This is a genomic window from Vibrio sp. 2132-1 (assembly GCF_033344315.1).
Window position 1 is genome coordinate 173015 of sequence record NZ_JAWPON010000009.1, and the last position, 57671, is coordinate 230685.

General features: G+C 45.0%; 49 protein-coding genes and 1 pseudogene (1 of these 50 cut by a window edge). 26 read left to right on the forward strand and 24 right to left on the reverse strand.

The features are described from left to right. Nucleotides 1-386: 386 nt before the first annotated feature. Complete coding sequence (locus R8N47_RS12290) at nucleotides 387-1244, forward strand: DMT family transporter (protein WP_005375542.1); 858 nt, start codon at nucleotides 387-389, stop codon at nucleotides 1242-1244. Nucleotides 1245-1287: 43 nt separating this feature from the next. Further along, on the forward strand, nucleotides 1288-1902 hold the full coding sequence (locus tag R8N47_RS12295) for a glutaredoxin domain-containing protein (protein WP_064354589.1): 615 nt from the start codon (nucleotides 1288-1290) through the stop codon (nucleotides 1900-1902). 127 nt (nucleotides 1903-2029) lie between these two features. Here the strand turns inward: R8N47_RS12295 and R8N47_RS12300 are convergent, their stop codons facing one another. The 3 genes from R8N47_RS12300 to R8N47_RS12310 all read right to left on the reverse strand — a co-directional run bounded on the left by R8N47_RS12300 (nucleotide 2030) and on the right by R8N47_RS12310 (nucleotide 4015). After that, nucleotides 2030-2164 carry a hypothetical protein gene (locus R8N47_RS12300; protein WP_017635854.1) on the reverse strand — a complete coding sequence of 45 codons (135 nt, stop codon included), beginning with the start codon at nucleotides 2162-2164 and terminating at the stop codon, nucleotides 2030-2032. 133 nt (nucleotides 2165-2297) lie between these two features. Beyond that, on the reverse strand, nucleotides 2298-2645 hold the full coding sequence (locus tag R8N47_RS12305; protein ID WP_064354588.1) for a hypothetical protein: 348 nt from the start codon (nucleotides 2643-2645) through the stop codon (nucleotides 2298-2300). Nucleotides 2646-2821: 176 nt separating this feature from the next. Next, nucleotides 2822-4015: a multidrug effflux MFS transporter gene (locus R8N47_RS12310; protein ID WP_064354587.1), complete on the reverse strand. Its 1194-nt coding sequence runs from the start codon at nucleotides 4013-4015 to the stop codon at nucleotides 2822-2824. A 105-nt stretch (nucleotides 4016-4120) separates the two neighbouring features. Between R8N47_RS12310 and R8N47_RS12315 the strand changes: the two genes are divergently transcribed. Then, on the forward strand, nucleotides 4121-5008 hold the full coding sequence (locus tag R8N47_RS12315; RefSeq protein WP_017635852.1) for a LysR family transcriptional regulator: 888 nt from the start codon (nucleotides 4121-4123) through the stop codon (nucleotides 5006-5008). Nucleotides 5009-5191: 183 nt separating this feature from the next. Further along, nucleotides 5192-7012: a putative bifunctional diguanylate cyclase/phosphodiesterase gene (locus R8N47_RS12320; RefSeq protein WP_005375494.1), complete on the forward strand. Its 1821-nt coding sequence runs from the start codon at nucleotides 5192-5194 to the stop codon at nucleotides 7010-7012. Between the two features lie 106 nt (nucleotides 7013-7118). Here R8N47_RS12320 and R8N47_RS12325 read toward each other — a convergent pair whose 3' ends face one another. Together R8N47_RS12325 and R8N47_RS12330 are read right to left on the reverse strand one after the other, a co-directional pair. Beyond that, nucleotides 7119-8402 (reverse strand): peptidoglycan DD-metalloendopeptidase family protein, encoded by a 1284-nt coding sequence (locus tag R8N47_RS12325; RefSeq protein WP_025768471.1) that lies wholly within the window; start codon nucleotides 8400-8402, stop codon nucleotides 7119-7121. A 124-nt stretch (nucleotides 8403-8526) separates the two neighbouring features. Further along, the gene (locus R8N47_RS12330; RefSeq protein WP_017635850.1) at nucleotides 8527-9156 is read right to left on the reverse strand and encodes a hypothetical protein; all 630 of its coding nucleotides are present in this window, start codon (nucleotides 9154-9156) and stop codon (nucleotides 8527-8529) included. Between the two features lie 200 nt (nucleotides 9157-9356). On the opposite strand from R8N47_RS12330, the gene R8N47_RS12335 reads away from it, so the two are divergent. The 4 genes from R8N47_RS12335 (at nucleotide 9357) to R8N47_RS12350 (ending at nucleotide 14711) form a co-directional block, all read left to right on the forward strand. Beyond that, nucleotides 9357-9758, forward strand: coding sequence for a GFA family protein (locus R8N47_RS12335; RefSeq protein ID WP_017635849.1), 402 nt, complete (start codon nucleotides 9357-9359; stop codon nucleotides 9756-9758). Between the two features lie 153 nt (nucleotides 9759-9911). Next, nucleotides 9912-10583, forward strand: coding sequence for a YoaK family protein (locus R8N47_RS12340; RefSeq protein ID WP_005375484.1), 672 nt, complete (start codon nucleotides 9912-9914; stop codon nucleotides 10581-10583). A 455-nt stretch (nucleotides 10584-11038) separates the two neighbouring features. Further along, complete coding sequence (locus tag R8N47_RS12345) at nucleotides 11039-12403, forward strand: YjiH family protein (RefSeq protein ID WP_017635848.1); 1365 nt, start codon at nucleotides 11039-11041, stop codon at nucleotides 12401-12403. A gap of 436 nt (nucleotides 12404-12839) precedes the next feature. Next, nucleotides 12840-14711, forward strand: a complete 1872-nt coding sequence (locus R8N47_RS12350; RefSeq protein ID WP_064354586.1) for a methyl-accepting chemotaxis protein — start codon at nucleotides 12840-12842, stop codon at nucleotides 14709-14711. Between the two features lie 144 nt (nucleotides 14712-14855). Here R8N47_RS12350 and R8N47_RS12355 read toward each other — a convergent pair whose 3' ends face one another. The 3 genes from R8N47_RS12355 to R8N47_RS12365 all read right to left on the reverse strand — a co-directional run bounded on the left by R8N47_RS12355 (nucleotide 14856) and on the right by R8N47_RS12365 (nucleotide 17628). Further along, nucleotides 14856-15203 (reverse strand): hypothetical protein, encoded by a 348-nt coding sequence (locus tag R8N47_RS12355; protein WP_080996664.1) that lies wholly within the window; start codon nucleotides 15201-15203, stop codon nucleotides 14856-14858. 232 nt (nucleotides 15204-15435) lie between these two features. Then, nucleotides 15436-16593: an amino acid permease gene (locus R8N47_RS12360; RefSeq protein ID WP_053303777.1), complete on the reverse strand. Its 1158-nt coding sequence runs from the start codon at nucleotides 16591-16593 to the stop codon at nucleotides 15436-15438. Nucleotides 16594-17316: 723 nt separating this feature from the next. After that, a complete protein-coding gene (locus R8N47_RS12365; protein WP_005375472.1) occupies nucleotides 17317-17628 on the reverse strand; it encodes a hypothetical protein in 312 nt (103 codons plus the stop codon). 141 nt (nucleotides 17629-17769) lie between these two features. Here R8N47_RS12365 and R8N47_RS12370 point away from each other — a divergent pair, with 141 nt between their 5' ends. Then, entirely contained in the window at nucleotides 17770-18102 is a 333-nt protein-coding gene (locus R8N47_RS12370; RefSeq protein ID WP_005375470.1) for a helix-turn-helix transcriptional regulator, read from the forward strand. A 111-nt stretch (nucleotides 18103-18213) separates the two neighbouring features. Here R8N47_RS12370 and R8N47_RS12375 read toward each other — a convergent pair whose 3' ends face one another. From R8N47_RS12375 to R8N47_RS12385, 3 genes are all read right to left on the reverse strand, one after another. Next, nucleotides 18214-18594, reverse strand: a complete 381-nt coding sequence (locus R8N47_RS12375; RefSeq protein WP_005375467.1) for a hypothetical protein — start codon at nucleotides 18592-18594, stop codon at nucleotides 18214-18216. 167 nt (nucleotides 18595-18761) lie between these two features. Then, a complete protein-coding gene (locus tag R8N47_RS12380; protein WP_064354585.1) occupies nucleotides 18762-19148 on the reverse strand; it encodes a GlcG/HbpS family heme-binding protein in 387 nt (128 codons plus the stop codon). Nucleotides 19149-19157: 9 nt separating this feature from the next. Next, the gene (locus tag R8N47_RS12385; protein ID WP_064354584.1) at nucleotides 19158-20126 is read right to left on the reverse strand and encodes an aldo/keto reductase; all 969 of its coding nucleotides are present in this window, start codon (nucleotides 20124-20126) and stop codon (nucleotides 19158-19160) included. A gap of 154 nt (nucleotides 20127-20280) precedes the next feature. Here R8N47_RS12385 and R8N47_RS12390 point away from each other — a divergent pair, with 154 nt between their 5' ends. Beyond that, nucleotides 20281-21156 (forward strand): LysR family transcriptional regulator, encoded by an 876-nt coding sequence (locus R8N47_RS12390; RefSeq protein WP_064354583.1) that lies wholly within the window; start codon nucleotides 20281-20283, stop codon nucleotides 21154-21156. Nucleotides 21157-21165: 9 nt separating this feature from the next. Here the strand turns inward: R8N47_RS12390 and R8N47_RS12395 are convergent, their stop codons facing one another. Continuing rightward, the gene (locus tag R8N47_RS12395; protein WP_064354582.1) at nucleotides 21166-22923 is read right to left on the reverse strand and encodes an SgrR family transcriptional regulator; all 1758 of its coding nucleotides are present in this window, start codon (nucleotides 22921-22923) and stop codon (nucleotides 21166-21168) included. Nucleotides 22924-23488: 565 nt separating this feature from the next. Here R8N47_RS12395 and R8N47_RS12400 point away from each other — a divergent pair. Both R8N47_RS12400 and R8N47_RS12405 read left to right on the forward strand, forming a co-directional pair. Continuing rightward, a complete protein-coding gene (locus R8N47_RS12400; protein WP_005385152.1) occupies nucleotides 23489-24028 on the forward strand; it encodes a redoxin domain-containing protein in 540 nt (179 codons plus the stop codon). A gap of 511 nt (nucleotides 24029-24539) precedes the next feature. Continuing rightward, the gene (locus tag R8N47_RS12405; RefSeq protein WP_064354581.1) at nucleotides 24540-25223 is read left to right on the forward strand and encodes a hypothetical protein; all 684 of its coding nucleotides are present in this window, start codon (nucleotides 24540-24542) and stop codon (nucleotides 25221-25223) included. A gap of 195 nt (nucleotides 25224-25418) precedes the next feature. On the opposite strand, the gene R8N47_RS12410 is transcribed toward R8N47_RS12405, so the two are convergent. Both R8N47_RS12410 and R8N47_RS12415 read right to left on the reverse strand, forming a co-directional pair. Continuing rightward, nucleotides 25419-25784: a winged helix-turn-helix transcriptional regulator gene (locus tag R8N47_RS12410; protein WP_005375456.1), complete on the reverse strand. Its 366-nt coding sequence runs from the start codon at nucleotides 25782-25784 to the stop codon at nucleotides 25419-25421. A 167-nt stretch (nucleotides 25785-25951) separates the two neighbouring features. Further along, on the reverse strand, nucleotides 25952-26536 hold the full coding sequence (locus tag R8N47_RS12415) for an NAD(P)H-dependent oxidoreductase (protein ID WP_064354580.1): 585 nt from the start codon (nucleotides 26534-26536) through the stop codon (nucleotides 25952-25954). 270 nt (nucleotides 26537-26806) lie between these two features. Between R8N47_RS12415 and R8N47_RS12420 the strand changes: the two genes are divergently transcribed. Beyond that, on the forward strand, nucleotides 26807-27148 hold the full coding sequence (locus R8N47_RS12420) for an ArsR/SmtB family transcription factor (protein ID WP_064354579.1): 342 nt from the start codon (nucleotides 26807-26809) through the stop codon (nucleotides 27146-27148). 85 nt (nucleotides 27149-27233) lie between these two features. After that, nucleotides 27234-28289 carry an ACR3 family arsenite efflux transporter gene (gene arsB / locus R8N47_RS12425; protein ID WP_064354578.1) on the forward strand — a complete coding sequence of 352 codons (1056 nt, stop codon included), beginning with the start codon at nucleotides 27234-27236 and terminating at the stop codon, nucleotides 28287-28289. 36 nt (nucleotides 28290-28325) lie between these two features. Here arsB and R8N47_RS12430 read toward each other — a convergent pair whose 3' ends face one another. Both R8N47_RS12430 and R8N47_RS12435 read right to left on the reverse strand, forming a co-directional pair. Further along, a complete protein-coding gene (locus R8N47_RS12430) occupies nucleotides 28326-29105 on the reverse strand; it encodes an AraC family transcriptional regulator (RefSeq protein ID WP_064354577.1) in 780 nt (259 codons plus the stop codon). A gap of 19 nt (nucleotides 29106-29124) precedes the next feature. Further along, nucleotides 29125-29658 carry a YbhB/YbcL family Raf kinase inhibitor-like protein gene (locus R8N47_RS12435; RefSeq protein WP_064354576.1) on the reverse strand — a complete coding sequence of 178 codons (534 nt, stop codon included), beginning with the start codon at nucleotides 29656-29658 and terminating at the stop codon, nucleotides 29125-29127. 187 nt (nucleotides 29659-29845) lie between these two features. Here R8N47_RS12435 and R8N47_RS12440 point away from each other — a divergent pair. The 4 genes and pseudogenes from R8N47_RS12440 to R8N47_RS12455 all read left to right on the forward strand — a co-directional run bounded on the left by R8N47_RS12440 (nucleotide 29846) and on the right by R8N47_RS12455 (nucleotide 33823). After that, nucleotides 29846-30637 (forward strand): annotated as a pseudogene (locus R8N47_RS12440) (PhzF family phenazine biosynthesis protein). A 207-nt stretch (nucleotides 30638-30844) separates the two neighbouring features. Continuing rightward, complete coding sequence (locus R8N47_RS12445) at nucleotides 30845-31795, forward strand: HlyD family secretion protein (RefSeq protein ID WP_372587974.1); 951 nt, start codon at nucleotides 30845-30847, stop codon at nucleotides 31793-31795. 4 nt (nucleotides 31796-31799) lie between these two features. Further along, nucleotides 31800-32726, forward strand: coding sequence for an ABC transporter ATP-binding protein (locus R8N47_RS12450; RefSeq protein ID WP_064354575.1), 927 nt, complete (start codon nucleotides 31800-31802; stop codon nucleotides 32724-32726). Then, the gene (locus R8N47_RS12455) at nucleotides 32726-33823 is read left to right on the forward strand and encodes an ABC transporter permease (RefSeq protein ID WP_064354574.1); all 1098 of its coding nucleotides are present in this window, start codon (nucleotides 32726-32728) and stop codon (nucleotides 33821-33823) included. Before R8N47_RS12450 ends, R8N47_RS12455 begins: the two co-directional genes overlap by 1 nt. Nucleotides 33824-33932: 109 nt before the next feature. Here the strand turns inward: R8N47_RS12455 and R8N47_RS12460 are convergent, their stop codons facing one another. Then, nucleotides 33933-34304 (reverse strand): hypothetical protein, encoded by a 372-nt coding sequence (locus R8N47_RS12460; RefSeq protein WP_141135663.1) that lies wholly within the window; start codon nucleotides 34302-34304, stop codon nucleotides 33933-33935. A gap of 363 nt (nucleotides 34305-34667) precedes the next feature. Continuing rightward, nucleotides 34668-38906, reverse strand: coding sequence for a formate dehydrogenase subunit alpha (gene fdhF / locus R8N47_RS12465; protein ID WP_064354573.1), 4239 nt, complete (start codon nucleotides 38904-38906; stop codon nucleotides 34668-34670). Nucleotides 38907-39221: 315 nt separating this feature from the next. Between fdhF and R8N47_RS12470 the strand changes: the two genes are divergently transcribed. The 7 genes from R8N47_RS12470 (at nucleotide 39222) to R8N47_RS12500 (ending at nucleotide 49265) form a co-directional block, all read left to right on the forward strand. After that, nucleotides 39222-39644, forward strand: a complete 423-nt coding sequence (locus R8N47_RS12470; RefSeq protein WP_064354572.1) for a hypothetical protein — start codon at nucleotides 39222-39224, stop codon at nucleotides 39642-39644. A 135-nt stretch (nucleotides 39645-39779) separates the two neighbouring features. Further along, a complete protein-coding gene (locus R8N47_RS12475; RefSeq protein WP_064354571.1) occupies nucleotides 39780-41168 on the forward strand; it encodes a TolC family protein in 1389 nt (462 codons plus the stop codon). A 12-nt stretch (nucleotides 41169-41180) separates the two neighbouring features. Further along, nucleotides 41181-42899 (forward strand): efflux RND transporter periplasmic adaptor subunit, encoded by a 1719-nt coding sequence (locus R8N47_RS12480; RefSeq protein ID WP_064354570.1) that lies wholly within the window; start codon nucleotides 41181-41183, stop codon nucleotides 42897-42899. 2 nt (nucleotides 42900-42901) lie between these two features. Then, nucleotides 42902-46111 (forward strand): efflux RND transporter permease subunit, encoded by a 3210-nt coding sequence (locus R8N47_RS12485; RefSeq protein ID WP_064354569.1) that lies wholly within the window; start codon nucleotides 42902-42904, stop codon nucleotides 46109-46111. A 76-nt stretch (nucleotides 46112-46187) separates the two neighbouring features. Further along, on the forward strand, nucleotides 46188-46754 hold the full coding sequence (copI, locus tag R8N47_RS12490; RefSeq protein WP_064354568.1) for a copper-resistant cuproprotein CopI: 567 nt from the start codon (nucleotides 46188-46190) through the stop codon (nucleotides 46752-46754). A 327-nt stretch (nucleotides 46755-47081) separates the two neighbouring features. After that, complete coding sequence (locus R8N47_RS12495; RefSeq protein WP_005375420.1) at nucleotides 47082-47933, forward strand: carbenicillin-hydrolyzing class A beta-lactamase CARB-42; 852 nt, start codon at nucleotides 47082-47084, stop codon at nucleotides 47931-47933. A gap of 282 nt (nucleotides 47934-48215) precedes the next feature. Next, nucleotides 48216-49265: a sensor domain-containing diguanylate cyclase gene (locus R8N47_RS12500; protein ID WP_053303796.1), complete on the forward strand. Its 1050-nt coding sequence runs from the start codon at nucleotides 48216-48218 to the stop codon at nucleotides 49263-49265. Nucleotides 49266-49377: 112 nt separating this feature from the next. Here the strand turns inward: R8N47_RS12500 and R8N47_RS12505 are convergent, their stop codons facing one another. Further along, complete coding sequence (locus R8N47_RS12505; protein WP_005375418.1) at nucleotides 49378-49530, reverse strand: hypothetical protein; 153 nt, start codon at nucleotides 49528-49530, stop codon at nucleotides 49378-49380. A gap of 246 nt (nucleotides 49531-49776) precedes the next feature. On the opposite strand from R8N47_RS12505, the gene speG reads away from it, so the two are divergent. Continuing rightward, entirely contained in the window at nucleotides 49777-50316 is a 540-nt protein-coding gene (gene speG, locus R8N47_RS12510) for a spermidine N1-acetyltransferase (protein WP_005375417.1), read from the forward strand. Between the two features lie 47 nt (nucleotides 50317-50363). Here the strand turns inward: speG and R8N47_RS12515 are convergent, their stop codons facing one another. From R8N47_RS12515 to R8N47_RS12535, 5 genes are all read right to left on the reverse strand, one after another. Beyond that, nucleotides 50364-51161, reverse strand: a complete 798-nt coding sequence (locus R8N47_RS12515) for a hypothetical protein (RefSeq protein ID WP_005385112.1) — start codon at nucleotides 51159-51161, stop codon at nucleotides 50364-50366. A gap of 176 nt (nucleotides 51162-51337) precedes the next feature. Beyond that, on the reverse strand, nucleotides 51338-52441 hold the full coding sequence (locus R8N47_RS12520) for an OmpP1/FadL family transporter (protein ID WP_053350522.1): 1104 nt from the start codon (nucleotides 52439-52441) through the stop codon (nucleotides 51338-51340). Between the two features lie 120 nt (nucleotides 52442-52561). Then, nucleotides 52562-55702: an efflux RND transporter permease subunit VmeQ gene (gene vmeQ, locus R8N47_RS12525; protein WP_171345483.1), complete on the reverse strand. Its 3141-nt coding sequence runs from the start codon at nucleotides 55700-55702 to the stop codon at nucleotides 52562-52564. A 10-nt stretch (nucleotides 55703-55712) separates the two neighbouring features. Continuing rightward, nucleotides 55713-56855, reverse strand: a complete 1143-nt coding sequence (gene vmeP, locus R8N47_RS12530) for an efflux RND transporter periplasmic adaptor subunit VmeP (RefSeq protein ID WP_017635246.1) — start codon at nucleotides 56853-56855, stop codon at nucleotides 55713-55715. A 90-nt stretch (nucleotides 56856-56945) separates the two neighbouring features. Continuing rightward, nucleotides 56946-57671: the 3' portion of a hypothetical protein gene (locus R8N47_RS12535; RefSeq protein ID WP_017821525.1), read on the reverse strand. The gene runs 66 nt beyond the window's last position; the window shows 726 of its 792 coding nt (coding positions 67-792); its start codon lies off the right edge, out of view — the gene reads right to left on this strand; the stop codon is at nucleotides 56946-56948.

Consider the following 57671-nt stretch of genomic DNA (forward strand, 5'->3'; position numbering starts at 1 on the left):
TAAGTTTTCACACTATCCAAGCATCGCTCAGCAATGAAAAACGAGCGTAACGACGCCTACTTCTGCCCTCTTTTAATGCGATTGATCACTAAGTTAGTGCATTTCATCTAATCGACAACATAGAAAAACAAAAAAACCATTTAAAATCAAACATATAAAAGTTGGCACGTGTTCTGCAATATTATTTATGCAAATGCATGGCAGCGTTTGTGCTTCTCGTTCTTTGTACCTGTTATAACAGGCACGTCCTTTGAATTGGTAATGTCGCCTCCCTCTGGGAGGCATTTTTTTATTGGCGCGAAAAACAATAGGACGTATGATCCCGCCACCTCTATCAAACTGGAATTTTTCAATTGAATCATCATCCTGTTCAAGGTGCGTCCTGGATGCTAACAGCTGGCTTGGCATTCGCCATAGTGAACAGCTTCGCCCAAATTGCTAGCATCAACTTTGGTGTCTCCTCCACCACATTTGCGTTATTCCAATATGCAATCGCCTTATTTGTTATTCTGCCCTACCTACGTACACTTGGGATTAGACGTTCTTTAAGAACCCAACACTTTGGCTGGCATGCATTCCGCATTTTTCTCTCTGTTATCGGGATTCAACTTTGGTTATGGGCTCTCGCTTACCCAGTTCCAATTTGGCAAGGTATTGCACTTCTCATGACCTCCCCGTTATTTGCCACAGTTGGTTCTGGCTTGTTACTCAAAGAAAAAGTAGGTACTGCACGCTGGCTCGCTACATTGACGGGGTTTGTTGGTGCCATGATCATTCTTGAGCCTTGGGCAGACTCATTTACATGGGCGACCCTGCTCCCTGTTGGCGCCGCATTTTTCTGGGCAGCGTATTCATTAATGGTTAAAAAAATGTCGGTAAACGATCCGCCATCAACCATGGTTGTCTATTTATTGCTGCTGATAACACCATTTAATATCTTGTTAGCGATACCGACGTTTACTATGCCAGATACGTGGACGATATGGGGTGTGCTTTTAGCCGCAGGTGCACTTACAGCACTCGCTCAATGGGCTATCGTTAAAGCATATGCAGTAGCAGACGCCTCATTTGTGCAACCATTTGATCACGCCAAACTGCCTTTGAATGTTGTTGCTGGTTGGTTGGTGTTTGGTTGGGTGCCACCTGGTCGTTTATGGTTAGGTGCTGCGATTATTATTGCATCTATTGCGTTTATTACGCATTGGGAAGCGAAAAAGACAAAGTTAGTTGAAAGAAAAATCTAATTTAAAAGTTCTATATTTTCAGGAAAGGAAATGAGGAACCCATATGAGTCAACCAATCAAAATTACACTGTATCGCTGGGCTGGTAGTTGGGGCCCATTCAAAGTCAATATTCCTTGTGGTGAATGTACATTAACCAAAGATATTTTAAAGGATACTTTTGAAAACGAACTAGCCAATGTGCCCGTTGAACTTGAAGTAAAAGATTGGTTATCGCACTGGTGGGAACCATTAAAAGCTGGTGCTTGGCATGCACCCATTCTTCTTGTCGAAGGGAAAGTTATCAGCCAAGGAGAAGCATTGAATCGGGGTGTGCTTGTACAGTCTGTTATTGCTGAGTGGGTAAAACGCGATGAGCTAAAAGGCAACATTGTTTATGGTAAAGCAACTTGCCCTTACTGTGTCAAAGCCAAACAATTACTTGACGAGGCTGGCGTTCAGTATGAGTACCATGATGTAGTTAAAGACAGCGCCGCCTTATATCGCATGATTCCTGAAGTAAAAGCCATCATTGGCGAAAAAACACCGGTAACAGTGCCGCAAATTTGGTTAGATGGAAAATATATTGGAGGCGCTGACGATTTAGAAAAGTGGTTATCAGCAAAGGGGCTAGATAAAGTGCCTAACAATGTTGTGGAGATACCAAGCCAATCCGCGTAATTCTAGATTTAAATGTCATCAGTCTTTGAGTAGCGTTTTGCCAATGTTGTGCAATATGTTGGCTACTTACTAACAACAAAACAGAGAAAAGCAAAAAGCCCTGATTTTTCAATCAGGGCTTTTTAAATTATTTCGCCAGTTTTTTAATAACACGAGCAAAAACAGAAGCTTTTTTCTTCTTCGCTTTACCGTAAAGCGCTTTGTGCATCGCGTCTTTTGCAATCATCTGGCCAATATAAGCACCACCAAGTTCGTTACCCATGACCTTCTCCTGAATGTATTGACTTAACTATGTAGTAATTTTACACCACAAATAGATAAAAACAAGACTCCAGTCACATTTATTTTGTAATTAACTTTCAGTTTGGTTTTCGTGGATTTTTTGAAATGAGCGTCTATCGCTTCGGTTGTTGGTATGTTTTACCCGCCGCGACGTACGTATCTTTCTGTTTGATTTCAAAGAATGTTTCAAAGAACCACGCTGCAAACTTGATCAAGTGATCGCCTTCATTCATGACGTGCTCTACGTATTCTTGCTCTTCTCCGGACGCGTCTTCTTGAGTGGTAATATGGTAAATACGTTTCTCACCATCAACTTCTGCAAGGCCAAACTGACCCGTTAGGGATTGCGCCGCTTGTGCAACTTCTTCTTCCTCACACGCCTTCAAGACTTCGAGCGCCTTTGGCATGCTTTCTTGCTGAGTAATTTCTTTTACCAGTGTTTCAAATTCGTTTTGTTGCATTCTTTCACCTAACGATTAGAGATCGGATAGCCATTGGGCAGAAATGTATTCCAAGCTTGAGAGAAGTATCAAGGTTCGCCCTCTTCCTTTCAAACCAAGTTATTCAGTATACACAACAGGCCAGACTTAATTTAGCTGCGCATTTTAGAAAGCCGACCTTCTGGTTGCAAGTATATTCAGATGGAAGTTTCTGCTTGAACCGTCCCTTCTGGCACTTTACGAAATTGGCTTAGTACAAGAACAAAGCAAGAAAGTAACGCAATAAACAAATAAAACACCCCAAGCTGCTGCTGATTCGTAACCCATGAGTCTACTAAGTACCCACCAAACAAACCTGCTAAACACATTTGAATAGAACCAGATAACGCAGAAACCGCGCCTGCCTGTTGCTTATGTGGCGAAAGTAGCAAACTGATCGATACTGGGAATGACATGCCTTGGGCAAAACTTAAACACGTGAATGCCGTCAGCAATGAAAATACACTGAAGGGGGTAACCAGCAACATGACGCCAGCAACAGAAACAATCGCGAAACTCATCAGCAAGATTTGCTGAGCTTTGTAACGAGCATTGATCAAATTCAGCACTAAGCTACCCGTCAGCAAACCAACTGATGGTATGATCATCAAAGAGCCGTAATCTGCCGCCGTTAATCCTAACTCTTGTTGCATTAAAAATGGATACAAGGAGAGAGTAACCAGAGCCGATAAATAACTAAGCCAGTTGTAACTCGCACTACCAATCACTTGTGTATTCGTTAACAGACGCAAATAGTTCGCGCTTACTTCGCCTACTTTAAATTTTCTCTTCGGATAAGGCAGCGTTTCTGGCAGCACCAATAAACCAAGTGTAAAAATTGCCATTAAGTAAATCAGCACAAACACGAAGACAGCATGCCAACTCAGGTGAAAAGCAATCCAGCCACCAAACAGCGGAGCAATAATTGGCATCACTGAAGCAGTGACTGAAATATAAGATAGCGCTTTGGTTAATTGCATACCGTCATAACTATCACGCAGTACTGACCGACCAAGTACCGAAGCGCTGCCCGCTCCTAGGCCTTGCAGTAACCGTCCCGCTTCAAGGGCAACAATGTTGTCCGAAAACGCGATGCAAATAACCGTACCAACTAGATATACACTTTGCCCCAAAATAAACACCGGCCGACGACCAATCGCATCAGACAATGGGCCGTAAAAAAGCTGAGAGATACCGAAGCCAACGAGAAATAGCGTGACGAGATTCTGAATCGAATGTTGCGGCAAATTCAAGTCATGACCAATCAACGGCAAAGAAGGAAGATAAATACTAACGCCAACTTGGCCTGTGGCAATGATCATCATCGCTAATAACAATGGTGTTTTACGCAAACGTTCCTCCTACTTTGTGACAGATTGATGGCAAACAGTGTATATTTGATACTCAAAGATGATAATCAGCTAAGTTGGAAAGGAATTAATTCCCAAGGAGATACAATGGACTGGATTCAAAGCGTGAAGAGTTATATTCGTGTGGTCGAAGAAGGTAGCTTTAATGCAGCAGCGCGGAAACTCAATACCACCAGCTCAGCTATCAGTAAGCGAGTTCAATGGCTAGAAGATAAAATTGGCGTTCAACTACTCAAACGTACGACCCGCTCAATTAGCCAAACTGAAGCTGGTGCGCTGTTTTATCAACGAGCAAAAAGTCAGCTTGATTCATGGCAATCGGTATTAGATGAAACTCGCTCAGTCAACCAATCACCAGCGGGGCTATTAAAAATTGGTGCGACACTGGCCGTTGGTTCCAAGTTTCTAGTTCATTATCTCGATGATTTTCTTGAGAAATATCCAGACATCACACTTCAATTAACAACAACGCTACCAGGCCAATTGCCAGAGCTAAGCTTAGACCTGTTTATTAGCCGGGAATTAGAGCAACTGAACTCTCTGAGTTTCAAAGCCACTGCGCTTTTCGAACATAAAGCCCAGTTTTACGCTGCGCCTAGTTACCTAAAAAAATATGGAACACCGCAATGCGTTGAGGATCTGACAGAGCATAATGTCCTGATTTGGGGAGAAAAACCCTCACGAGAAATCAAAACAAATCGAGGTAAGCGTATCAGCTTGTCCGGTAACTTTGCCACGACCAACCCAGAAGCGCTGTTTCATGGTGCCAAAAGAGGCATGGGTATTTTGATGACGAACAACGTCATGATCAAAGATGATCTCAAATCCGGCGCGTTAGTCCCTATCCTGCCCGATATCACAGCGGATAAAGCCACTGTATATGCCTACTATCCAAAGCTGGATTATCAGCATACCCGGACTAAGCTATTCCTCGATTATCTCAAATCACGATTAGAAGAGGAGAAGCGCGCCTAGCTTAGCGTTTTTATCGCTATACCTTTAAAAGGTTCAAGCATAAAAACATGAAAATAATGATTTGTTCGTTCACAAAATTTGAAAAATCTGCCTTAGTAACCGATAGTTTATTTGATGCATATCAAATAATAATTCGTCGTGTCTTACACGATATGTTAATAACAACGCTAGGTGAAATGCTCGATGGGTCAGGTACAAATCAGTTTCCACAAAATTGATGAGATATTGAAGCTAAACGGCACGGCTCAGCTAAACCGAGTCACGTTAGATATTCATCAACACTTGCAGAGCCATTGCACTTGCGTTGTAGAAGTTGCGCATCTTCAGCATTCGGCTCATACCATTTCCTTCGCCAGCAATGGAAAAATTACAGACAACCTAAGCTACCACCTTTCAGGCACCCCCTGTGAAAAAGTGGCGAAAGACATTGGCGAACATATTTTCTATCAAGACCAGGTATACAAGCGTTTTCCTGAAGATCAGATGTTTCAAGAAGATGGCATTCAAGCTTACATTGGCCTGCCATTGAAGACACAAAATGGCGAAGTTCTGGGAATTTTACTGTCTACCTTTACCCGAAGCATCCACGCGAAAGAAGCGCAAGATATCCTCGACTTCCACCGATTTTATGCCAATGTCATTATTCATAGCTTACGTGAAAAGTGGGTCAGTGAACGTTCAGATAAGCTTCTTAATCAGCTTAGCTATGAGGTATCGCATGATAACCTAACTGGACTGCTCAACCGTAGCTGTTTAGCTGATACCTTGGAGACATTAACGCAGCAAGCGACTCGTCCATTCAGTTTGGCGTATCTTGATATCGATAATTTCAAATCGATCAATGATATCAACGGAAACTATATCGGCGACCAAATCATTAAGTTCACAGCTAACGCCATTCAACAGAGCTTGTCGTCGCCAAACAATGCGTTCCGTGTTGCAGGAGATGAATTCGCCTTCATCACGTACGACGAAGATCCTGTCGCCGTGTGTCAGGAAGTACTCGACAAAATTGAAAGCGGCTACAGCGACAAATCTAACCGGATTTCTTTCACCGTTAGTATTGGTATTGCACGTGCCCCAGTACATATGTTGAACAGCGATGAGCTGATTTTGAATGCCAGTCTCGCTCTCAAAGATTGTAAAAAACACCGCGATACACGGATTCAGCATTACGACACACACCTTAGTGCGTTATACCACCGTAGGACGCAGCTTATTGAGGCAATGCGAATCCAGCTAAGTACTGATATACAAGACAGCGATGAGTTGTATGTAGTGGTTCAACCGATCGTCGATATCACGAGCGACCGCTGGAATTACTTTGAAATTTTGACTCGTTGGAATAGCAATATCTATGGAAATATCTCTCCAGCGGAGTTCATTGAAGCTGCCGAACAATCAGGCCTGATTATCGAGTTAGGTGAACGGATTATTGAACTCGCGTGTATCGCAAAGCAAGAACTCGAAGCGAACCTAGGCTATAAAGTCAAACTCTCCATCAATTGCTCAGCGTATGAGCTGGTTGATTCCAACCGTTATATTAATCACTTAACCAACATGGTTGAAAAGTATCAGCACGAAGCAAAAGACTTTGTTATAGAGCTCACCGAGACCGTCTTACTCTCACAAAGTGGCCGTGAACAGATGGTACTTAACTCGTTGCGATACTTGGGTTTTAAAGTCGCACTGGATGATTTTGGTACGGGATACTCAAGCTTGAACTATATACACAATTATCCGATTGATAGCATCAAAATCGATGCTACCTTTGTGCAGAACATGCTCTCAAATACAACCTCTGAACAAGTAGTGTTTTTGATAGCGCAATTGGCAGAGCTGCTCGATGTGGATTTGATTGCCGAAGGAGTAGAAGACGATAGAGCACTACAAAAGTTAATTGAAATGGGCTGCCACTACATCCAAGGTTATTTTTACTCTCGTCCACACAGTGTTGAAGAAATCGTACACCTGATAAATGAACGTGAAGTGCGGAGTGCCTAACGTACTGAACAGACTGCTGTCATAGAATTCAAATCTAGTTAATGCACAAAGTAAAAGAGACCAAGCTATGCTTAGTCTCTTTTTGTTTTTTGAGCGAAGTACTTTATTACAGCACTGCTTTCTCTTTATCGCGTAATAGTCTATCCATTTCATCTCTGTTCGCGACAAAAGTAGCCATCTCTTTCTTAGGAACAGAACTCGCCATTGGGATATTTGCTCGCATAGCGTTAACTGGACGGCCGTATTCAATCAACTCATAGTGAAGGTGTGGCCCAGTCACTCGACCTGTTTTACCAGAAAGACCGATACGCTGGCCTCGAGAAACCTTTTGCCCTTTCTTCACCAAAATCTTACTTAGGTGTAAGTAACGGGTTTTGTATTTGCTGCCGTGCTCAACAACCACGTAGTTACCCGCATAAGGGTGTTTACGAGTCATGATCACTGTACCATCACCAGTAGAAACGACTGGTGTACCGGTTGGTACAGCAAAGTCAGTGCCGTTGTGCGGCGCAACACGCCCCGTTACTGGATGTAAACGATTAGGGTTGAAGCCAGAACTGATACGCCAACGACTACTTACAGGGTAACGCTGGAATGCGCGCTGTAAGCTTTCACCTTTGGCATTGTAGAATTGACCATCAGTATGAAGGTAAGCGGTGATCTCGCGGCCGCGATTATAAATCTTAATCGCCTCAATTTCGTTCTTACCTGTTGGTACACCATTGATGCTTTGTGAGCGACGAACAACTTCAAATCGATCACCTGCACGAAGATCACGTCCAAAGTTAAGTTGCTCTTTGAGTAAGCTTACGACTTGACTCACTTCCGCCGACGTTAAACCTAAACGACTCGCAGAAGAAGAAAAACTGCCTTGAATAACGCCAACTAAAGGTTCTTGGCTCCACACGCCAGGAATGGAAATATCAGTAAAGTCATAGCTACCATCACTATTCAGCTTGTAGACCACTTTATCTGCAATAGAAAATTGCAGTTCCATTTTCGCTAACTCGCCTGTCGCATCATCACGCCAGAAACGGAGCGTATTGCCCGGCTTAAGTGTATCAAGTGCCAAGTAGTTCAAATCCGTTTCCATTACTTTCATTAACGAGCTGTAACCGAAACCGAGCTGACTAAAAATAGTGCTTAGGTTGTCACCTGCTTGGATTTGATATTCGAAGTTCGGGGGAGTGACAACTTCGGCAGTTGTCGCATCAAGAATTTTTTCAACGACCTGAGATTCAGGTAGGTTCAATGCGATGGTTTTGGTTAAAGATGACTCTTTGAGAGAGTGAGAAACACCAATCGCAACTAAAACTGGCAAGGAGTATAACAGCAGCGCTCTACGACTTGTCAGATTCGGCAACCGTCTTGTAATTTCATTTGTAGACACGGGAATTACTATCTCCTTTCAAACAAGGCTCATAGCTTATGCATTCCCGAATAAGAAATCACTAGGAAATTTCGAGATCTAGCGCAGAAAATACTGAATTTTTACAGAACTCAAAAAAAATTCATCACTGTTGCATATGTAAGTTATTCCCTACACGCTGTAATGTGGATGAATTGAATTGATTTGGCGTGTCTGCCATTGCTTGATCGTCACCGTGCGCTAAATATGAAAGCGTGATAGTTGTATCACTTTTCCATTCGAGCTGAGTAAATTTCACGCGGTCACCAACAAAAATACTGTCTAAAAGTACAACTCGGCTCGGCACGGGGTCAAACTTGAACAAGCCAACATAGTTAAACGAACCGCTACCTTGTGTCGTTACAATCATCGGTGCAACAACCCATGAAACACCTTCAATCTCACGCTGACTAATCGACGCAGTTGGGACAAGTACCTGACCTTTTGTCGCACCTGCATCATAGTCACCGATCAAATAGCCGTTTTCTTTATCCCACTCATCAAGAAAAGTGACCGCACCCTGCTCGGGTACTTGGATCGTCCAAGGGTTACGTGCAGTGATGCCAAGCGTCTCTTGCACAATAACGTTAGTTTCTACTTCTGTTTGAGGAAACTTAGCCATGATCTCGTCATCAGACAAACTAAAACGATAAACACCTGCGATCACAACCACAACTAATAAAACGATTGGAATAAGTAGAATAAGTGGTATCGGCAGGATTTTTTTGTGAGTCATGAAGACTTCCTTGTTTAAAGGTATAAACGAAAAGCGAGTATACCATTGTATACCCAAATGATTTCACCTCTTCAAGTGTTTCAAAATTAAACTAAACTGATTGTATCCAAATAGTTTCAAGTCCAGAGCTCATAACGAGCCAGTGACATAAGCTCTGTGCTCTAGGTCTATTGGTGTATTGGGACAAATAGGTAATCACGATGACAAAAACCATTCATACATGCGAGTGCGCCTGCGGTTTAGTTGAGATCCGTTGTAAGGGAGAGCCCACCCACACGTCTGTCTGCCATTGCTTCGAATGCCAAAAACGAACTGGCAGTGTTTTTGGGGTACAAGCTCGCTTTGAAAAAGAGCACGTCACTTTAAACGGTGAAGTCACTAGCTATACCCGAATTGGCGATGATGGCAGTGAGGTTCAGTATGACTTTTGTCCATCCTGCGGCACGACAATGAGGTTGTTCGTTTCTGCATACCCGGAAATCATGATCATTCCCGTCGGTCTATTTACCGATAAAGAGTTCCACCAACCTACCGTTTCAGTCTATGAACAAATGAAACACGGGTGGGTGAGTTTCGAATGCACAACGGAACACATCTGCTAGCGAGCAATCCGCGTTCACGTATTTACTTTGGCTCGGACAAACGACCTATAAGTGAGATTTTTTTGAGAATGATCAATCGAGTTTTACTGTAAAGGGTTTCGTAACTCGGTGTGAGCGTTATAATCGGCTCCTAATATTTGGTTGGGGTTTATTGTGATTTCCAGACTTCCTCGTTGGGTGGAATATGGCGCGTTTCTACTAGCTCTTCTCGCGGGCTGCGTCAACGCCGTTGGTCTTCTCGGCTTTCAACACCAAGCGATAACTCATCTTTCGGGAACCGTAACTCAGCTAGGGAACAGCTTGCTAACAGGTGTGGATAGCTCCATTCACCTGCTCTTCATCGTATTTAGCTTTTTGATTGGCGCTGCCTTTAGCGGCTTTTTTATTGAAAGCAGTGCGTTAAAACTAGGGCGAAGATATGGTGTTGCACTGTGCATAGAAGGGAGCTTGCTCTTACTCAGCTTGGGCTTTTTGGTGCAAGGGGATTTGTACGGCCAATATCTAGCATCAGCAGCATGTGGATTACAAAACGCAATGATCACCACGTTTAGCGGCGCAGTAGTCAGAACCACACATATGACCGGAATCATCACCGATCTAGGGATTATGATTGGAGAGAGCTTGAGAGGTCGTCAATTTGACCGACGTAAAGCAAAATTATTCCTATTCATTTTCTTTGGCTTTTTGTTTGGCGGCGTCGCAGGAGCGGCTCTATTTACGGTATATGGTTTATATACGCTGGTTTTCCCAGCAATATTGGCTTTTTCTACAGCTCTGATTTACTGGAGTTACCTATACATACTTAGCCGTCAACAAAAAGCATAAAATTTCGATCCGATTGAAGCGACATACTTCAATCGGATTTGGCTCAATAGGTTCACACTGCAACGGTACAAGAAACGCTGAACGGTATTTTGACACCACTAAAAACCTTAGAATAGATAAGGCTAACTGAATTTCTGGCAAAGAAGTTAGTTAGATCAAAATCACATTTGTTTACCATTTTATTATTCCAGTCACAATGCGCCCCATAATTCACTGCGCAATTCGCCCCTCGTGCTACAATTTTCTAACACAAGCAACATATTCGCATACACTTAGACGTTATTTGACCAATTACCCGACAAATCGGCTGAATAACTAGATGTATTTAATGAATAGTATTGCAATGGATGCAGTTTGCGGGTACCCTCCGCAAAACTGTGATTAAATACGGATGTTTAGTGAATATTTATGTCATGGAAATGGCAAGTATTGACTAGTAGTAACACGAGACAACTATGCATAACACCACTAATGCTACTGAAGCTCCTAAGGGCAACTTTTGGATGTTTTTCATCCCTTCCCTAATTGGTCTTCTACTCTTTATGGCTCCGATCTCTTACGATGGTGGCCTAACCATTCCCGTTGCCGTGATGGCAAAAGTCATCCCAGCGGTGTTAGGCGATACCTTGATTGCTATCGTCACCAGTATCATCGCTTTCATGGCCGTTGCTTCTGTTCTTTGCAAAATTTTTAAGCCAGCTGCAATTTTACGTAATGGTTTTTTAAACGGTCTCTTCAACCCATCTCCACTTTGGCTCGTTGTTCGTTTAATCGGCGGCGCTGCCGTGTTAATGACGTTTTTCCAAGTGGGTCCAAAAGCAATTTGGGAAGAAAACACTGGCGGGCTTGTTCTTACTGGTCTCCTACCTACTCTGTTTGCCGTTTTCATTTTCGCGGGTTTACTGCTTCCGCTTCTTTTGAACTTCGGTCTTCTGGAGCTATTTGGTGCGTTACTCAGTAAAATAATGCGTCCGGTATTCAACCTACCTGGCCGCAGTGCAATTGACTGTATGGCATCTTGGTTAGGCGACGGAAGTGTTGGTATCTTGCTAACCAGCAAGCAATACGAAAATAAGTTCTATACTCAGCGTGAAGCGGCTGTTGTCGGGACCACTTTCTCAGCAGTATCGATCACGTTTAGCTTAGTTGTTATCGCTCAGGTAAAACTAGAGCACTTATTTTTGCCTTTCTACGGCGCTATCTGTCTAGCTGGTATCGTAGCTGCGATTATCATTCCTCGCCTGCCTCCGCTTAGTCTGAAGAAAGATCGCTACATTGACGGCAGCAACCCAGATAAAGACGCAGATGCAGTGCCAGAAGGCCACACCACATTCTCTTGGGGTATGGATCTAGCTCTTAAGCGTGCTGGTCAAGTCACATCGGTTCAGTCTGTATTTAAAGAAGGCGTACACAACGCAGTCGACATGGTATTTGGCGTACTACCTGTAGTTATGGGTCTTGGTACCGTCGCATTGGTGATTGCAGAATACACGCCTGTATTTGCAATTCTGGGTCAACCGTTTATCCCATACCTAGAGCTACTGCAAGTCCCTGAAGCTGTTGCAGCATCACAGACAATAGTTGTTGGCTTTGCAGATATGTTTATTCCAGCAATTTTAGCGGCCTCAATCGATAACGAAATGACACGTTTTGTTATTGCAGCAATGTCAGTAACTCAGCTTATCTACATGTCGGAAGTAGGTGCCCTACTGTTAGGCAGCAAAATTCCAGTAAACATTGTAGAGCTCTTCGTAATTTTCATTTTACGTACGTTAATCACGTTACCTGTGATTGCTGGCGTTGCTCATCTTATTTTCTAAAATCGAGACGTCAATTAACAAAGGCTCCGCATCGTCGGGGCCTTTTTTATACCTAAAACTCCGTCCACATTAGGCTTTTAGTAAAAAGCTCATAATTTACAAAGACAAAACTTCAACAAAACACCTTTCAGCACCAACAAAATTTTCATCACCTCACCTGTAAAGCCAGTTAATGCCACTGTTTGTTAAGCAATTCTTTTCATTATGACAATTTCACTAATCGAGCTCGCAAACATGATCACACTCACAAGTTTTAACGTAAATTGTCGGTTTGTTTAAATTTAGTTAAAAAAGACGACAAATGAGTTCATGTTTTTGACAAAGATGTCGATAAAAATATAACCAAACACAATAGGTTTCTCTTTATGCCCAATTCGCTCGGTTTAAAAGAGGCGAAAGCAAAGTGGAACCAACCGGGAGAATCAGAGGAAAGCTCATGAAATTCAGACATAAGGTTGTCACAGCCTCTTCATTTTTGCTGCTAATTACCGTGTCGTTATTGTCGACACAACAAGTTATGACCATCCGCTCCCAAACTCAGGAGCAAATCGACTCAAGTGTAAACGAGATATTGACCAGTGTTGGTAACACTGTGCAATCAGAAATGAATGCAAAGAAGGATCTCGCTCGCTCCATTACTGAAGTGATTGAGCTTGATCCCAGTTCACATAGCTATGTTCAAAACATACTTGAAAGACCGACGCCAAAAAGCAGCTTCCTTGCCATCGGTTTTGGTTATGAAAGTAATGGCTTTGTGATTGAAAATGACGACGGCTGGGATGCGGGTCCAGACTACGACCCACGTCGGCGTCCTTGGTTTATTGCAGCTAAGAGCAAAGGCGATTTGGTCGTAACCGATCCGTACGTCGATGCGTCTTCGAAAAACGTTATCATCTCTGTTGGTACGCCAGTAAAAGAAAATGGCCAGTTTTTAGCCGGTATGTTTTATGACCTCGAATTAACTACCCTTTCTGATCTGGTCAACCAAGTGAATCTGTTTGATGCTGGTTACTTATTTCTGATCACCGCTGATGGCACAACTATTGCTCACCCTCAAAGTAAGTATAACGGCGAGAAGGTCGGTAGCTACCTCCCGCAAATCGAACTTACGCAATCAGCACAACATGTTGAGATTGATGGCAACCGCTACATGGTTAACCTGACTCACATTCCTGGCGAGAACTGGTACGTAGGTTCGGTGATCGATGAAGCTGTTGCCTATTCTGCCGTAGGAGAGCTTCGTAACAACGCTATTATTTATTCAATCATTGCCGTGATTGCATCTATTATCGCCCTAACTCTGTTGATTCGCACTCTCATGCGTCCTTTGGACACGCTAAACAATGCGATTAAAGATGTAGCATCAGGGAAAGGCGACCTTACACAACGCCTCGAAACAGATACTGACCAAGAGTTTTCTGAGCTTGCCACAAACTTCAATACGTTCATGGAGAACTTACAACAGCAAATCATTGAGTCGAAACGTATTTCTGATCAAATTTTAAACGGAACTCAAATCACCGCTGAGGGCGCAAAAGACTCGGCAGGCGCAATTCACACTCAGCTGCAAGAGCTAGAACAACTTGCTACCGCGATGCATGAGATGTCTGTCACCGCGACAGAGGTTGCTAATAATGCGCAAGGTGCGGCAAGTGCAGCTAAAGAAGCCGACCAAGCAACGGTTGAGGGGTCTTCTATCGTTGGTGAATCGACACAAACGATAAACATGCTTTCCGATAGCATTGACCTTGCAGTCGAAGAAGTACAAGTGTTGGAATCTGCTACCGCCAATATCGAAACGATTCTAAAAGTCATCAACGATATTGCGGACCAAACAAACTTACTCGCGTTGAATGCCGCAATCGAGGCTGCACGTGCGGGAGAATCTGGCCGAGGCTTCGCCGTTGTTGCAGATGAAGTACGTACACTGGCACAACGTACTCAAGAGTCGACAACAGAGATTCGTACTATGATTGAGCAACTACAATCTGGCGCTTCATCTGTGGCAAATGCCATGCATCAAAGCAAAGGTAGTGCTATAGAGGCCGTTGAAAAAGCGGGTTTAGCAAATAGTGCGTTACAACGCATTCGTGATGCGATTCAGCGTATTTCCGATATGAACTTGCAAATTGCCTCAGCAGCGGAAGAGCAAAGCCTCGTCGCTGAAGAGATCAACAACAATACGGTGAATATTAAAGACCTATCGACTCAAGTCGCCGAATCGGCAAATCGAACCAACGACGCGATGCAGGCGCAACAAGAAGATGTACATAAACAAGATCAAATCTTAAATAGATTTACTGTCTAACACTCATTTAAGCAAAAACAGCGAGCACCGGCTCGCTGTTTTTGTTTTTAACCCTCTACCCTAGTGTTGGTCGATGTTACATGTGCCATGTTGGTGCTATTAAGCTCAACATTACAAGAACGCCGACTATGTGTCCTTTCAAGTTTAATTGAGCTCGACATGGATATAGCGATCATTAGAACGACGATAATAGCGGTCGTCCACTTTTAGATAAGTGAAATCTCCAATCTTTATGTAGGTACTATTCCGAGGAATTCGGTCATGGTAATAGTAACTGCGCCTTGGTCGTCTGGTCTCCACATAAATAACGTCACGATGTTTGTGTTTATGCTTGTGCTTGCGCTTGTGTTTATGATGGTGGTGATGCGCATGATGGTGATCGTACCCGTACCGATGTCCATGCTTATGCTTCGGGTCAGCCACCGCTTCTGTACTCAACACACCTAAAGACAACATAACGCCAACCATGGCAAAAGATAATTGCTTTGACACAACAGAGCCTCTTATTCATATCAACATTGATATAATAGGAGGGTGAATCACTGTACATGTCAGCCTTTCGCTAAGGAGTTTTACTAAAAAGTCAGCGCTAACCGTGATTATCAGAGAAACGTCAAACATCACAAATGCTGATGACTTTGAGTGGCCTGGGTTCGGCTATGAATACAAAAAAGCCGCCCGTTTGAATACGAGCGACTCAGTTTTTAAATAAGCTAGCGTGGTTTTATACTGCTTGGGCAAACAGCAAGAAACAGCCGAATAGGAAGATCATGCTCATTCCCATTGCGCCGCCACCAGCTTCATAAATATTGTCATCTTCTACCGGCACTCGGCGCACTTTCATGGTCATTGATAATGGGACAAAGACCGCGAGAAACACAAGAATAATCCCCGCGTAGCTGAGAATAGCTAGGAAGTGTTCTGGCGCAAATACAGCACCTAATAGTGGTAGCACAAAAGTAGTAACAAAAATCACTGGCTTACTTGCTTTCAGTAGGTCTGCATTTTGATCGTATAGCGCCATTGCAACACCTAAGAACGACGTTAGTAGTGCCAAACCAGTAAACATGGATAGGATGAACTCTAAGCCCTCGTATTGCTGACCTAGTACCGAGATCAACTCTGTTACGTTGGAGTATTGAACAAGCTCATGAGGTGGTAGATTGCCGACAACCGCTAACAACCATAATAGGTAACAAACAAGCGGAATAGTTGAGCCCACGATAATCATATTACGCAGCTGTGTTTTACTCGCTTCTTTGTTGTAAGTTACAAGCGATGGGATCACGACCATAAAACCGAAACTGGTGAAAAGCACCGAACTGGTTTTGATAAGTGCCATTTTATCGTCGCTCACAACCTCATCAAGTCCTTCAAACGAGACGCTTGGTGCAAGCGCAAAAAGTGTCAGGATCAGCGCTACGATCATGCCTAGGAACAAACCGCGATTCAGCTTATCTACTACCCCTGTACCTGCCGAAACAATGATACCAACTAAAAGAGTAAAACCGACTTGGCTTGAGATCGTAGATGTTGGAAGCCCAAATGAGGCTGTTACTTTTTGTACGAGATCACCCGCACCAATGATGTAAGCCATTAATAGACAAACTAACAGGGCGTAAAGCAAGCTGTTGGTTACCAACTGGCCTCCTTTACCAAGCGTTTCGCGAGCAATTGCATTCATGCTCACACCACCACCTACTTTACAACTGGCTTCAAGAAGGAGCAGCGCAGCATAAGTCGTTCCAGCCCAGATGAACAACATAAGAAGAGTGCCCCAAAGGAGGCCAAATTGAGCAAGCACCATTGGTATAGCAAGCATACCAGCGCCAAGAGCAGTACCTGCAACGATCAGGGAGCTGCCGACAAGTTTTAGGTTCACGGTTAATACCTCTAAATTCAATCCGTTAATTTCTCGCCAGTTGTGCTTTATCTAAAGCACACAACAAAACGCTCCGACTTAGTCAAAATTTGGTTACAAGAGCACTATGTTACAAGAGCCCTGTATGGCTAAGAAAACATGCAACAAAAGGTGGTTAATCATTTGCACATGAACACTTGAGAGTCATTTTTGGCGATGTCATCGCTGATGAAATGTGCGCAACTTTGGGTTCGAAGCAAAATTGTTCATCTTAATTCATCAACCCCATTCGTTATGAATGGATTTGGTTCGAAAAGATTGTAAGGCATAAGCAGGACGATTGAAAAGCAAAAGGTCAATCTTATAGCGATATATTTTAACAACTCTTATCTTTTACCTAAGATGTGTTGTTTTTTTCGTCACTAATTAGTCTTTTATCACTAAAAGAGAAGGAAGAACGTGCTCAATGGCTCAATTTGGCTGGGTGTACAGATTAATTTACAGTTTAAGTGAAGGTGTTAGATTCCAAGGACGTAGCCTAGATCGGACAATATCGCTATTATTCGCTGCGTACCGACACTGTTCGGTTCACATACCTCTAAACACTGATTTACGGTTCGAAAATATAGGTAAATGAGTGTCCGAATGCTGGGTGTGGTTCCCCAGCATTTGCATCCTTTCTTTTAGATGTCATCAATTGATCGAAATTGCATAAATCTTGTATCGCCCGACTTTACGATTGTGTTAATACGCTTTATCTAGCGCGCCAATGATATAAGTTAACACTGGAATACCCATATCGGCGACCTGCTTCTCAGTCTCACTCATGTTTTCATGCGCCATCCGCAGCTCTACTTCACTTATCGATTCTTTGTGAAGGTAAAGCTCTTTGTAGTTCATCAATCGCTGTTGTGACTGTTGAATCAGTGTCACAACATTCTCTTTAGTCTCACGATGTTGCTGATCAATTTCACTAAATAAATGATCTAAAATGCGTTGCATTTTGCGAATAGAAGCTTTCGTTTCTATTGATTTGTATGATTGATACTTTTCCATTGAGTTAATAACTGACTAAAATATTTACGTTTTTATAAGACAGTTATTTTTATACTGATTGCAAAGCAGGTAAATATGTAGTGGTTAAACTGGTCCACTTCTTGCTCCGTTTAGGTCAAAACTGTCCTTTCAGGAGAGCACATGCAGGTAGACCCTATAATTCAAGCACTGATCGCAAGACGAAAATCGAATGGCCTCTCCCGTGAGCAAATGGCAAACATCGCTGGAATGAGCGTAAAAACATATCAAAGGATCGAGCGCGGAGAGTCCGATCTTAAACTCTCACAATATCGTGCCATATTGCGTTCGCTTCATTTGACTGACCTAGATATTGCTTTAGATGTACGTGATGTTCAGCATGTCACAGCAAATGACTTAACGGCCGTGGCGCGATTGCTCTCACCGGAAGCTCAGTCCCTGCTCGTTCGCCTGTTATCGTTAATCCTTGAACAAAAGAACAAGAAAGGTGATTAACGACATTACTCATACCCAAACGATGAATGCCCTGTTGAGCGTTGAAACATGAATCGTTTAGACAAGAATAAAACTCGTCAAATGACGAGCTTTATTCTTTATATCAGTCCGTTACTCTAGGCTTTTCAATTCCGATGTATCAACGCCTTTTATTGCATCTTTCGCCACTTTATCAGGATCAAAGACATCACGTTCTTCATATGAATTATCAATCATGCCTTGTCCTATCGCGGTCGCCTGCTTTTGTAACTTGTTACCCTCTACCTCACCAGCATCCCAGCCTTGTCGATAATCTGAGTCGGTTTGATACCTTGTTTCGTCCTTAATATAGTGTTCAAAATCATTCCCTGCCTCTTGCATACCACTATGCCGACCGTCATGAAAGCCTTGGATATAAGCTTCATCATAACCGCTCTCTTTTAACGCGCTGTCACTCGTACCACAGCCTGAGAGGAGAACAAAAAATAGCGAAACGAATACCTTATGAAACATATTTAGGCCTCAAAGCTTTCAAATAAATTAATCATAGTTCGCGATTTCAACTTCTGCTTACTTCAGGCTATTAGATAGCTTTGTGACTCGACGAAGCCTGTGAACTTGAGTCCCTACAGTGAGTACAAAGCTGGACAAAGCATCACACCTACTGATAAACATTATACTCAACGCGCGTTTAATACTTCCATCGCAAGTGCTTCATCATCTTGCTCAGCCAAACCGCTAATGCCAATTGCACCGACGATTTTCCCCTCTTGTTCTATAGGCACACCACCCATAAAGCCTGTGATCTTCGGGTCAGTCCAATAACTCAACTGCTTACCCGTCTCACGAGCCCAAGCACCCAGATTGCCGCTAGGCTGACGGTCTCTAGCCGAGGTGTAAGCTTTGTTCTGTGCCAATAAACCTGCTTGCACACTCACATCATCCATTCGGGTAAAACCGAGCAATTCTCCATGTGTATCAACCACGGCAACCGCAATGTTTTGCTTGCGAGCAGTCGCAATTTCCAATGCCGTTTGAATTAGAGTTTGAACTTGTACGTATTTCATTTTTCTCTCCTACGGGATCTCATGACCAAGGGTTTTCTCGAACAAGCCATACCAATGGCTACGTGATAACGTGACGTTCTCTACTTGAGCACAAGCGCGAATACGCTGTGGGTTTGCAGTACCAATAACAGGCTGAATTTGGTTTGGATGACGCGTCAAGAAGGCTAAAACAATCGCCTCAGACGACACGCCATATTCAGCTGCTAGCGCCATCACCATCTCCGCCGTCTGCCTGGTGTTGTGATCATCAGAATGTAAGCCTCGCTCTGAGAATCTTCCTTGCGCCATACTGCCCCACGCTTGCAGTTGGATATTATGCTTACGGGCATGTTCCAATGTTCCCGCAACGTAGTCAGATGCCGACGAAGGAAGCCCCATGCCTTGCTTGATAAAGTCAGACTTAGCCAGACTCATTTCCAACTGGTTCGCCACAACAATTTCGCCCGTTGCTTGTTGAAGAAGATCAATTTGAGCACTGTTCATGTTAGAAACACCGAAGTGGTTAACTTTGCCAGCTTGTTTCAGTGCTTGGAGCGCTGTGCCCAGTTCTTCAAATTCAACCAGAGGATCAGGACGATGCAGCATCAAAACATCAAGGTTTTCCACGCCAAGGCGCTCAAGAATGCCCTCAACAGAAGCCGTCACCCATTTGGCAGAGAAGTCATACTGCTTAACACCTTGCTCATCTCCTAGACGGATGCCGCACTTGGATTGCAGATAAATTCGCTCTCGTAAGGTTGAGTCATTGGCTAAGATGCACCCAAACACTTCTTCTGCCTTACCGAATTTGTAGATATCCGCATGATCAAAGAGATTGATGCCAACCTCTAATGCAGCCTCGACAGCGGCATAAGCTTGGTTTTCATCTTGGGCGGTTAATGGGTTGCGATTCCACTCCCCTCCAAGTCCCATACAGCCGAAGACCAAGCGGCTAACGTTAGGTAAGGTTTTGGCGAGCGGTAGTGTTGGATTGTTCATCGTTATTCTCACTTTTCCGATTTCTGCATCTTCAATTTCTTAAGTTAACTCTAACCATCTTACCGTTCGTAAAAATTAGTTTAATACCGTAAAATCGAATTCATTATCCTCGCTACCGAACAATTAAAGCGAACAATAAAGACGAGCAATCAAGATGGCAGATTATAAGAGAATCGAAAAACTGATGCTGTTTGCTGAAGTGGCTCAAACACTCAACTTTTCTAGAGCAGCAGAGCAACTTGGTATCTCTAAAAGTTACCTGTCGGAACAAATCAAGCGATTGGAATCGGAACTCGCCACGCCTTTGATTGTTCGAACCACACGCAGCGTGAGATTGACGGCAGAAGGTGAATCGATCTTTGCACAAGCGGAAGATCTCAAACGCCGCGTAATGGAAATGGAAAAGAGTTTAAGTCAGCAATCTGAGCAAGTAGACGGTCTGATTCGTCTTACTGCTCCCAAGATGTTTGCCGAAGCGGTGCTGCATGATTTGTGTGTGGCGTTTCGCGCTTTACATCCAAACGTAGAGTTCGAGATTCTTTCTAGCTATCAAGCGTTTAATCTGACGGAAACCAGCGTCGACTTTGCGTTTCGAGCAACAAGAACGCCGCCCGAGAATATGATTGCGCATCACCTTTTGGACTACCACCACTGGCTGGTTGCCTCACCTCTGTATCTGCAAGAAGAAGGTACGCCAGAGACGTTAGCGGATTTAAAACAGCATCAATGCTTAACCACACTGCATCAAAAAGAGTGGCCGTTAAAAACGGGAACAGTTCAAACCCAAGGTTGGCTTTCAAGCAATGAAAACCGCTTACTCAAAGAATCAGCCCTGTCTGGCAATGGCATTGCTCGGTTAGCAAGTTACTTTGTCGAACAAGACGTTGAGCACGGCTGTCTAGTGCAGGTTCTATCGGAAGAAACTGACCACCAGCACAACGCGGTTTACTTGGTGTACCCACAACTTATCTATCAATCGGCGAAAACCAGAGCCTTCATTGAATTTGTGAAGCAGCACTTTGCTCAATAACTAAAGCAGTTAATCCGCCGACCACACCGAGCGAATATCTGGCCAACCCCAGTTAGTAAGAGCGACGTCTTCTAAAACACCTTGGAAACGCAAAGTTTGTGTATGGTGGAACATGGGTGCAATCCAATACTCGCTGATCAACGTCGATGCAATTGGCTCCAATGCATTAAGGTAATCCTCAAGTGGAACGAAAGATCTGACTCTCTGTAGTTGTTCATCTAACCATTTTGCGTTCTTTTCTCCCAAAGTGTGGAATAGCACAGCGTTGCTGAAGAAGTTCGTGAACGCAGAGGCATGACGATTATCATCTAGGTTTATGTTCGTTACGACCATTGTCTCATTTAGCTCACCGTTCTTAGCCTTCTCGTTCAGCTCACGGTAGGAATACATAACAATTTCTACTTTACTGCCAACACTCGCCAAACGATTAGAAATAGCCCGCGCACAGCGACGCAACGCGGTATAGTTATATCCTGCTATCGTAATGTGTTTAGGTAACTTAAGCGGCTCACTGAACGGACGGAGCACTGGCTTCCAACCTGGTAGCAGGTTATAAGCGGGTATACTCCCAAATACAATATTCTCGCGGCGCATCACTTCGGCCAAGCGCTCAGGTTGAATTAGCTCACTAATATAACGGCGCTGCGCTAAAGAGAGTTTGTGCTTAGCGTGCTGATTAAATAAGGCGAATAAGCAACCATCTTCTATTCGACTACGCTTGCTCGCCGATGAGTTTTCTCGGTTTTGCGTCGACATATAGTGTCCACACAAATCCTCCTCGGGCGAAGTATCCCTTTGCAACGTATTTGCTGCCAATGACGGGTTCTCCATTTGCTCGTCATTAACAATCCAGATAGTCACCAAATCCGTTAGAACTCTACATGCATAGTAACCATTAAATGCTTGCAGTTTTAAACGACTTTCATTGTGCTCGACAACAGAGAATGGGCCACTTCCGACCACCAGCTTGTTATTCGCTACGTTAACTTGGCTTACTGGTTGAATGCCGTATTTCACACCAGAAATAAGTCCAGCAAAGCCCAAGTCAGCTCGATTAAGCTTAAAAACAACTTTCAATGGCGTTGGCGCAGTAATGTTAGCAACATGTGCCAACTCTTTTTCGTAGTACTGTAATGAACTCAACTTTGCAAACAAGCTAACCACTGTTTCTGCATCAATGGAATTACCATTATGAAAAGTCAGACCTGGACGAAGGTAGAAAGTCCATTCGTAGGTGTCTTCGTCATAACGCCAGTGATGTGCGAGTTCTGGTTGCACTTTCCCATTGTTATCACTCGAAACTAAGCAACAATAGATTTGCCTTAATAAGAAACGTTCGCTGCTACGCTGAAGTTGATGTGGAACGACGCGCTCAAACATTCGCTTATAGGTTAATTGAATATTGAGCTGTCCTTCTTGAACAGAAGCACCAGACGTTGTTTTTAACAAACGGCCAAATGCCATTTCGTCTTCATCTAATATCGCCAGTGCTTTTTCATACTTGCCTAGCTTGATACGTTCAAGAGCCAAGCTCTCTTTTAAAACGTCTAACTCCATATTCAGAATAAGAGTCGATCGTTGGTTCCGCCCAGCTTTCGGGTGCCAGCTCAACCACGCCTTCTGCTGCATCTGCGTTAGCAGGCTACGAGCATGCCGAGAAGAAGTGAACATGATGTCGGCAATGTCCTGTAACGTGGTTTTTGTTTCATCACCAACACTAAACGAGAGTAATCGTTGGTAATAGCGAAACAAATTGAGATCAGACACTGAATCAACCTTAGATCTGTGAAGTTTGTGGATAGGAATAGTTTACTTAAGTTGGCGGTAATAAAATAAGAAAACTTCCTAATTATCTGTTCCCCTTTTCCACAATTAACCTCCAAATTCGGCTTTAAAGCCCCAGATATTTACGTTATTAGGAATAAAGTCAACAAAAGCACTCTCTTTTTTATCTCCCCTTTTATACGCATAATTTACTCGTCAGCGTAAAGGAGGAAGAAATGAAGAAGCCAATGATGGCGTACTTTTTTCAGCAACGCCTAGCTCAATCGAGTAATAAAATAGAAGTGATGACTCTGGTTTATCTTAACGATATGTTCCAGTGGTCATAGCCTAACCTCAAGCAGAACTTAGCTCCTGATACTACACCCCCACTTCGTTGTATCTTAAGTTCTGCTTTTTCATCTTTTGCACTCTACTACCTTATTGCAGGTTACTAAAAGTTAACTAGTTGAAACACCGCAAAACAGAGTCTACATTGAAGTCTCATCCCCCAATCGCTTTGTTGAGAAAGGGGCATTCATGGATATACACCACCAATTCGGGAGTCAATATGGCAACTTCAGTGAAACTTAAAGCGGGCGACAGCTTCCCTCATCTTCAAGCCACTTTGCTAGATGGTTCAAGCGTAACGTTGGGTCAGCCGCAAGGTGATGCGACTTGGCAAGCAGTATTCGTTTATCGTGGTAAACACTGCCCTCTTTGTACTAAGTACCTCAACGAGCTTGAGAGTTACAAACAGGCTTTCGCTGATGCTGGCGTCGATATTCTTGCCGTTTCTGGCGATTCAAAAGCACAGCTAGAGGGGCATCTAGAGAAGCTCGAAATCAGCTTCCCTATCGCTTACGGCCTGACCGAAGAACAAATGAAAACGCTAGGCTTGTATGTATCTATTCCTCGATCTGAACAGGAAACCGATCATAATTTCGCAGAACCAGGTCTGTTTGTGGTGAATGAACACGGCGACTTACACGTGGTGGATATTTCAAACAACCCGTTTGTTCGCCCTGAGCTTGGCGCGCTATCACGCGGATTGGCATGGATTCGCGATCCAAACAATAACTACCCTATCCGTGGCACATTGGATTACTAATATCTTCTACACCCAAGTAAACTTTCTATCCTTAAATAAGCTAGGATTCTTGCCTCAGTGAGAATAACTTGGAATGCATATCAGATCCGTGAGATCTGATATGTATCAACAAGTTGGAAATAGAGTCCTTGTTCATTATACAACGCCTTGATGAAAAACGAGATCAGTGAAGCTCAGGCTCCCCTCAAACGACGTTAAGTATTTACTTCTAAGTCACTTTCACGATAAATACATGAAATTAAGACTAAAAACTTAGACTTAACGGATATATAAATCATAACGGTATCTACACAAGTAGTTGGCTAGCGATTATTATCCTATTGCAGCTCACAATTGTGCAATTCTAATAATTCATACCATAAATGAAAACATAGATACCGTAAGAGACAAAATAAAAGCAAACGATTAAATTATCAATAAAACACCGTTCAATTAAAAATAAAAATTTTCACTTTATATAAATATAATTAATCGTTATTTGCAATCACACATCTTAATTGAGAAATACAGTATGAATAAAATCTCTTTGCTTTATATGGCCGTTTGTATCGGATTAGTTGGATGCGGTTCAGGAGGAAGCGACAACGATCCAGCAAAAGATATACATCCCACCATTTCAAATCCGGAACAAGTCAACGCAATGACGGTGGACAAAGGTCATTTCTATTGTTCTGTAAACCAACAAAAACTGGAACACGGAGGGACATCTGCAAGCATGTCCTACCTGGTTGAAAAGAAAAGAAATTCTACGGTTGTCGACGATTATGAATGTACCGAATACGGTTTAAAGAAAGGTGAGTCAATTATCGTCACTAAAAGTGCAATTGAAAACTTTTCATACTCAAAACATTATAAAAGCACGAAGAAGAATGACATTAATGGGTTTAAAATCATCTACCCTACAGGGCTTACGACTCCGATTAATAAAGATTATGAAAAAATTACGATCACGTATAATACGGAGAGACCTGACGTTAACATTAAGATAATTCAATATTTTGACGAAAAGTCTAAATTATATACCATCAAAAAATATGAAAACCACGTTAACGACAAATCACCAATAGGTTTAGTTGAGAAAGAGGAATTCGATAAATATTCCGATTTTGAAAAGAAACTGGAATTAAATAGTGCTTTTTTAAATTCAACTGAAGTGAGTGATTTATTCTACAACTTATTAAGTATGATAAAATAATAACTAAAAATCAAAAACTTAAAAAGTACGATTATTCTCAAGTAGCCTCGATATGCCTGACTCGAAAGAGTACGTTGTTTTACGAAACAAATTACGATTTAAATGAAGCACATCTAAGTTACTTGGGTATAAACGGCGATGTATTGTTAATCAGCTTTCAAAAGAGAGTAACGTTTGCGATTAACTACTTTGGTCTTAACGAAGCTCAATTTGATGCTTTTCAGACCAAATTCGCAAATCATCAAGAATCTTAAGTGCGGTACGGCCGAACTCTGTTAGTTCATAGCTTACGGCAATTGGGCGGTCGCTGATCACTTTGCGCACCACCATACCTTCCGCTTCTAGCTCTTTAAGGCGTTGGTCGATCATCTTTTTACTTGCACCGCCTAGCATGCGTGCTAAGTCATTGAAACGAACTGGGCCGTCTTTCAAATGATAAATCAGAGAACCTTTCCATTTACCACCAATTAGACGCATCCCTTTCTCGATAGCACATGGCTCCGCACATACGTTCGCCACTGACTTACGACCTTTGCTATCTACACTGATTCTGCTTTCCACAATACACCTCAAGATACGCACCTAATCTAGGTAACGAAAAGTAAGCTAGATACATTTAGTGCTTTAGAGTAATAAAAACGTCACCTCGCCGCAAACAAATAAAAATGGACCGCATGCAGCAGTCCATCTCAATTCATCATTCAGTTCGCACTATCTTTCTAAAAGGATTAGAAGTTTTCGTTAATGTGAGCTTCGAAACGAACAAAATCGTTTTCGATATCTGCGTTCTTCATCACGTCGTAACAAGCAAATGTAGGCAGTGCTGACATACCAAAGAAGCGGAAGTTAGCGTGCATGTGGAACATCAAATCGTCCACGCCTTTACCTTGGAATAGGTATTCGCTCTCATCATCAAACGATTCTTCTGGCGCGTTGAATGTCAGTGACAGCATGTATTTGCTGTTGGTTTGAGTGCCGCCTGTACCATAGTTTTTCTTTGGTTCTTCTGCGCTACGGCCATCGAATGCACATAGTGCGCCGCCCATACCCGCAGTAAACACGTCGTCCATGTATTTTTTGAATGACCAAGGCACAGACATCCAGTTGATTGGGCTTTGGATGATCACGCGATCAGCCCACTCAAAGTGTGCGAGTTGCTCATCTACGTTGATCTCATCTTGCATTGTCACAACGCGAACCTTATGGCCTTTTGCTTGCAGAAGCGTCTGTGCTTTGTCGACAAGAGAAGCATTTAGACGACCTTCTGAATATGGTGATGGTTCGTGTGCATTGATGATCAGTACGTTGCTCATGGGATTACCTTTAAATAAGTTCACAAGATGACGCAGTAACCATTGTGCGTCGGATGTGGTTTATTATGGTAACCTAGAAATATAGTGCAATTAGTTAACTTTTAGTAACCTACTTAATTTTTTATTATATCACTGTTTTTAAAACATATATTTTTTCAATTTTTTATTCATCGTTATTTTACGATTAATTTTTTCATCGAGTTGTTGCATCTTCCACAGAGCAGGCGTACACTTTATCGCAATTCGACGATTAACTATTAAGGCCAGCGAATGAGTGATAAGTGCAAGGACACGTGCGAAGTTGTTTTTCAGACAACGCAACAACAGCTCGAGAAAGAACAAACTCTCGCAGCGCAAGCAAAAGCTTTGTCGCATCCAGCACGTTTGCGCATTCTGCATATCCTGCACACGCTCGATACCATGGGCGGTTGTTTGAACAGTGATTTGGTTTCTGAACTGGGTCTTGCGCAATCTACTGTTTCCGAGCACTTGCGTATTCTCAAGCAAGCAGGCTTTATCAGCGCCGAGCCAAACCCACCTAAGGTGTGTTACCGCATTCAACGCGACGCGTTTGATCAGTTCAATCTAGGATTTTCCAAGTTCTTTGATTAATGCCCTTTGCACGCTGGTCAGGCGTGCAGAGATAAACTATACCTTTAACCATCGTCTTTCGACGATAAACGAATAAGAGAACACTATGGCTACTCAAGTTTTAAATAGTGCCAGCGACAAAATGAGCTTCTTGGACCGTTACTTAACGGTGTGGATTTTTGTTGCAATGGCAATCGGTGTAGGTATTGGCGCAGCATTCCCTCAAGTAGCTGAGTGGAACGAGTCAATGTCAGTTGGTAGCACAAACGTACCGCTAGCGATTGGTTTGATTTTGATGATGTACCCGCCACTCGCAAAGGTGAACTACAACCTGCTAGGCACAGTGACGAAAGATAAAAAAGCAATCACGCTGTCTTTGGTCATGAACTGGATTGTCGGCCCTATTTTGATGTTCATCCTTGCATTGACTTTCCTAGGTGATCATCCGGGTTACATGGTTGGTATCATTCTGATCGGTCTTGCTCGTTGTATTGCGATGGTATTGGTATGGAACGATATCGGTGGTGGTAACAAAGAATACGGCGCAGCCCTAGTTGCATTAAACAGCGCTTTCCAAATCGTGACTTACAGTGTGATGGCATGGTTGTTTATCACTGTGTTGCCACCAGTCTTTGGTTACGAAGGTTTCGTAGTTGATATCTCGATGATGGACATCGCGGAAAGCGTTCTTATTTACCTTGGTATCCCATTCCTAGCGGGCTTCCTAAGCCGCAAATGGCTGGTCGCTGCGAAAGGTGAACAATGGTACAACGACGTATTCATCCCACGCATTTCACCAATTACGCTTATCGCCCTGCTTGCGACCATCGTACTGATGTTCAGCTTGAAAGGTGAAATGATTCTTGAACTGCCAATGGATGTATTCCGTGTAGCAATTCCACTGGCTATCTACTTTGTGTTGATGTTCTTTGTCAGCTTCTTCGTTGGTAAGAAAATGGGCATCGACTACGACAAAAACGCGTCAATTGCTTTCACGGCAACAGGCAACAACTTTGAATTGGCAATTGCGGTTTCTATCGCGGTGTTTGGCCTAAACTCAGACCAAGCTTTTGCTGGTGTCATTGGCCCGCTGATCGAAGTGCCTGTATTGATTGCTTTGGTGAATGTAGCATTGCGAATGAAAGCCAAATATTATGGCTAACCTAAAAAGCACAAAAAATACAAAAGCGGTAAAACATTAACTCACTACCGTTTTAATATACTCGCTGGGCGTTAGGCCGAACTTACTTTTAAAGCGTTGGCTAAAACGCCCCTCTGACTGATAACCACACAACTGTGCGAGCATAGCAACGTTATACGAGCCATTTTGCATCAAGTAAAGTGCGTGATTTAAGCGCACTTCTGCCAATACTTCACGATACTGGGTACCTTCTTGTTTCAGTTTGCGTATCAATGTTGCTCGGCTCATAGCAAAGTGCCCCGCGACCATGTCTAATGGATGCCCCTCCCCTGGAGAGCGCGATAAGTAACGACTAAGTTTCTGACTAAAAGAGATATGTGAACTCGAGAACAACCGATGCAATAACCCTCTCTCAGCTAGCTGCTGATATAGGCCCATAATCCAATAGCGTTGTGTCGCTTCACTTAAGCTTTCCCGCTCAAACGAAAACAAAGCATTTAACGTCGCTTGCAATGCTTTATCTGTCTCAACAACGGGTACATAGTTTCCTAATGCGTTGCTCATGCTTAGCTCCAACATTTCATCGCTAGGCACACAGTGAAAACTGAACATTCGAGAAAGAAATCGCCCTTGTAGAGGAAGATTTTCAAAATTTAGGGATGCATTTGCTTCACAAAGCATGATATTTGGATGATGGATGTCGAGTACTTCGTCTTTCCAGAAAAGATGTTTACTCCCCTTAACAATCTGAATAAGGCTTGGGGAGTGAATCCTGACATTACGAAGCTTCTGCTGCTGCTCCGCACGAAACAGCGTAACCTGATATTGGTGACCCATTCTCTCCCCTTATATTCAATTATCGCGTGTAAGTCGTGGTTAATGTCGCTTTACCCAAAGCAACACTATTCAAAGTAAACCCTACAATGGCTGGTGGCGTGTTTTCATCCAAATTCAGTTCTTCAGTTGGCAATGCCCACACCGTAAACTGGTAACGATGCATCCCATCATTCTTTGGAGGACACGCGCCGCCGAACCCCGTTGTGCCGTAGTCAATACGAGATTCTTTGACGCCTAACTTGTTCATATCAATTCCTCGAGGCAGCTCGCTAACGGTGGATGGAATATTAAACGCTATCCAATGCCAAAAACCACTGCCTGTTGGTGCATCGGGGTCATACACGGTGATCGCAAAACTTTTTGTGCCCTTTGGAGCTTCTTTCCACATCAATTGTGGTGATTGATTCCCGCCATCACATCCCCAACCAGAGTATTCAAATGTCTTCGCCATCGGGTGGCCTTCTTGAATATCTCTACTCACGAGTTCAAATGCATGTGTAGAACCGACCGCAAAAACACTCAATACCAAAACTGACTTGTAGATCGCTTTCATGTTTTTCTTCCTTTCAATGAATTCAACACTAGTCTAAATACCCAGCAGTCCGAATCCTTGTCAGTAAGTTTCAAAAAACACAAAATAATCTATAATTTTGACACTTTAAGATTCTAACACAAATTTCTTACTCTCTTAATTGCACTTGGTTTATGCTAATTAATCGCTCACGGAATAAGGAAGGAAAATGGAATTGGATATCTACGTGGTGGACGCCTTCACCGATACGTAATTCAAAGGCAACTCAGCAGCGGTGATACCGTTAGAGGAATGGCTAGCCCCAGAATTGATGCAAAATATCGCGACAGAAAACAACTTATCAGAGACGGCTTTCCTAAAGTCCATTGGCGCAAACCAATATGAGATTCGTTGGTTCTCTCCGATTACTGAAATCGATTTCTGTGGACACGCAACACTGGCCTCTTCGTTAGTTCTGTTTGATGAGTTTGGCATTAATGGCACGATTGAATTTCATACTCTAGAAGTAGGGACCCTCACCGTAGAGAAGAATGCGCAAGGTAAGATCGAGATGACGTTCCCTGCTCATCCTCCAAAAGCCGTTTCTGATATTCCCTCGGCATTGATTGATGGCCTAAGTTGCGATGTGGAACGCGTACTGCTTAGCCCTCAAGCGTATTTCGTGGTGGTCGGCAACCAGCAGGAGGTACTTGAGGTTCAATACCGCTCAGAGCACCTCAAGACACTCGCTCCTTACGATGTGGTCGTTACCGCGAAAGGTGATCAACAAGACTTTGTATCGCGTTACTTTTGGCCTGCAAATGGTGGTGACGAAGACCCCGTAACTGGCTCGATTCACGCTGGGTTAGCACCGTTCTGGGCAGAAGCGTTAGGCAAAACATCACTGGTCGCTTACCAAGCTTCTCAGCGCGGAGGCATTTTGCACTGTGAAGTTACTGGCGAACAAGTAAGAGTATCTGGCGACGGCGTGCTCTACATGAAAGGCAAGGTTTTTGTTTAAATGATATTCATGTAATCAACTTAAAAGAGCCAAGTAAAGCACGGCTTCCGCAGGATAAAGCCAGCTTCAATAATTAATCAATTGATGAATATTGAAGGAATTAACTTCCTAGCCGGACAAAACTGACTCACGTTACACTGAATGCAGTCCCATACTCTTCTATAGCTTGATACGAATTCGAGCTCACCTTCTTAGAGGAAGCGTCGCATGATGAAGCGAATCATTCTTGGCACCCTAGCCCTGACTCTTTTAACTGCCTGTTCCAAAGATGACGGACAGCAAGCCCTTGGCACACTAGAACGTGACCGCGTAACCTTTACTGCAACCTCTAGCGAGATAATTCGCGCCCTTCCCATCAAGGAAGGCAGCCAAGTCACCGAAGGAGAAGTGCTGGTTCAGCTCGATACAAAGAACCAAGAAGCCGTTTTAGCTCACGCCGTAGCCGAACAAGCCAAGGCTGACGCCTATCTTTTGAAATTGACCAATGGTGAGCGACCAGAAGACATTGCCGCAGCGCAAGCTCGCGTTGCCAGAGCGGAAGCTCAATTGGTTGAAGCGCAAAAGAACTACCAACGTAAAGCAGAGTTAGTTCGTAAGAAACTCATCAGCCAATCAGAAAAAGACACAGCTTTAGCAGCCAGAGATTCTGCCCGTGCAGAGCTAGACTCCTCACAAGAAGAGTTCAGCAAACTGACCGCTGGCTCTCGCCCTGAAGATATTGAACAAGCGAAAGCCGCACTCATGGCAGCAAAAGCCGATGTGGCACTGCAAGAACAGAAACTAGCAGAACTCACCATCACCGCCACGCGAGATGGCTTGTTAGATAACCTACCGTTTAACCTTGGTGAACGCGTTCCTGTGAATGGCATTGTTGCAGTAATTCAAGCGAGCCGCGTCCCATACGCCCGTGTTTATGTTCCTGCCAACTACCGAGTCAACTTTGTGCCGGGTAAAACGGTTAACGTGCATGTAGATGGCGTTGAGCAACCATATAGCGGCACCGTTCGTTGGGTAGCGACTGAGCCTTCATTTACGCCTTATTTCGCGCTTACCGAGGAAGAACGCTCGCGTTTGATGTACCTAGCAGAAGTCGACCTTCAAGACTCAGCACAATCCTTGCCTTCAGGTATTCCAGCTCAAGTGGATTTGGTGGAGTAAGCCAATGACCGAATACGCGATTCAAGCTGAAAATGTAGTGAAGAAGTTTGGTGACTTCACCGCCATCAACAACATCACGCTCAATGTGCCCAAAGGCAGTATTTATGGTTTTCTTGGCCCTAACGGTTGCGGTAAATCGACAACCATTCGTGTGTTGACTGGCTTACTTAGCCCAAGCGAGGGCAATGTCGATGTACTCGGGTTAGAGATCCCAAAACAATCGGAGCTTCTGCGCCTCAAGATTGGCTACATGACACAAAAGTTTTCCCTCTATGATGACCTCACGGTTCAAGAGAATCTTGAGTTTATTGGACAAATCTTTGGTATGGAAACCAAGGCCCTGAAAGCTCGCATCGAAGAACAACTGTCAACCTACGGTCTCGACCAACTACGCAAACAGCGCGTCGGCGGAATGAGTGGCGGGCAGAAACAACGCTTGTCTCTCGCCGCAGCCACCATGCATAAACCAGAACTGTTGTTTCTCGATGAACCCACGTCTGCGGTTGACCCAGAGAACCGACGCGATTTCTGGGAGCAATTGTTTGATCTCTCTGACCAAGGTGCGACGATTTTGGTCACTACGCACTACATGGATGAAGCAGAACGCTGTCATCGTCTGGCGATTATGGAAGCCGGGGAAATCCGCGCCGATGGTGAGCCAGAAGAACTCATGGCGCAAATGGGCGTTAACATCGTCGAAGTCAAAGCGGATAACTTACGCGAGCTAAAAGAGAAAGTCATTCAGCGCGAAGAAGTCCGTTCTGCCGCACAGCTCGGCATTCGCTTACGCATTTTGATCCACCAGCACATCGAACAACCGATCGAATGGTTAACCCAAACCTTTCCTGAGCTTGATGGCTGCGAGATGAACATTGCTCGCCCGAGCTTGGAAGATGTGTTTGTCAGCGTGACGGGAGAAGGTCGCCAATGATGAAATCTATTGCCCGCATGAAAGCGGTGATGATCAAAGAGATCCGTCAGCTTTCACGTGACCGCATTACCTTTGGCATGGTCGTGATGATCCCGCTAATTCAGCTTCTGCTGTTCGGCTTTGCCATTAATACCGATATTCGCAACATCCCCGTTGGCGTCGTCGATCAAAGTGGCAGCACTGCCGGGCGTGTGATCACCGAGTCCGTCAAAGTCACGCAAGTGGTCGATGTGGTCGAAACCTTCGCTACCGCAACAGAAGCCGAGCAAGCCATTCAAGACGGCTTGGTACGAGCGGCTTTAATTCTGCCTAGCGATTTAACCCAACGTATGGTGCAAGGGCGAGAGCTTGGCCAATGGATTGTGGATGGTTCAGACACCATGATCAGCTCTGCGATTCTCTCACTACAAACCATGCCGTTAACAGATTTTGATTTTGAAATACGCCCTACTCCAACCAAAACCTTTGAAGTTGCGCTGTATTACAACCCGAGTCGGCGCTCGGCGGTGAACATTGTCCCTGGTTTATTGGGCGTGATTCTGACCATGACGATGATCTTGTTCACCAGTGCAGCCATTGTTCGAGAACGAGAACGTGGCAATTTAGAGTTACTGATTACTACGCCAATCCATTCCATAGAACTCATGGTAGCGAAGATCATCCCCTACATCTTTGTTGGTCTGATACAGGTGTTTATCATTTTAGGCTTGGGTCACTGGATATTTGGTGTGCCGATAAACGGCGCCATTAGTCAGATACTATTTGGCACGCTATTGTTTATCGCCGCGAGTTTAACCTTAGGTTTGGTGATATCCACCATTGCGACGACACAGCTTCAGGCAATGCAGATGACGGTGTTTATTCTTTTGCCGTCGATTCTTCTATCCGGATTTATGTTCCCTTATGAAGGAATGCCCATCGCGGCACAATGGATATCCGAAGCGCTGCCTGCCACCCACTTTATGCGAATTATTCGTGGTGTGGTGCTGCGTGGTGCAGACCTAATGGAACTATGGCGAGATACAGTTTGGTTACTTGGATTCACCGTTATCGGCCTTATTGTCGCTTCATTTCGCTTCAAAAAATCACTCGACTAATCCCACGATATTGCGTTCATTCCTTAAAAACAAAAATAGCCCCAACGAAGGGCTATTTTTTGTTTCTGTATTCATACACTGTGCTATCGAGCTCAACTCTCAGACAATATTAATAGTACTCACCGTAGGAACAATCTCGTAAATCGGAAATATTGTAGTTTTTCAAAGAGTTTATTTTAAAGTTGAACACTACCTGTTTACAGACAACGCCTTCGCGATCCGTGTACGTGATAATACCTTCACTGTACGCACGCTGACCATCAGAGGATGTCACGTCAGCAACAAGTTCCAAATGGCCCTTGTGCGCGTCTACGCGATTCATCATCTCAAACACATCGACCCACTCTTCGCGATTTGCCATTTGTATTAGCATGGACTTCGCCTGTGTTTCCAACTGCTGGGGGTATACATAATAACGGTTGTAACCAAAGTATGCGCACATAAGTAATAAAACGAGTGCTAATGAGGTTGTTCTTGTCATACAAGCTTCCTCTTGTTGTTATAAAAATCTTGCTTCGTTAATTCAGTATAGGAAGCGAGCAAAGTTTAGGTTATAGAACTTGCCCAAATAACAGGGGACAGTCAGAGACAGTCAATTCTATGACAAGCTCAACAACAAACTCTATTGCAGTCTCATCATGAGTTTGAACAAAAATACGCCTCAGAGAAAGCAAGAAGTAAGAAGGGAAAACTAACCAGAGCGAGGTGATAACAGAAAAGTAAAAGGAATTGGAGGAAAAAGACAATCAGAGTGAATGTAGTGAGAGCGGAAATCAAGATTAGATTATCCGCCCATCAACTAGGCTCAAATTGTCAGTGACAACAACAACGCGACTCACCGAGTTTAAACGTGTTGGTAACTATCTTCGAGAGACTCTGTCTGCGTTTTTTTCTCGCTCACTTCCACTTTAACCGCAGCGACCTTGAACTCAGGGATCTTCGCATGCGGGTCAGTCGCCGTTGTCGTTAAACGGTTCACCGGAGACTCAACAAAGTGGAATGGAATGAATACCACACCTTTTTGAATACGCTTAGTCACAAAGGCATCAATCTCAATGCTGCCGCGACGTGTAGACACCGTCAGACGCTGACCATTACTGATGCCTAGCGCTTCTGCGTCTTCCACGCTCACCATCGCGCGAGGGCCTGCAAGGTTATCCAATCCTTTGGTCTTACGCGTCAAGGTGCCAGTGTGGAATTGCTCAAGTACACGACCTGTAGTAAGCACCAGTGGATACTCTTCATCTGGCAGCTCAGCCGCATAACGGAACGGTACGCCCACCATTTGTCCTTTACCACGAGTAAACTGGGTTTGGTGCATGATGCGAGTACCTGCCGGGTTGTTCTTGTTGCTCGGCCATTGCACACCGTTTGGCGTAATGGCATCCCAACGAAGACCAGCGTATTGAGGTGTCACACGTGCGATTTCATTGGTGATATCAGACACGCAGTGATAATCCCAATCACTACCCATGGCATTGGCGATTTCTTGAATAATCCACCAATCTTCTTTCGCTTCACCCGGTGCCGTGACAACCTGATTCACGCGCTGAACACGACGCTCCGTATTGGTGAAGTGACCCGCTTTCTCTGCAAACGAGCAAGAAGGCAGAACCACATCCGCGTATTGTGCAGTCTCCGTTAGGAAGATGTCCTGAACCACTAAGAAATCGAGCGCTTCTAAGCCCTCAATCACATGCGCTTGGTTCGGGTCACTCAACACTGGGTTCTCACCCATAATGTACATACCACGGACGTCACGATGGCAAGCCGCATCAATGATTTCTGTCAGGGTTAGACCTTGCTCAGAAGGCAGATTTGGTGCGTTCCATTCAATAGCAAACTTCTGACGCACAATTGGGTTGTATACCTTTTGGTAGCCTGGGAAGCTGTTTGGCAAAGCACCCATATCACACGCGCCTTGCACGTTAGATTGACCACGTAGCGGGTTAATACCACCACCTTCAATACCGATGTTGCCACACAGTAATTGCAGGTTAGCGATAGAACGCACGTTGTCATGACCAGTCGTATGCTGAGTAATACCCATCGAGTAGTAAACAGCCGTACGATCTGCCGTACCGATCATGCGCGCCATTGCTTGAATGTCTTCGGCTTTTACGCCTGTAACCAACTCCACTTTATCGAGGTTGTAAGCTGGCGACATCACTTCTTGCAGTAAGGTATCAAAGCCGTCGACACGTTCTTCGATGTACTCTTGATCATACCAACCGTTCTTGATGATCTGCTGCATGACGCCGTTAAGGAGCATCACATCCGTACCCGGACGGTGCGCCATATACAGCTCAGCATGCTCTGCCATATCGACACGTTTCGGGTCAGCTACAATCAAACGAGCGCCGTGATGACGAATTGCTTGTTTAATATGTGAAGCGATAATCGGGTGCGCCGATGTAGTATCCGAACCGATAATAAAGATCACATCCGAGTGCTTAATGCTTGGAATGTCGTTGGTCATTGCACCACTACCGAGTGATGCCTCAAGACCGGTTACACTCGATGCGTGACACAAGCGCGCACAGTGATCGACGTTATTGGTGCCTAGTTCACGACGGACAAATTTTTGGAACGCGTAGTTGTCTTCGTTGGTGGTTTTCGCTGAAGAGAAACCCGCCAATGCGTTGCTGCCAAAATCTTGCTTGATGCCAGAGAACTTGCTTGCAATCAGTTGAATCGCCTCTTCCCAACTCGCAGGCTGCAACCAACCGTCTTTACGAATCAAAGGCGTGGTAAGACGCTCTTCACTGCCGATGAAATCAAAACCAAAGCGCCCTTTCACACACAGCATGCCTTGGTTCACTGGCGAGTCACCGCCCTTCACGTAACGAATCGTATTGGTTGCTTCGTCCACGAACATAGTCAACTTACAACCCACACCACAGTACGTACAAATGGTGTCGACCGCTTTCAGATCTTCAGTACGACCTTGTGAACGGTCACGACTATCGACCATCGCGCCCGTTGGACACACTTGAACGCACGCGCCACATTGCACGCAGTTCGAATCGCCCATTAGGGTTAAGCCATTCTTGTTACTTCCAAAGTGTGGACGGTCGTCAGGACGTAATGCAGGACGACCTTGTTTGTCGCACACAAAGTTCAGTACGCCGTGCACGGCTTTGTCACGACACGCTTGGATGCACTGACCACAACTAATACAGCGGTTGGCATCAAACTCAATAAACTCAGAGCTACGGTCAACTTCGTACTTATGACGCAAGTCTTTCGCACGAAGATCTAACCAATCTTGATGCGATTTAATCTGCAAGGAGAAGTCAAAGCTTTGCTGAGCTTCATATTCGGTGGAGTAATCACGCAGCGCACAATCGGTATTTGCCTGACAGCCACATTCTAGACAGCGCGCGGCTTCCTTCATTGCTTCTTCGTTATCAAAACCCAACTCCACTTCAGCGAAGCTTTGCTCGCGTTGTACTGGAGTCAGCTCAGGCATGATAGAGCGAGCGACTTTCTGGATGTTCTCGAAGTGAAGCGGATCGACTTGAGAGAGCTTCTTCTCTTTACGCGAGTTGAACGCTGCCTTTGGCATATCCGCCATATCGCCATTCAAAAACAGGTCAATCGCTTTTGCCGCAACGCGGCCATCACCCACCGCTTCAACTGCCGTTGCTGGACCACGGCGGAAATCACCAATACTGAAGATGTTGCCCGTGCCGGTGTGCATGGTCTTTTCATCTGCATCAGAGGTGTTCCAACGCGTAAGCGGAATCGACAAATCTTCGCCTTCGAGGAAGCTCAGATCTGGCTTTTGCGATACTGCCGCAATCACGGTGTCGAACTCTTCGGTGAAGAACTCGCCAGTTGGTTTAGGGCTTCGACGACCAGATGCATCCGGCTCACCCAACGCCATGCGTTCTAGACGAATTGCATTCACGCGTCCGGTTTCATCGGCAAGGTTTTCTGCCGGGTTGGTTAAGAAGTGGAATTTCACCCCTTCGTGTTCCGCTTCGACAATCTCATAGTCTTCTGCTGGCATTTCGTCACGGGTTCGACGGTAAATCAACGTGGTGTCTGCACCAGCGCGACGCGCAGTACGAGCACAGTCAATTGCCGTGTTACCACCACCGATCACCGCGACTTTCTGACCCGTAACGTAGCTTTGTTCGGTAACGTAATCTTTAAGATAATCAACACCTAAGTAGCAACCTTCAAGATCACTGCCTGTGTAATGCATTTCAACCGCTTGAGACGCGCCGACAGCCAAACACACCGCGTCGTATTCTTCACTCAATTGAGAGAGCGTGAAATCAACACCCAGCTTTTGATTGGTGTGAACTTGCATGCCATTGCGGCACATCAGTTCGATTTCTTTATCTAGAATGTCTTTTGGCAAACGGTATTCTGGGATGCCATAACGCAACCAACCGCCCGCTTTTGGCATGGATTCAAAGACCGTAACGTCATAGCCTTCGTTCGATAGGTAGTAGCCGGCCGTTAGACCACCAGGACCACTGCCGACGACGGCAATGTTCAAACCTTTGCTTGGTTTCTTTTCTGGCACATAGGCTTCATGCGCAGACAGATCTGCATCCGCGGCATGACGTTTTAGCTGACGAATTGCAATAGGCTCATCGACTAACGAGCGGCGACATTCGCTCTCACAAAATGCTGGGCACACACGACCAATCGATAGCGGCATAGGAAGCGTACGCTTAATCACTTCAATCGCTTTTTGATGATCGTTCTGTGCGATGTGATAAAGGTACGATTGGATATCAACGCCCGCTGGACACGCGGTTTTACATGGCGCTTCACAATCGGCGTAATGGTCCGTCATGATACGGTTGAGTGCTTTTCTGCGGTGCTCGCTTAATTGTTCTGATTGCGTGACCACATTAAGGCCGCGGTAAACTTCAAGTTCACACGCACGCTTAGTACCGCCGCTTTCGACTTCAACCACACACAAGTCACACGGTACTTTTTCATTACTTTTGTTCATTCCGCACAGCGATGGGATCTCGACCCCACACACTTTTGCTGCTTCTAAAAGGGTTAGACCCTCTTCTACAATTCTATATTTTCCATCGATGACAATTTCTATCATGCAACCCCCGCAGCAAAGCAAATCCAAATCTGCACAAGTAAAACCATACATTCTATAAGGATAATCATTTGTAAGACAAGTTAGTGTGATGTAAAACTTATAAACCACATTTTTCACGTGTCATAAAAAGCGAGGGCTTCTTTCGCTAACTTTCAACACTCGGTGTTTAACAAACGTTTTACTCCCTCGAAAGTGCAAAAACTGAAGGGTTGGACTATTTTGATAATAAGAGTAATAAATGATTGACCTTACCCTTAGGTTAACCTTTAGAATCGAAGGGTTTTCATCATTTTCATCAAACACATGGGAAAAGGTATGCACTTAAAATCGCTGCATACAATCTGGTTAACTCTCTTCACGACGCTAGTACTGTTGGTATCTAGTGTGGCGAACAGTGAGCTGTTGATGAATATTCAAATGATGTCTACTGGCATGGCTCATCATCCTTCTATGATGAGTGACAGCGAACACTGTGGTATGCCTGGTATGATGGACGTCTCCATGACAGACGCTTCTATGTCCGAAGATGGCGATGCAAGAGAAACCAGCATGAACTGTGGTGGAGGCTCTGGCATGGTTCATACCTGCTGTACTGCCGCGTGTACGATAGTTTTCGTCCCCCTACCGAATCCTACCAATAGCCCAATGCCCGTCATCTATCGCGCAACTATTACTCCTGAAGTTGCTTCCCCAGTCGTACACGTCAGCCGCGACCTATATCGACCTCCAATAGCCTAAATCCGTCCTAGCATTCGACCCTGCGCGTGTATCGCAGGTTGTTTTAATGCGCCTGAACGATGAGGTAACAAGGCTTTACTGTTCCCGCAATAAAATCCGCACCTCCATCGATCCGGCGAACACTGGATTTAGATTATGGATATCAAACCATACCGCTTAGCTGCACCTATTTTTATGGTGGCTCTGGTCGCTGCGCCTACCTTGGTTAACGCCGCAGGAAAAGAGACGCACGCAGCGCAAAATTCCGCATCAAGTGAGCGAGCTTCAACGACCAAGCTTGCCCAACTGATCAACGTCGCTTTGAGTAACGATGGCAATCGTAAGCAATACTCTGCGCAATCTGCTGCCATGCGTGAAACGGGCGTCGCGAGTGCGACCTTGATGGACCCAAAACTGAAAGTGGGTTTTGGTGGCTTGCCTGTCGACAGCTTCAAATTCGATGAAGACCCAATGACCAACATCTCCGTTGGTTTAATGCAACAGTTTGAGCGTGGCTCGACGCTTGATTTACAGCAGAAAAAAGCCAATCAACAAGCCGACGGCCTTGGGCTTCAAGTCCATGCTCGTGAGCTTGAAGTAGCCAACAGCATGACTCAACTTTGGTTAGAACTTGGTTACCAGCAACGCGCTGAACAAATCATGCTTGAGAATCGCAAGTTGATGAAGGAGATGGAAAGCTTTATTCAAACCAACTATTCGATTGGTAAGAGTGAAGCGCAAGATCTGCTCAATGCCCAGCTTCAAGTCAGCAAGTTGGATGAGAAACTGCAAGCCAACGCACAAATGCAACGTCGTCTTATCTCTCAACTCTCCGAATGGTTGGGGTCAGATTGGTTGGCAAACGAAGAGGCTCTGCACGCGAGCAATCAACTTAATTGGGACACACTGAACAGCAAACTTGCTGCCAGTCAGGGTTCCACCAAGCATTATCAGCAACTCAGCCAACACCCGATGGTTAAGATGGCCGACGTCAGTATTTCTGCCAATAAAACGCAGGTGGAAATTGCTGAGCAAGCCTACAACCCACAATTTGGCGTCGAAGTAATGTACGCCTACCGCCAAGCCGACAACATGATGGGTGAACCCGCCTCCGATTTGGTCAGCGCTTACCTAACCATGGACATTCCGTTGTTTACGGGTGACCGCCAAGATCGCAATCTCGCGGCCGCTCAATACCAAGTTGGCGCGGCACAATCACAAAAAGACACCTTACTAACGCAGATGAATGCCAAGGTGAACACTCTGTTGGTTGATCGCGGCAACTTAACCCAACGCTTAGAACGTTATCAATCCACCTTATTGCCTCAAGCGAAAGCGCGCATTCAAGCCGTTGAGCGGGGTTATCAAAACAACACAGCGCAGTTTAACGATGTGATTTCCGCCACGACTGACGAGTTGGCTCTGCAATTGGAGCAACAACGTCTACTGACCGATCTCAACATCGCAAACAGCAATTTAGCCACCCTACTCGGTGGTTTCGACTATCAAGTCGAGCAACCAGAACTGTCTGAATTTAAAAAATAATAAGGTAAAACAATGAAAACATTACAAGTTGCAACCATCGCGCTGATTGTTGGTGGTGCTTTAGGGTTTGGTGCTAATCATTTTCTTACGGGCTCGGCTCACGACATGAGTGCGATGGGTGGCGAATCTGCTGCAAGCTCTAATGATCCGCTTTACTGGGTTGCCCCAATGGATCCGAATTACAAACGCGACAAGCCGGGTAAGTCCCCAATGGGCATGGATTTGATTCCGGTTTACGCAGAAGACCTATCCGGTGAACAAGACGCACCGGGTACAGTGACTATTGACCCTTCAGTAGAAAACAACCTCGGGGTTAAAACCGCAAACGCGACACTACAACAACTATCACCACGCATCGAAACGGTTGGCTATATTGCCTTTGATGAAAGTCTGTTATGGCAAACCAACGTTCGTGTGGCGGGTTGGGTAGAAAAACTCTACATCAATGCCGTGGGTGAGAAAGTGAAGAAAGGCGATGTGCTGTTCACGCTCTACTCTCCGGAACTGGTTAAAGCACAAGAAGAATTGCTGAATGCGTACCGCACTGGCCGCAAAGGTCTTGTAAAAGGCGCGACCGAGCGCTTGGTAACGCTTGGTGTTGACCGTGCTCAAATCAAATCCATTACTCGTAGTGGTAAAGCATCGCAAACCATTGAAATCAAAGCGCCTGCTGATGGCGTTATCGCGAGCTTAAACGTGCGTGAAGGTGGCTATTTGTCCCCTGCTCAAGCGGTGATCAGTGCAGGTCCTTTGGACAATGTTTGGGTTGATGCGGAAGTCTTTGAGCGTCAAGCGCACTGGATGAAAGCGGGTTCTCAAGCCACGATGACCCTTGACGCGATTCCGGGCAATGAATGGCAAGGCGTCGTAGATTACGTGTACCCAATCCTTGATCCGAAAACACGTACGTTGCGTGTGCGTCTTAAATTCCCTAATCCAGATGGCGCATTGAAGCCAAACATGTTCGCCAATATTGCTCTGCAGCCTGTTACTGACGACGCAGTATTAACGATTCCTAAATCATCTGTTATTCGCTCTGGCGGTATGACTCGCGTTGTTCTGGCTGAGGGCAAAGGCAAATACCGCTCAGCTCGAATTGAAGTTGGCCGTGAAGCTGGCGAACAAATCGAAGTATTACAAGGACTTAAACAAGGCGATAAGATCGTTACTTCATCTCACTTCATGCTCGACTCTGAATCAAGCCAGTCGGCGGATCTGTCTCGCATCAATGGTGTAGAAGCAGCAGCAGAAACGGCATGGGCCAAAGGTGAGATCACGGATGTGATGAAAGATCACCGTATGCTGACCATCAACCACCAGCCTGTACCAGAATGGGATTGGCCGGGCATGGTAATGAACTTCACTTTCGCAGATGGCGTTGAGATGGGTGACTTGAAAAAAGGTCAGGCTATCGAATTTGAAATGCAAAAGACGGAGTCCGGTCAGTACCAAATCATCGACTACAAGGCAGACAACAGCGTCATTGCCGCAGAGGTTTGGCTAACTGGTGACATTAGCATGCTGATGGCTGATTTTGGCATGATCACCTTAAACCACCTACCGGTTGCAGAATGGAACTGGGATGCAGGCGAGATGAACTTCTCTGTGGGTGAAGACGTTGATCTATCGGGTTTTGAAGAAGGACAGAAAGTTCGGTTTCTAGTTGAAAAACAAGGATCTGACTACGTTCTTAAACAGCTAGTTCCTGCAACAACAGCCGTCGAGGGTTAATTATGATCAATGCTATTATTCGTTGGTCACTGAGCAACCGATTCCTAGTGTTGGTCGCGACCTTAGCCCTTGTATTAGGCGGACTTTACAGTGTAAAGAATACGCCTGTTGATGCGATTCCGGATCTTTCTGATGTGCAAGTGATCATCAAGACAAGCTATCCGGGGCAAGCTCCTCAAGTCGTCGAGGATCAAGTCACTTACCCACTCACCACCGCCATGCTTGCCGTGCCGGGTGCTGAGACAGTTCGTGGCTACTCATTCTTTGGTGACTCTTACGTTTATATCATTTTCAACGATGATACCGACATGTACTGGGCACGTTCACGCGTGTTGGAGTACTTAAGCCAAGTAGCACCCAAGCTGCCACCGAACGCAAAACCAACGCTAGGTCCTGATGCAACGGGCGTGGGCTGGGTTTACAGCTACGTATTACAAGACAAAACCGGCAAGCATGATTTGGCGGATCTTCGCAGCCTGCAAGACTGGTTCTTGAAGTACGAATTGCAAACCGTTGATGGCGTTTCTGAAGTCGCTACCGTCGGCGGTATGGTGAAGCAGTATCAAGTGCAGATTGATCCTGCCAAGCTGCGTGCGTACAACCTCACTCTGCAACAAGTGAACATGGCAATCCAAAACGGTAACCAAGAAACCGGCGCGTCCGTTATCGAAGTGGCCGAAGCCGAGCACATGGTTCGTACCACGGGTTACCTAACCAGCATTGAAGACATTAAATCACTGCCTCTCAAAGTCACTGAGAAAGGCACGCCGTTGCTATTAGGAGACATCGCAGACATTAACCTTGGTCCACAAATGCGCCGTGGTATCTCAGAGCTGAATGGCGAAGGTGAAGCGGTCGGTGGCGTTATCGTGATGCGCTTTGGTGAAAACGCCAGTGAAGTGATTGCGAAGGTCAAAGACAAACTCGCAGACCTACAACGCAGCCTGCCAGAAGGCGTGGAAATTGTTGCAACCTACGACCGTTCTACCCTTATCGATTCAGCGGTAGAAAACCTATGGAAGAAGCTTGCAGAAGAGTTCATCGTCGTTGCGATTGTGTGTGCGTTGTTCCTGTTCCACAGTCGTTCTTCATTGGTTATCGCTCTGAGCCTACCGGTTGGCATTCTCACTGCGTTTATCGTAATGCATTGGCAAGGCATCAATGCCAACATCATGTCCTTGGGTGGTATTGCGATTGCCATCGGTGCCATGGTGGATGGTGCAATCGTGATGATTGAAAACGTTCACAAGCACATTGAACGAACGCCACTGACCGATAAAAACCGCTGGCAAGTAATCGGCAAAGCCGCAGAAGAGGTCGGCGCACCGCTGTTCTTCTCGTTGTTGATCATTACTCTTAGCTTCGTACCAGTGTTCGCCTTAGAAGGTCAGGAAGGCAAGATGTTCTCGCCGCTTGCGTTCACTAAGACTTACGCCATGGCAGCGGCAGCAGGTTTGGCAATCACGCTCGTGCCTGTACTTATGGGCTACTTCATTCGCGGTAAGGTGTTACCGGAACACAAAAACCCGGTTAACCGCGGCTTGGTCGCGTTGTACCGCCCGCTGTTGAACACCAGCTTAAAATACCCTAAGACCATGATTGTTATCGCATTAGGTCTGATGGCATCGGCTTACTACCCAACCAGTAAACTGGGTAGCGAGTTCATCCCGCCGCTGGATGAAGGCGACTTGATGTACATGCCAACGACCTATCCGGGTATCTCAATTGGTAAAGCACGTGAGCTTCTACAACAAACCAACAAGCTGATCAAAACCGTTCCAGAAGTGAAAACCGTATGGGGAAAAATTGGCCGAGCTGAGACCGCAACCGATCCAGCGCCACTCACCATGATTGAAACCGTGATTCAGTTGAAGCCACACGACCAATGGCGTGAAGGGGTAACAACCGAGTCACTGCGCAAAGAGTTCGACAAGCTAGTTCAGTTCCCTGGTCTTACTAACGCTTGGGTAATGCCGATCAAAACGCGTATCGACATGCTGGCAACGGGCATCAAAACCCCTATCGGCATTAAGATCGCCGGACCCGATCTGAAAGTGATTGAGAAGATCGGTTCTCAGTTGGAGCCAATTCTTAATGGCGTACAAGGCACCGCATCGGTTTACGCAGAACGTGTAGCAGGTGGTCGTTATGTCACGATCGACATTAAACGTCGTGCCGCAGCGCGTTATGGCTTAAACATCAAAGACGTTCAGCAAGTGATCTCCACTGCGGTGGGCGGCATGAATGTGGGTGAAACCATCGAAGGCTTGGAGCGTTACCCAATCAACGTTCGTTACCCACAAGACTACCGCGACTCAGTGGTTAAACTGCAAAACCTACCGTTAGTGACACCAAATGGTGCTCGTATTGCACTGGCTGACGTAGCGGACATTCGTTACGAAGACGGCCCTCCGATGATCAAGACGGAAAACGCGCGTCCAAACGGCTGGGTGTTTGTCGACATCGATGGTCGTGACCTTGGCTCTTACGTCGTGGAAGCGCAGCAAGTCGTAGCTGATCAATTGGAACTTCCTGCGGGTTACTCGCTGGCTTGGTCTGGTCAATACGAATACATGGAGCGTGCGAAAGACAGATTGAGTGTCGTGGTACCAATCACCATCGCCATCATTATGCTGCTGCTTTACTTCAGTTTCCGTCGTGTCGGTGAAGTGATGATCATCATGCTTACCCTACCGCTCGCTATGGTCGGTGGTTTGTGGCTCATGCATATCCTCAACTACAACTTCTCGATTGCTGTTGGGGTCGGCTTTATTGCCCTAGCAGGCGTCGCGGTTGAAATTGGGGTCATCATGCTCGTCTACCTCAACCAAGCATGGCACTACAAAAAGCTGGATGCGGAAGAGAGCCAACAGAAGCTTGAGGCGAAAGACCTAACCGATGCCATTCGTGAAGGTGCAGGCCTGCGTGTCCGCCCAGTAATGATGACGGTACTGACGGTCATTATTGGTCTGATTCCGATCATGTACGGCGAAGGTACAGGATCAGAAGTAATGCAACGCATCGCCGCACCAATGATTGGCGGTATGGCATCGGCACTGCTGCTGACGCTGTTGGTACTTCCAGCCATCTTCAAGCTGTGGAAACAACGTGAGTTGCGCCCAAACAACTCAACTCCGAGCCAAACAAGCACGCAAACTGGCAACCAAATCGAAAACGCCGACAGCACAGATCGCACTGGCAACAAGGCTTAATCCCTACCTTCCCCTCAATCAATTCGTTTGGGGGGAAGCAACCAAGTTATTAATGAATTAAAACAAGGATATAAAAATGAAAAAGACACTAATCACTCTTGCTCTAGCCCTAACAACAACGACTGCGTTTGCCCAAATGGATCATTCAAACATGGACCACGCGAACATGGCTCATAGCAACATGAAGCATGAAAATATGGACCACGGCAGCATGAAGATGGACCACAGTAAAATGGACCATTCAAACATGATGGATATGCCGGGCATGTCGGCAGTAGGTATGCCAGCAAAAGGGGCAAAGCCAGACAAGGTGGTACACGTTATCTTGGGTGATGACATGACCATCAAGTTCAAAAAAGACGTTAAGATTGAGCCAAACGATGTGGTGCAGTTTGTAGTCATGAACACAGGTAAGATCAACCACGAGTTTACGATTGGTTCGGCTAAAGAGCAGCTAGAACATCGCGAAATGATGAAAACAATGAGTGGTGATCACATGCACGACTCGGGCAACTCTGTGACGGTCGAACCGGGTAAAGCGAAGCAGTTGTTGTGGCATTTCCACGGTGACAACAAGATTGAGTTCGCGTGCAACATTCCGGGCCATGCAGAAGCGGGCATGGTTAAAAAGATTGAACTGTAAGTAATTATCCAAATAGGCAAAAGGAGCTGATGATTCAGCTCCTTTTATGTCTCTGGAGCAAACTATTCGTTAGCTCATGACAAGGAATTCTGAGCCAGTGTCTCACGCTAAGATATTTTTGTGACCGAATCACTGACGTAATATATAAGCCAAACTACAGGCCTTGATAGCAACACTCTTCTCCCCATATTGAGACTGTTTAAGCGTATTGCGAAGAATCCTACATAAAATAGACATAGATTTAACAGTGCTTAGAGTATTGGCTCGTTATAGTTTACGTGACATCGCTATGGTGCGAACTAAAACTAAAATTGAAGAACACGATCCATGAAAAAGTTATTTTTGTTGGCTGGGCTAATGGTTTGCTCAACCCTAAGTTACGCGTCCCAACTGAATGAGGACATTTCTCTCCTCGAGCAACAAACCTCAAGCAGAATTGGGGTGTCAGTTTGGGATACCCAAGCAGACGAGCGTTGGGATTACCGTGGCGATGAACGCTTCCCACTCATGAGCACATTCAAAACCCTAGCTTGTGCCAAAATGCTAAGTGATATGGACAGCGGTAAGCTAAGTAAAAATGCGACCGCAAAAGTCGATGAGCGCAGTATCGTTGTATGGTCTCCAGTGATGGATAAGCTCGCAGGCCAAAACACACGCATAGAGCACGCGTGTGAAGCCGCTATGTTAATGAGTGATAATACCGCAGCCAACTTAGTATTAAATGAAATTGGCGGCCCTAAGGCCGTAACAATGTTTCTGCGAACAATTGGAGATAAAGCAACGCGCCTAGACAGAATAGAACCTCGCTTGAACGAAGCCACACCAGGCGACAGCCGCGACACAACCACACCTAACGCCATACTAAACACTCTTCGAACTTTGGTCGAAGGCGAAACGTTGTCTTATGAGTCTCGTGTACAATTAAAAATCTGGATGCAGGACAACAAAGTTTCAGACTCGTTAATGCGTTCTGTATTACCAACAGGTTGGTCTATTGCAGACCGTTCTGGTGCGGGAGGTCATGGTTCGCGTGGCATTAACGCGATTATATGGAAGGAAAATCATCGACCTGTTTACATTAGTATTTATGTCACAGAAACCGAGCTCTCACTTCAAGCTAGGGACCAACTCGTTGCGCAGATAAGTCAGTTGATTTTACAAAAGTACAAAGACAATTAAGTCACCACTCACCTGACCCTATTTGTATCCTTTTCTAGCCCTTCTATTCCAGAAGGGCTCATTCTGTACTTCCATCTTAAAAACACCACTTATTGAGTAATGACTTACTTATAAATAGGTATAAGATTTACTTATTTAGGGTGAGTTAACGCCCACATTAAGCAACCAAATGCACACAAACGGCGATAATTAAACCATACTCTTACCAAGAAGCACATTTTCTACAAAATAGCTTCACGTAATTTATTGTTGGTATTTGCAACATTGCCAAGGAGATGTCTATTGAGACTTGAAAGAACTTTTAACCCTGATGACTTATCGATGCAAAACATGGAAAGTCCGATATGTATGCCGATAGGGTTTGTTCACTTTTTAGCTCAATCGGAAACACTACAGCAAGTACTTGATACGGTGGCAGAATGGATAAATCGTATATTTAATTCTGACCGTGCGAGTATCACACTTTATGAAAACAATGATCATTTAAAGGTCTACTCTTTCTCTGGTAGTAAAGCGATTCCCGCTGAATTTTTAGTGCCCATTCATCAAGCGTTTGTTGGCCGAGTGTTCAAAAAGCAACAACTGATGATCTGCGACGATGTTACGCAATCTGATGAGATCGATTGTGTGATGCTCGCATCCAATGGTATGGGTACGTGTATGGACGCGCCTTTAATGCACGGTAAAGTCTGCCTAGGAACGCTTAATGTTGCGCATCATCAAACGCACATTTACACAAACGAACAAGCGGCACAGCTTCAGTGCATCGCTAATTGGATTGCTTTAAACATTGCCCTTCATATACAGATTATGAAAATGGAACACCTCGCCACGACGGATGATCTAACAGGTATTCCAAACCGCAGAGAGTTCATGCGACAAATCGAAAGCCGCCTAAATGAATACCGAACCCAGGGCATTGACTTCCATGTTGCTATTTTAGATCTCGACAATTTTAAAAGCCTCAATGACCGATTTGGTCATGACGCAGGCGATAAATCACTGATCCATGCAGTTAATACTATTAAAAGTCATCTACTTGATTGTGACTTACTTGCCAGAGTTGGCGGTGAAGAGTTTGCCATCGTATTAAGAAGTCGCTCATCACAGCAAGCTCTAGACACATTAGAAACGATTCGTAATGCACTAGAAACGACGACCGTTCAACATTCAGGTTGTGATATGAGCTTCACCGCGAGTATTGGGGTAACTCAAGTCTGTCGTCTCGACGACTCATTTGAACCACTCGTTAAACGCGCCGACTTAGCACTTTACAAGGCAAAAGAAACCGGAAGAAATCGCGTTGAGTTTCATATTGGTGAAGAAAGGTAGAAAAAATAAAAAAAGGTAGCGACTCATTGCGCTACCTTTTATCGATTCTAACCCGCTTAAAATAACTAATACGAACTTTAAGCCAGTTAAAAATAAGAATGAGCAAATTTAATTATGCTTTCTTAAGATCTTTAGCTGGGTAAGTTAGTGTTTTTTCGCCTGCTTTTACATGTGTGTAAAAACCGCCACTGCTTAAACCTGTAACAACCATTTCGCCAAGATCGATACCTTTAGTCGCTACTACTACGTCACCGATTGAAAACATATTGAATACCTTGTTTGTTTAGATTAAGACACTAAGTCGTTGCGCGGTATTTAATACGATATTAGGCAAAGCACCTAATCGAGTTTTTTATCGTAAAGATTAATTTATATTTGTCGTGAACTCTAAGTTTCCACATTGAAAATCACAGGATATTTTCCAAAAAAAGATGCGCTATTCTTGTGAAATACGGTAATATTTTCTAGCATCAAGTGCGGAGGTATTCTCCGCCCTCATTGGAGAAAAATGATGAAGAAAGGCCTAAAAATGCGTGCATTAGAGCGTTCTGATTTGCGCTTTATTCATGAACTGAATAACAACCGAAATATCATGGCCTACTGGTTCGAAGAACCTTACGAGTCTTATGACGAGCTCGAAGAACTTTATCGAAAACATATACATGATGACGCTGAAAGGCGTTTTGTCGTCGAAGATGAAGACGGCATCGTAATTGGCTTAGTTGAGCTGATCGAGATTAACTACATTCACCGCAGCGCGGAATTTCAGATAATCATCGCCCCAGAGCATCAAGGCCGAGGTTATGCGACAGAGATGATTAATCGTGCGTTAGATTACTCATTCTCAATTCTTAATCTACGTAAAATCTACTTATTAGTCGCAGTGGATAACGAAGTCGCTATTCACTTATACAAAAAATGCGGCTTTATCGAAGAAGGTCACCTTGTAGAAGAATACTTTATTAACGGCGCTTACAGCGATGTTAAGCGCATGTATATATTAAAACACCAATACCAGAAAAAGATCGAAGAAAACAACTCAATTCACTAGTTCATTCTATCAAAGTAAAAGCGCAGCTATTTGGGCTGCGTTTTTATTTATTCAAATTGATATTGATATGATAATACGATGCGCTTGTCTGCTTCATCCAAATAGGTGTTGTTGTCCATGACAAACGTCATTACGTTAAAAGAGTGGCGTTTGCTCACGAGGTAACCAAGGCCGATACCACCAAAGAAGCCTTTGTAGTTCTCTCCTTCACTGTTTTCTGAGCCGTAAGTGCCTGCTGCGAAGCTGATTAACGTCAGCTCTTTGGTAAACGATTTCAGCGCAAATGCACCAACGTAACCGCTACTGCCTGAAGAGCTCATCATATTGAAGCCATTCTCTGCACTTGGCGTACCCGTAAAGTTAGGCTCGCTACAGAGACTACTTTCTGCACCGTCACAAACAGGAACATCACCAGTGTTGTACGTATAGCCTGCCATTGGGAAAATTTGGAAGCCTGCTGGCTCAATCCCGAAATAACTTAGCGGCATAAAGGTACCAACGCTGTAGTTGGTTTGATCCGCGCCGTTTACGTATTCATTTTTACCGAAGTTGAAGTTCACGATACCGACCGGAAACAGCCACGAGCCACCAATACGCCACTCGCTCGCATCATCATTGATACGCAGGTTAATTTTGCGCGCTTGGTCAAGCGCAAGTGAGCCCGAGAATGAGATGTTTTGATCATCAAAATCGTAGTTGTTTGCGTAAGACGCGCCAAATTTCGTGATGACTTTTGTTGGGTCATCCGCCAACTTGTTTTTATTGTCTTTTACTCGATGCTCGGCACCATGAGCCAGCGTACTGACCAACAAAGTCGTACACACTAACGCTAGTTTATTTTTCATTTTTTAGTCCTTTGAGATGTTGAATACCCGCACTTAGCTGCGCAGATACTTTTTGAATCATCACTCACTGGATGTGACAGAAGCGCCCTAACTACCTTAGATGGCATGACAGCATCTAGTGCAGGTAGTTAGGGTAGAATGGCCTGTAAGGAAGGCGTTTTAGCGATTAGGAATGATTAGTTTTTCCAGTTGTAGCTCATGCTCATGAAGTACAGAGCAGGCTCATCAAAACCAGCTTGTAAGCGTGGCGTTTCCGACGACTCCATCAAGATCGCTTCAAACGCGAAACCAATTGAGTTTTCTGAATCCAATTTGTAATCAATGCCTGTACCAATGCGGTACGCCTTGCCAGTAGGAACGGTAATGTCACCGTTTGATTGGCTTTCATACATGCTGGTATCGAATGCAAAACCTGCATTCCACATCATTTTTTCATTCAGTTTGTACTGAGTACCCAATGCGATTTGGTAAGTGTCTTGTGTCTCTACATCGACCAATTCTGCAGCCTTAAGCGTGGTTGTGTATTCGCTCCAGTCTTGCCAGTTCACGTTCCACATCACCGCTAGGTCATCATTCACTTCATGGTAAGCACTGAAGATCAGTTGTTGCGGAGCAATGGAGTTGCTGTTGTCGAATTCAAATTCGGTTTCAGAAGAGTAAGACAGACCAAGACGAGTGCCTGGTGTTGCCTCATAAAGCACACCTACTCGACCGTTGACCTGAGTATCTTGGTCTTCGTCATTGAAGTTCAGGGCTCCCTTCGTTTCCACTTCATACATACCGTACTGAATGCCAAGCGCCGCACCCACAGACCAGTGATCATTGATGCGGTAAGAAGCGGAAGGTTGAATGGTCAACGCTTGTGTCGTTGCTGTAGGAATATCTAAATGATTATTCAAAAGACCTTCGTACTCGAGGCCAAGGCCGTAGTTGCCATACAGACCAATACCCAGCGTCCATTTGTCGTTCACTTGTTGGCTGTAAAATGCCGACGCCATAGGAACAAAACCAATCACGTTGCCCGCATCGCTAGTCATCGTGTCTAGTTGCGCGTCACCGTAAAGGCCAATCAGGTTACCAGAGAAAGATTTACCAGAAACATTCGCCAGACCAGCCGGGTTTGCTGCCATTACTGAGGCATCTTGCGCACGAGCCGCCATACCAGCGGATGCCAAACCAATATCCGATGCTGTAGTTTCATAAAGGTATAACCCACCCGCTTGCGCAGCAGCACACGTCAGTAGAGAGCTCGCTACGACGATTTTTGAAAGATTTTTCATGCTAAAACCTATTATTGTTAGGGGAACCCACGCTGCGACGGTGGTTGTATATCAATGAAAGGCATTGGCCAATCGCACACAGCGTGGGGGTGTTGTGGAGTCAGTCAGTTGAAATCAGCGTTATTGCTCGCTCACCTCAAGTTCAGTGGGTTTCTTTCGCTTAAACTTCTCGCGCAGAGATTGCATCATCACGAAGAACACTGGCGTCAGTAACGTGCCTACAAACGTAGAGAGAATCATGCCGCCGAATACTGCAAAGCCCAGTGAGTGACGAGATGCCGCGCCGGCACCCGATGCAATCACCAACGGGAATACCCCCCAAATGAAGGCGAATGCGGTCATCTGTACTGCACGGAAACGAATTCGAGCAGCTTCTTTGGCAGCATCAATGATGGATAAGCCCTTTTTTTCTCGCAGAACTTTGGCAAATTCCACGATAAGAATCGCCACTTTGGCGGACATACCGATCAAGATGACCACACCAATCTGCACGTACAAATCGAACGGTTGTCCCACCAGCAGTAGCGTGCCCATTGCGCCGAGAATCGCGACTGGAACCGCCATCATTACCGCAGCAGGAATAGTCCAGCTTTCGTACTGAGCCACCAAGAACAAGTAGGTGAACAGCAAAGACAATGCGAACGCGATTGGCGCCATGTTGCCTGCTTTCATCTCTTGGTAAGTCATGCCTGACCACTCGTACGAGTAACCACTTGGCAAAGATTCCGCAGCCAGTTTTTCAATGGCTTTTACAACATCACCCGAGCTGTAACCTGGCGCTGGCGCACCGTTCACGGTTGCAGAACTGAACATGTTGTAGTTCGATAAGGTATCAGGGCCGAAGATCGGCTTCACTTTCACTAGCGTTGCCAGTGACACCATTTTTCCAGAGCTTGAGCGAACAAACAGATGGTCGATGTCGTCGATGTTGTCACGGTATTGCTCTTCTGCTTGCACTTTCACTTGGTACGAACGACCAAACAAGTTGAAGTCAGAAATGTAGGCACCGCCCAACTGCGCTTGCAGTGTGCTGAAGATTTCATTCAACGGTACGCCCATCGAAATCGCTTTATCGCGGTCAATATCGATGTAACGTTGCGGAATGTTCGCACGGAAAATCGAGAACGCACGCGCCACTTCAGGCAGTTGATTGATTTGGCCAACAAAATCAGCGGTTGTTTTTGCCAACTCTTGTGGAGAACGGCCCAAGTTGTCTTGCAGCACAAGGTTGAAACCATCCACCGCACCCATGCCTTTGATTGCCGGCGTCGCGAAAACGAACGAAGCGGCATCTGGCGTTGAGTTCAGCATTTGGTTAACTTTGCTCATCAACGCGCGTTGGTGTAACTCAGGGTCTTTACGTTTGCTCCAGTTATCCAGTTTGATGATCAACATGCCCGAGTTTGGAATCGACGCCATGTTAATTACCGAGAAGCCCGCAACCGAAACCACGTTCTCCACACCTTCCATCTGTTTTAGCTCATCAACGTACTTCTTCATTAATGGTGCAGTACGCTGCAATGCTGCTGCGTCTGGCAAACGCATTTCGACCATGAACACGCCTTTATCTTCGTTCGGTACGAAAGAAGAAGGTACGGTCATGAACGCAAATGCCAGCACCGCAATAAGCGCGCCATAAACACCGATACTCAGCACAATACGACGGCTCAAGAAGCCAACTAAACCTTGGTATTTGCGCGTTATTGCTTCAAAACCTCGGTTAAACGCACGCAAAGGCGCAATAGGTTGCGAGTGAGTAGATTTCAACATCAACGCACAAAGCGCTGGCGTTAACGTCAATGCGTTGATCGCAGAGATCAGCACCGATACACAGATGGTGACCGCGAACTGGTTGAACATTCGACCAGAAATACCCGGCAATAGCGCAACCGGTACGAATACCGCCAACAAAATAAGCGTTGTTGCCAATACTGGCCCCGTCACTTCTTTCATAGCTTGGATAGTGGCCGGAATCGGGTCTAAATGCTCTTCATGAATAACCCGCTCCACGTTCTCTACCACGATGATCGCATCGTCCACCACGATACCGATGGCGAGGATCAAGCCAAACAACGAGATCGTGTTAATGGTCATGCCCATCACGCCCATGATTGCGAAAGTCGCAATGATGGAAACCGGAATCGCTAAGGTTGGAATAATGGTCGCTCGCCAGTTCTGCAAGAAAACGTACACAACGAAGGTGACAAGAAGTACCGCAATCACCAGCGTCTCATACACTTCATCAATCGATGTCTCTACGTATTCGGTAGAGTCATACGCGATGTCATAGACCAAATCATCTGGGAACGATTTCTCGTGCTCTTTCATGGCCTCTTTCACGCGTTCCATCACGTCTAGCGCGTTCGCGGTCGGCAACTGGTACAAGGCCAGAACGGCGGCTGGTTCGTTATTCATACGACCATCAGCTTCGTAACCTTGTGCGCCAACTTCGACACGAGCCACATCTTTCAAGCGAATCAAAGAACCTTTCTTGCTCGCACGGATGATGATGTTCTCGAACTCTTCCGCAGAAGTAAGGCGGCCTTTGGTTTGCAAAACATATTGATATTGCTGGTCGCCCGGAGCTGGCATACCACCGATCTTACCCGCCGCCACTTGGATGTTTTGCGTTTTAATTGCGCCGATAACATCGCTAGCAGAAAGCTTCAAGGTGGCCAATTTATTTGGGTTCAACCAAATACGCATTGAGTAGTCTTTCTTACCCAGCAGCGTAATGTCACTCATACCTTCGATACGTTTTAGACGCTCAACGATATTGAGATCCGCGTAGTTAGAAAGGTAGATACTGTCGTAAGACTGTTTCGGAGAACGCAGTGTGATAACGCCCAGCATGTCGGAAGATTTCTTCTTAACCGTCACACCGATTTGGTTTACTTCTTGTGGTAGAGACGACGTCGCCTGTGCCACCAAGTTGTTCACACGAACCTGTGCCATATCGCCATCTGCGCCCACTCGGAAGTAAATACGCAATGTGTATGAGCCATCGTTACCAATCACAGAAGACATGTAAATCATGTCTTCAACGCCGTTGACTTTGGCTTCTATCGGTTGTGCTACGGTCTTTTTAACCACGTCCGCGTTTGCACCCGGATACATGGTGCTCACCGTAATTACCGTTGGAGAGATTTGAGGATACTCAGAAATTGGCAAGACTTTCAGGGCGATCATACCCATCAATGTCATCGCCAGTGAGATCACCAAAGCAAACTTCGGCCGGTGAATGAAAAATTTACTTAACATCAGTACTCACTCAGCCTTGTTCACTCTGTAGTTCAACGTCTTTCACCGTTGCACCCGGACGCACTTTTTGAAGACCATTGACGATGACTTTTTCGTTAGCCGCCAAACCAGTCAGCACAGCACGTTTCACACCGTAGGTCTGACCGAGTTCAACGTTACGACGAGACACCACGTGATCATCACCAACCACCATGACGTAGTCACCCGCTTGGTCTTGTTGAACAGCCGCCGATGGGATAAGCAAACCATCAATGGTTTTGTTGCGCAGCTTGATGGTCAAGTTGCCATATTCACCCGGCATAAGCGCGTAAGTTGGATTATCGAATTGTGCTTCTGCTCGAATTGAGCCTGTTTCTAAATCGATCTTATTGCCAACGGCGTAGATCTTGCCATCAAGCGGATACAATGAACCGTCTGAAAGCGTCAGTGTTAAATCAACATCCAGTTTGTCATCGTTACGATGAGCCACATCAATCGCACTTCTTACGCGGCGGTAGAGCTTCTCATCCACATCAAAGCCAAAGCGAATTGGGTCTACTTGAGTGATCGAAACAAGAGGAACGAGTTGAATTTTCGAAATACGGTCACCCACTCGGAAGTTGCTGAAACCCACGCGACCAGAGAAAGGAGCACGCACAGAGCTAAATTCAAGATCGAGCCTTGCTGAAACCAGCGTCGCCTTCGCCTCTTCTACCGAAGCAATCGCTGCGGCTTGCGCGGCAATGGCGTCATCGTATTGCTGCTCACTGATGCTTTTATCTTTGATGAGTTTCTTCACACGTTCTGCATCACGCGTAGTTTGAACGAGTTGTGCTTTTGCTTTTTGCAACGACGCTTTTGCATACGCCAGTGCCGCTTTGTAAGGACGGTCGTCGATTTCAAACAACAATTGGCCTTTTTCGACCATATCGCCATCTTTAAAATGAATCGCGGTTAATTCGCCACCGACTCGCGGCATAATATCAACGTCATTTACCGCTTCAGTTCGACCGATAAAAGTATGATAAGGAGTGATTTTTGTTTCGGTTAGGGTAACGGTTTCAACAGAGGGTGCTTGGGCTGTTTTCGTTGCGATATCGCCAGTTTTGCATCCTGATAGTAATGCAGAAGATATAGCAATAGATACCAACGCAAATTTATATTTGGCTTTCATGATAAACCTACTTTATTTAGAAAGTGCCCTAGCCTAAATATTTAAATATATGGATAAACACACTTTCTATTCTGGAAATAAACGAGGGAGTTAGAATTGGTAGTTAAATTCGATACGGTGATCACCATCACCGAAATTAACGTGCTCATTCCAGTTTGCAAAGTAACGAATATTTGCGCGAGGATTAATTTGATAAGACAACGCAAACTCATGAGTCAAGATATTATCTTCACCCGCGTAATAAGTATCTTTATATTGACTAGACCCTGACAACGTATGCATATACATTGGGTTGTAGTTAATCCAGATTTTATCGGTTAATTCAATTTTTGAGTACATACCCACAACAGTGAAAGTACCTGGAATTTCATAACCTTTGTCATCACCACTAAAATCATTAGCAATAGTGACACCCGCACCAGCTAAAGGAAATAGCTGCAACATACCAAACTTAGGTAGACCTTGAATAAAGCTATAAGATGCATCTAATTTATCGTTATCAACGTCGTAGTTTACATCTAATTGACGGCCTAGACCTTTTGCGACTTCTACTTGGAAATTACGTAGTCGGAAAGAGTCAATGCTGTCATCAACGTTGGCATATATTGGATCGTCATTGTCGCGAATGCCAAATAGCTCACCACCAATGCCTTTCATTTCAATGATGTTCATCGCCATGGTACCAGGCTGGCTAGATTGGTAAGTTTGACCGATTTTGATGTTCGCGCCTTTATCAGTAATACCAAAGCCAGCTTGGGTGTATACCGCAAGTGGGTCAGACATATCTTGTAGTTCTTCGCTATTGTTTGTTTGCGC

Coding starts and splice junctions, on each gene's coding strand:
- R8N47_RS12370 (WP_005375470.1), top strand. CDS start 17,770: ATGCAGGTAGACCCTATAATTCAAGCACTGATCGCAAGACGAAAATCG.
- R8N47_RS12365 (WP_005375472.1), bottom strand. CDS start 17,628: ATGGAAAAGTATCAATCATACAAATCAATAGAAACGAAAGCTTCTATT.
- R8N47_RS12375 (WP_005375467.1), bottom strand. CDS start 18,594: ATGTTTCATAAGGTATTCGTTTCGCTATTTTTTGTTCTCCTCTCAGGC.
- R8N47_RS12515 (WP_005385112.1), bottom strand. CDS start 51,161: ATGAAAAATAAACTAGCGTTAGTGTGTACGACTTTGTTGGTCAGTACG.
- arsB (WP_064354578.1), top strand. CDS start 27,234: ATGGCTACTCAAGTTTTAAATAGTGCCAGCGACAAAATGAGCTTCTTG.
- R8N47_RS12320 (WP_005375494.1), top strand. CDS start 5,192: ATGGGTCAGGTACAAATCAGTTTCCACAAAATTGATGAGATATTGAAG.
- R8N47_RS12420 (WP_064354579.1), top strand. CDS start 26,807: ATGAGTGATAAGTGCAAGGACACGTGCGAAGTTGTTTTTCAGACAACG.
- R8N47_RS12305 (WP_064354588.1), bottom strand. CDS start 2,645: ATGCAACAAAACGAATTTGAAACACTGGTAAAAGAAATTACTCAGCAA.
- R8N47_RS12315 (WP_017635852.1), top strand. CDS start 4,121: ATGGACTGGATTCAAAGCGTGAAGAGTTATATTCGTGTGGTCGAAGAA.
- R8N47_RS12385 (WP_064354584.1), bottom strand. CDS start 20,126: ATGAACAATCCAACACTACCGCTCGCCAAAACCTTACCTAACGTTAGC.
- R8N47_RS12480 (WP_064354570.1), top strand. CDS start 41,181: ATGAAAACATTACAAGTTGCAACCATCGCGCTGATTGTTGGTGGTGCT.
- R8N47_RS12505 (WP_005375418.1), bottom strand. CDS start 49,530: ATGTTTTCAATCGGTGACGTAGTAGTAGCGACTAAAGGTATCGATCTT.
- R8N47_RS12350 (WP_064354586.1), top strand. CDS start 12,840: ATGAAATTCAGACATAAGGTTGTCACAGCCTCTTCATTTTTGCTGCTA.
- R8N47_RS12415 (WP_064354580.1), bottom strand. CDS start 26,536: ATGAGCAACGTACTGATCATCAATGCACACGAACCATCACCATATTCA.
- R8N47_RS12335 (WP_017635849.1), top strand. CDS start 9,357: ATGACAAAAACCATTCATACATGCGAGTGCGCCTGCGGTTTAGTTGAG.
- R8N47_RS12380 (WP_064354585.1), bottom strand. CDS start 19,148: ATGAAATACGTACAAGTTCAAACTCTAATTCAAACGGCATTGGAAATT.
- R8N47_RS12435 (WP_064354576.1), bottom strand. CDS start 29,658: ATGAAAGCGATCTACAAGTCAGTTTTGGTATTGAGTGTTTTTGCGGTC.
- R8N47_RS12330 (WP_017635850.1), bottom strand. CDS start 9,156: ATGACTCACAAAAAAATCCTGCCGATACCACTTATTCTACTTATTCCA.
- R8N47_RS12390 (WP_064354583.1), top strand. CDS start 20,281: ATGGCAGATTATAAGAGAATCGAAAAACTGATGCTGTTTGCTGAAGTG.
- R8N47_RS12290 (WP_005375542.1), top strand. CDS start 387: ATGCTAACAGCTGGCTTGGCATTCGCCATAGTGAACAGCTTCGCCCAA.
- R8N47_RS12295 (WP_064354589.1), top strand. CDS start 1,288: ATGAGTCAACCAATCAAAATTACACTGTATCGCTGGGCTGGTAGTTGG.
- R8N47_RS12475 (WP_064354571.1), top strand. CDS start 39,780: ATGGATATCAAACCATACCGCTTAGCTGCACCTATTTTTATGGTGGCT.
- fdhF (WP_064354573.1), bottom strand. CDS start 38,906: ATGATAGAAATTGTCATCGATGGAAAATATAGAATTGTAGAAGAGGGT.
- R8N47_RS12345 (WP_017635848.1), top strand. CDS start 11,039: ATGCATAACACCACTAATGCTACTGAAGCTCCTAAGGGCAACTTTTGG.
- R8N47_RS12430 (WP_064354577.1), bottom strand. CDS start 29,105: ATGGGTCACCAATATCAGGTTACGCTGTTTCGTGCGGAGCAGCAGCAG.
- R8N47_RS12485 (WP_064354569.1), top strand. CDS start 42,902: ATGATCAATGCTATTATTCGTTGGTCACTGAGCAACCGATTCCTAGTG.
- vmeP (WP_017635246.1), bottom strand. CDS start 56,855: ATGAAAGCCAAATATAAATTTGCGTTGGTATCTATTGCTATATCTTCT.
- R8N47_RS12400 (WP_005385152.1), top strand. CDS start 23,489: ATGGCAACTTCAGTGAAACTTAAAGCGGGCGACAGCTTCCCTCATCTT.
- copI (WP_064354568.1), top strand. CDS start 46,188: ATGAAAAAGACACTAATCACTCTTGCTCTAGCCCTAACAACAACGACT.
- R8N47_RS12460 (WP_141135663.1), bottom strand. CDS start 34,304: ATGACAAGAACAACCTCATTAGCACTCGTTTTATTACTTATGTGCGCA.
- R8N47_RS12470 (WP_064354572.1), top strand. CDS start 39,222: ATGCACTTAAAATCGCTGCATACAATCTGGTTAACTCTCTTCACGACG.
- vmeQ (WP_171345483.1), bottom strand. CDS start 55,702: ATGTTAAGTAAATTTTTCATTCACCGGCCGAAGTTTGCTTTGGTGATC.
- R8N47_RS12445 (WP_372587974.1), top strand. CDS start 30,845: ATGATGAAGCGAATCATTCTTGGCACCCTAGCCCTGACTCTTTTAACT.
- R8N47_RS12450 (WP_064354575.1), top strand. CDS start 31,800: ATGACCGAATACGCGATTCAAGCTGAAAATGTAGTGAAGAAGTTTGGT.
- R8N47_RS12495 (WP_005375420.1), top strand. CDS start 47,082: ATGAAAAAGTTATTTTTGTTGGCTGGGCTAATGGTTTGCTCAACCCTA.
- R8N47_RS12405 (WP_064354581.1), top strand. CDS start 24,540: ATGAATAAAATCTCTTTGCTTTATATGGCCGTTTGTATCGGATTAGTT.
- R8N47_RS12300 (WP_017635854.1), bottom strand. CDS start 2,164: ATGGGTAACGAACTTGGTGGTGCTTATATTGGCCAGATGATTGCAAAA.
- speG (WP_005375417.1), top strand. CDS start 49,777: ATGAAGAAAGGCCTAAAAATGCGTGCATTAGAGCGTTCTGATTTGCGC.
- R8N47_RS12455 (WP_064354574.1), top strand. CDS start 32,726: ATGAAATCTATTGCCCGCATGAAAGCGGTGATGATCAAAGAGATCCGT.
- R8N47_RS12520 (WP_053350522.1), bottom strand. CDS start 52,441: ATGAAAAATCTTTCAAAAATCGTCGTAGCGAGCTCTCTACTGACGTGT.